This is a genomic window from Streptomyces thermospinosisporus (genome assembly GCF_039526425.1).
GTDB classification, from domain to species: domain Bacteria; phylum Actinomycetota; class Actinomycetes; order Streptomycetales; family Streptomycetaceae; genus Streptomyces; species Streptomyces thermocarboxydovorans.
Genome location: NZ_BAAAIZ010000062.1, coordinates 29855 through 86204, shown reverse-complemented (window position 1 = coordinate 86204; position 56350 = coordinate 29855). Strand labels below are relative to the sequence as shown.

Annotated in this window: 54 protein-coding genes and 3 pseudogenes (1 of these 57 only partly in view); 35 read left to right on the top strand and 22 right to left on the bottom strand. The window is 71.7% G+C overall.

The window, feature by feature from the left end; translation table 11 throughout:
- On the bottom strand, positions 1-698 hold the 5' portion of the coding sequence (locus ABD207_RS20610; RefSeq protein WP_344014569.1) for a Clp protease N-terminal domain-containing protein. The gene continues 94 nt to the left of window position 1, outside the view; only the first 698 of its 792 coding nucleotides appear in the window; it begins with the start codon at positions 696-698; its stop codon lies off the left edge, out of view.
- A gap of 86 nt (positions 699-784) precedes the next feature.
- Between ABD207_RS20610 and ABD207_RS20605 the strand changes: the two genes are divergently transcribed.
- Positions 785-1912, top strand: coding sequence for a DUF2786 domain-containing protein (locus ABD207_RS20605; protein WP_344014568.1), 1128 nt, complete (start codon positions 785-787; stop codon positions 1910-1912).
- Positions 1913-1998: 86 nt separating this feature from the next.
- On the opposite strand, the gene ABD207_RS20600 is transcribed toward ABD207_RS20605, so the two are convergent.
- Both ABD207_RS20600 and ABD207_RS20595 read right to left on the bottom strand, forming a co-directional pair.
- The gene (locus tag ABD207_RS20600; protein ID WP_344014567.1) at positions 1999-2529 is read right to left on the bottom strand and encodes a DUF4232 domain-containing protein; all 531 of its coding nucleotides are present in this window, start codon (positions 2527-2529) and stop codon (positions 1999-2001) included.
- A 121-nt stretch (positions 2530-2650) separates the two neighbouring features.
- A complete protein-coding gene (locus tag ABD207_RS20595; protein ID WP_344014566.1) occupies positions 2651-3148 on the bottom strand; it encodes a hypothetical protein in 498 nt (165 codons plus the stop codon).
- A gap of 207 nt (positions 3149-3355) precedes the next feature.
- Between ABD207_RS20595 and ABD207_RS20590 the strand changes: the two are divergent.
- Positions 3356-3589, top strand: a pseudogene (locus ABD207_RS20590) (CobW C-terminal domain-containing protein); the annotation flags it as partial.
- Between the two features lie 290 nt (positions 3590-3879).
- Positions 3880-4179 carry a DUF397 domain-containing protein gene (locus ABD207_RS20585; RefSeq protein WP_425580765.1) on the top strand — a complete coding sequence of 100 codons (300 nt, stop codon included), beginning with the start codon at positions 3880-3882 and terminating at the stop codon, positions 4177-4179.
- A 163-nt stretch (positions 4180-4342) separates the two neighbouring features.
- Here the strand turns inward: ABD207_RS20585 and ABD207_RS20580 are convergent, their stop codons facing one another.
- A complete protein-coding gene (locus tag ABD207_RS20580) occupies positions 4343-4840 on the bottom strand; it encodes an ATP-binding protein (protein WP_344014565.1) in 498 nt (165 codons plus the stop codon).
- Between the two features lie 364 nt (positions 4841-5204).
- On the opposite strand from ABD207_RS20580, the gene ABD207_RS20575 reads away from it, so the two are divergent.
- From ABD207_RS20575 to ABD207_RS20555, 5 genes and pseudogenes are all read left to right on the top strand, one after another.
- A complete protein-coding gene (locus tag ABD207_RS20575; protein ID WP_344014584.1) occupies positions 5205-6029 on the top strand; it encodes a helix-turn-helix domain-containing protein in 825 nt (274 codons plus the stop codon).
- Between the two features lie 101 nt (positions 6030-6130).
- Complete coding sequence (locus tag ABD207_RS20570) at positions 6131-7591, top strand: aldehyde dehydrogenase family protein (protein WP_344014564.1); 1461 nt, start codon at positions 6131-6133, stop codon at positions 7589-7591.
- Between the two features lie 167 nt (positions 7592-7758).
- Positions 7759-8307 (top strand): DinB family protein, encoded by a 549-nt coding sequence (locus tag ABD207_RS20565; protein ID WP_344014563.1) that lies wholly within the window; start codon positions 7759-7761, stop codon positions 8305-8307.
- A gap of 26 nt (positions 8308-8333) precedes the next feature.
- Positions 8334-8975 (top strand): PadR family transcriptional regulator, encoded by a 642-nt coding sequence (locus ABD207_RS20560; protein WP_344014562.1) that lies wholly within the window; start codon positions 8334-8336, stop codon positions 8973-8975.
- A gap of 120 nt (positions 8976-9095) precedes the next feature.
- A pseudogene (locus tag ABD207_RS20555) lies at positions 9096-9348 on the top strand (ATP-binding cassette domain-containing protein); the annotation flags it as partial.
- Between the two features lie 22 nt (positions 9349-9370).
- On the opposite strand, the gene ABD207_RS20550 reads toward ABD207_RS20555, so the two are convergent.
- Positions 9371-9694 (bottom strand): hypothetical protein, encoded by a 324-nt coding sequence (locus ABD207_RS20550; RefSeq protein ID WP_344014561.1) that lies wholly within the window; start codon positions 9692-9694, stop codon positions 9371-9373.
- A 154-nt stretch (positions 9695-9848) separates the two neighbouring features.
- On the opposite strand from ABD207_RS20550, the gene ABD207_RS20545 reads away from it, so the two are divergent.
- Both ABD207_RS20545 and ABD207_RS20540 read left to right on the top strand, forming a co-directional pair.
- Entirely contained in the window at positions 9849-10685 is an 837-nt protein-coding gene (locus tag ABD207_RS20545; protein ID WP_344014560.1) for a helix-turn-helix domain-containing protein, read from the top strand.
- Positions 10636-10857 (top strand): DUF397 domain-containing protein, encoded by a 222-nt coding sequence (locus ABD207_RS20540; RefSeq protein WP_344014559.1) that lies wholly within the window; start codon positions 10636-10638, stop codon positions 10855-10857. Before ABD207_RS20545 ends, ABD207_RS20540 begins: the two co-directional genes overlap by 50 nt.
- 24 nt (positions 10858-10881) lie before the next feature.
- On the opposite strand, the gene gad is transcribed toward ABD207_RS20540, so the two are convergent.
- Positions 10882-12291 carry a glutamate decarboxylase gene (gene gad, locus ABD207_RS20535; RefSeq protein WP_344014558.1) on the bottom strand — a complete coding sequence of 470 codons (1410 nt, stop codon included), beginning with the start codon at positions 12289-12291 and terminating at the stop codon, positions 10882-10884.
- A gap of 78 nt (positions 12292-12369) precedes the next feature.
- Entirely contained in the window at positions 12370-13686 is a 1317-nt protein-coding gene (locus tag ABD207_RS20530) for an ion channel protein (RefSeq protein ID WP_425580764.1), read from the bottom strand.
- Between the two features lie 125 nt (positions 13687-13811).
- On the opposite strand from ABD207_RS20530, the gene ABD207_RS20525 reads away from it, so the two are divergent.
- The gene (locus ABD207_RS20525) at positions 13812-14573 is read left to right on the top strand and encodes a MerR family transcriptional regulator (protein ID WP_344014556.1); all 762 of its coding nucleotides are present in this window, start codon (positions 13812-13814) and stop codon (positions 14571-14573) included.
- A 15-nt stretch (positions 14574-14588) separates the two neighbouring features.
- Here ABD207_RS20525 and ABD207_RS20520 read toward each other — a convergent pair whose 3' ends face one another.
- On the bottom strand, positions 14589-14954 hold the full coding sequence (locus ABD207_RS20520; protein ID WP_344002807.1) for a YbjQ family protein: 366 nt from the start codon (positions 14952-14954) through the stop codon (positions 14589-14591).
- A 135-nt stretch (positions 14955-15089) separates the two neighbouring features.
- Between ABD207_RS20520 and ABD207_RS20515 the strand changes: the two genes are divergently transcribed.
- Complete coding sequence (locus ABD207_RS20515) at positions 15090-15944, top strand: DedA family protein (RefSeq protein ID WP_344014555.1); 855 nt, start codon at positions 15090-15092, stop codon at positions 15942-15944.
- Positions 15945-16067: 123 nt separating this feature from the next.
- Here ABD207_RS20515 and ABD207_RS20510 read toward each other — a convergent pair whose 3' ends face one another.
- Positions 16068-17771 (bottom strand): threonine/serine exporter family protein, encoded by a 1704-nt coding sequence (locus tag ABD207_RS20510; protein ID WP_344014554.1) that lies wholly within the window; start codon positions 17769-17771, stop codon positions 16068-16070.
- Positions 17772-17942: 171 nt separating this feature from the next.
- Positions 17943-18437 carry an inorganic diphosphatase gene (locus ABD207_RS20505; RefSeq protein ID WP_344014583.1) on the bottom strand — a complete coding sequence of 165 codons (495 nt, stop codon included), beginning with the start codon at positions 18435-18437 and terminating at the stop codon, positions 17943-17945.
- A 79-nt stretch (positions 18438-18516) separates the two neighbouring features.
- Here ABD207_RS20505 and dacB point away from each other — a divergent pair, with 79 nt between their 5' ends.
- From dacB to folE, 6 genes are all read left to right on the top strand, one after another.
- Positions 18517-20094: a D-alanyl-D-alanine carboxypeptidase/D-alanyl-D-alanine endopeptidase gene (gene dacB, locus ABD207_RS20500; RefSeq protein ID WP_344014553.1), complete on the top strand. Its 1578-nt coding sequence runs from the start codon at positions 18517-18519 to the stop codon at positions 20092-20094.
- Positions 20095-20186: 92 nt separating this feature from the next.
- Positions 20187-21320: a zinc-dependent metalloprotease gene (locus tag ABD207_RS20495; protein WP_344014552.1), complete on the top strand. Its 1134-nt coding sequence runs from the start codon at positions 20187-20189 to the stop codon at positions 21318-21320.
- A gap of 230 nt (positions 21321-21550) precedes the next feature.
- Complete coding sequence (gene tilS, locus ABD207_RS20485) at positions 21551-22666, top strand: tRNA lysidine(34) synthetase TilS (RefSeq protein ID WP_425580767.1); 1116 nt, start codon at positions 21551-21553, stop codon at positions 22664-22666.
- 62 nt (positions 22667-22728) lie between these two features.
- Positions 22729-23289: a hypoxanthine phosphoribosyltransferase gene (gene hpt / locus ABD207_RS20480; protein ID WP_167993500.1), complete on the top strand. Its 561-nt coding sequence runs from the start codon at positions 22729-22731 to the stop codon at positions 23287-23289.
- A gap of 189 nt (positions 23290-23478) precedes the next feature.
- A complete protein-coding gene (gene ftsH / locus ABD207_RS20475) occupies positions 23479-25518 on the top strand; it encodes an ATP-dependent zinc metalloprotease FtsH (protein WP_344014581.1) in 2040 nt (679 codons plus the stop codon).
- A gap of 140 nt (positions 25519-25658) precedes the next feature.
- Positions 25659-26264, top strand: coding sequence for a GTP cyclohydrolase I FolE (folE, locus tag ABD207_RS20470; RefSeq protein WP_344014551.1), 606 nt, complete (start codon positions 25659-25661; stop codon positions 26262-26264).
- 514 nt (positions 26265-26778) lie between these two features.
- Here the strand turns inward: folE and ABD207_RS20465 are convergent.
- The 6 genes from ABD207_RS20465 to ABD207_RS20440 all read right to left on the bottom strand — a co-directional run bounded on the left by ABD207_RS20465 (position 26779) and on the right by ABD207_RS20440 (position 31955).
- Positions 26779-27267: a DUF3180 domain-containing protein gene (locus tag ABD207_RS20465; protein ID WP_344014550.1), complete on the bottom strand. Its 489-nt coding sequence runs from the start codon at positions 27265-27267 to the stop codon at positions 26779-26781.
- Between the two features lie 41 nt (positions 27268-27308).
- A complete protein-coding gene (gene folK, locus ABD207_RS20460) occupies positions 27309-27920 on the bottom strand; it encodes a 2-amino-4-hydroxy-6-hydroxymethyldihydropteridine diphosphokinase (RefSeq protein WP_344014549.1) in 612 nt (203 codons plus the stop codon).
- Positions 27917-28276: a dihydroneopterin aldolase gene (gene folB, locus ABD207_RS20455; protein WP_344014548.1), complete on the bottom strand. Its 360-nt coding sequence runs from the start codon at positions 28274-28276 to the stop codon at positions 27917-27919. Before folB ends, folK begins: the two co-directional genes overlap by 4 nt.
- Before the next feature lie 255 nt (positions 28277-28531).
- Positions 28532-29059, bottom strand: a complete 528-nt coding sequence (locus tag ABD207_RS20450; RefSeq protein ID WP_344014547.1) for a nuclear transport factor 2 family protein — start codon at positions 29057-29059, stop codon at positions 28532-28534.
- Positions 29056-29988 carry a dihydropteroate synthase gene (gene folP, locus ABD207_RS20445; RefSeq protein WP_344014546.1) on the bottom strand — a complete coding sequence of 311 codons (933 nt, stop codon included), beginning with the start codon at positions 29986-29988 and terminating at the stop codon, positions 29056-29058. Before folP ends, ABD207_RS20450 begins: the two co-directional genes overlap by 4 nt.
- A gap of 104 nt (positions 29989-30092) precedes the next feature.
- Positions 30093-31955 (bottom strand): phosphatidylglycerol lysyltransferase domain-containing protein, encoded by a 1863-nt coding sequence (locus ABD207_RS20440; RefSeq protein ID WP_344014545.1) that lies wholly within the window; start codon positions 31953-31955, stop codon positions 30093-30095.
- Between the two features lie 230 nt (positions 31956-32185).
- On the opposite strand from ABD207_RS20440, the gene ABD207_RS20435 reads away from it, so the two are divergent.
- Together ABD207_RS20435 and ABD207_RS20430 are read left to right on the top strand one after the other, a co-directional pair.
- Positions 32186-33313 (top strand): alpha/beta hydrolase, encoded by a 1128-nt coding sequence (locus ABD207_RS20435; RefSeq protein WP_344014544.1) that lies wholly within the window; start codon positions 32186-32188, stop codon positions 33311-33313.
- A 125-nt stretch (positions 33314-33438) separates the two neighbouring features.
- Positions 33439-34620: a hypothetical protein gene (locus ABD207_RS20430; protein WP_344014543.1), complete on the top strand. Its 1182-nt coding sequence runs from the start codon at positions 33439-33441 to the stop codon at positions 34618-34620.
- 212 nt (positions 34621-34832) lie between these two features.
- On the opposite strand, the gene ABD207_RS20425 is transcribed toward ABD207_RS20430, so the two are convergent.
- A complete protein-coding gene (locus ABD207_RS20425) occupies positions 34833-36164 on the bottom strand; it encodes a PH domain-containing protein (RefSeq protein ID WP_344014580.1) in 1332 nt (443 codons plus the stop codon).
- A 71-nt stretch (positions 36165-36235) separates the two neighbouring features.
- On the bottom strand, positions 36236-36733 hold the full coding sequence (locus ABD207_RS20420) for a PH domain-containing protein (RefSeq protein ID WP_344014542.1): 498 nt from the start codon (positions 36731-36733) through the stop codon (positions 36236-36238).
- 31 nt (positions 36734-36764) lie between these two features.
- On the opposite strand from ABD207_RS20420, the gene ABD207_RS20415 reads away from it, so the two are divergent.
- The gene (locus ABD207_RS20415) at positions 36765-37916 is read left to right on the top strand and encodes an NADH-quinone oxidoreductase subunit D (protein WP_167993460.1); all 1152 of its coding nucleotides are present in this window, start codon (positions 36765-36767) and stop codon (positions 37914-37916) included.
- A gap of 42 nt (positions 37917-37958) precedes the next feature.
- Here the strand turns inward: ABD207_RS20415 and ABD207_RS20410 are convergent, their stop codons facing one another.
- Positions 37959-39110 (bottom strand): SAM-dependent methyltransferase, encoded by a 1152-nt coding sequence (locus tag ABD207_RS20410; protein WP_344014541.1) that lies wholly within the window; start codon positions 39108-39110, stop codon positions 37959-37961.
- 130 nt (positions 39111-39240) lie between these two features.
- Here ABD207_RS20410 and ABD207_RS20405 point away from each other — a divergent pair, with 130 nt between their 5' ends.
- The 3 genes from ABD207_RS20405 to ABD207_RS20395 all read left to right on the top strand — a co-directional run bounded on the left by ABD207_RS20405 (position 39241) and on the right by ABD207_RS20395 (position 41853).
- Positions 39241-40443, top strand: a complete 1203-nt coding sequence (locus tag ABD207_RS20405; protein ID WP_344014540.1) for a sensor histidine kinase — start codon at positions 39241-39243, stop codon at positions 40441-40443.
- Between the two features lie 64 nt (positions 40444-40507).
- On the top strand, positions 40508-41179 hold the full coding sequence (locus ABD207_RS20400; protein ID WP_344014539.1) for a response regulator transcription factor: 672 nt from the start codon (positions 40508-40510) through the stop codon (positions 41177-41179).
- Between the two features lie 41 nt (positions 41180-41220).
- Positions 41221-41853 (top strand): AAA family ATPase, encoded by a 633-nt coding sequence (locus ABD207_RS20395; protein ID WP_344014538.1) that lies wholly within the window; start codon positions 41221-41223, stop codon positions 41851-41853.
- 77 nt (positions 41854-41930) lie between these two features.
- Here ABD207_RS20395 and ABD207_RS20390 read toward each other — a convergent pair.
- Positions 41931-42140: pseudogene (locus ABD207_RS20390) on the bottom strand (ArsR/SmtB family transcription factor); the annotation flags it as partial.
- 73 nt (positions 42141-42213) lie between these two features.
- The gene (locus ABD207_RS20385; RefSeq protein ID WP_344014537.1) at positions 42214-43548 is read right to left on the bottom strand and encodes a threonine aldolase family protein; all 1335 of its coding nucleotides are present in this window, start codon (positions 43546-43548) and stop codon (positions 42214-42216) included.
- A gap of 146 nt (positions 43549-43694) precedes the next feature.
- Here ABD207_RS20385 and ABD207_RS20380 point away from each other — a divergent pair, with 146 nt between their 5' ends.
- From ABD207_RS20380 to ABD207_RS20335, 10 genes are all read left to right on the top strand, one after another.
- Positions 43695-44627, top strand: a complete 933-nt coding sequence (locus tag ABD207_RS20380) for a Rossmann-like and DUF2520 domain-containing protein (RefSeq protein ID WP_344014536.1) — start codon at positions 43695-43697, stop codon at positions 44625-44627.
- On the top strand, positions 44624-45640 hold the full coding sequence (gene panC, locus ABD207_RS20375) for a pantoate--beta-alanine ligase (protein WP_344014535.1): 1017 nt from the start codon (positions 44624-44626) through the stop codon (positions 45638-45640). Before ABD207_RS20380 ends, panC begins: the two co-directional genes overlap by 4 nt.
- Positions 45637-47340 carry an L-aspartate oxidase gene (locus tag ABD207_RS20370; protein ID WP_344014534.1) on the top strand — a complete coding sequence of 568 codons (1704 nt, stop codon included), beginning with the start codon at positions 45637-45639 and terminating at the stop codon, positions 47338-47340. The genes panC and ABD207_RS20370 overlap by 4 nt, the downstream gene beginning before the upstream one ends.
- Positions 47341-47345: 5 nt before the next feature.
- A complete protein-coding gene (gene nadC / locus ABD207_RS20365) occupies positions 47346-48320 on the top strand; it encodes a carboxylating nicotinate-nucleotide diphosphorylase (RefSeq protein ID WP_344014533.1) in 975 nt (324 codons plus the stop codon).
- A 4-nt stretch (positions 48321-48324) separates the two neighbouring features.
- Entirely contained in the window at positions 48325-49122 is a 798-nt protein-coding gene (locus tag ABD207_RS20360; protein WP_344002740.1) for a type III pantothenate kinase, read from the top strand.
- A gap of 548 nt (positions 49123-49670) precedes the next feature.
- Entirely contained in the window at positions 49671-50483 is an 813-nt protein-coding gene (locus ABD207_RS20355; RefSeq protein WP_344014579.1) for a hypothetical protein, read from the top strand.
- Positions 50484-50550: 67 nt separating this feature from the next.
- The gene (locus tag ABD207_RS20350) at positions 50551-50745 is read left to right on the top strand and encodes a hypothetical protein (RefSeq protein WP_344002737.1); all 195 of its coding nucleotides are present in this window, start codon (positions 50551-50553) and stop codon (positions 50743-50745) included.
- A gap of 251 nt (positions 50746-50996) precedes the next feature.
- The gene (locus ABD207_RS20345; protein WP_425580766.1) at positions 50997-51623 is read left to right on the top strand and encodes a BlaI/MecI/CopY family transcriptional regulator; all 627 of its coding nucleotides are present in this window, start codon (positions 50997-50999) and stop codon (positions 51621-51623) included.
- Positions 51624-51632: 9 nt separating this feature from the next.
- Positions 51633-52178 (top strand): amino-acid N-acetyltransferase, encoded by a 546-nt coding sequence (locus ABD207_RS20340; protein WP_344014531.1) that lies wholly within the window; start codon positions 51633-51635, stop codon positions 52176-52178.
- A 225-nt stretch (positions 52179-52403) separates the two neighbouring features.
- A complete protein-coding gene (locus ABD207_RS20335) occupies positions 52404-52736 on the top strand; it encodes a histone-like nucleoid-structuring protein Lsr2 (RefSeq protein WP_167998578.1) in 333 nt (110 codons plus the stop codon).
- Between the two features lie 31 nt (positions 52737-52767).
- Here the strand turns inward: ABD207_RS20335 and ABD207_RS20330 are convergent, their stop codons facing one another.
- Positions 52768-53379 (bottom strand): SCO3374 family protein, encoded by a 612-nt coding sequence (locus tag ABD207_RS20330; protein WP_344014530.1) that lies wholly within the window; start codon positions 53377-53379, stop codon positions 52768-52770.
- A gap of 430 nt (positions 53380-53809) precedes the next feature.
- Between ABD207_RS20330 and ABD207_RS20325 the strand changes: the two genes are divergently transcribed.
- Positions 53810-56335: an ATP-dependent Clp protease ATP-binding subunit gene (locus ABD207_RS20325; RefSeq protein ID WP_344014529.1), complete on the top strand. Its 2526-nt coding sequence runs from the start codon at positions 53810-53812 to the stop codon at positions 56333-56335.
- Positions 56336-56350: the final 15 nt, after the last annotated feature.

Sequence of the window (56350 nt, the reverse complement as noted above, 5' to 3'; positions counted from 1 at the left end):
AGCACCTCGAGGAGCCACTCCTCGGTGCGCTCCTTGGTGATGCCGAGGCCGCTGAGGACGCCCTCGCCGTTCTCGTGCTCCAGCAGCGCGAGCAGGATGTGCTCGGTGCCGATGTAGTTGTGGCCGAGGCGGAGCGCCTCGCGGAAGGTGAGTTCGAGGACCTTCTTGGCCGCCGGGCCGTACGGCACCAGCTCGGGCGCGTCCTCCACGGCCGGCGGCAGCGCCGCGGTCGCCGCCTCGCGGACCGCCTCCAGGGTGACGCCCTGCTTGGTGATGGCCACGCCGGCGAGGCCCTCCGGCTCGCTGAGCAGGCCGAGGACCAGGTGCTCGGGCAGCCCCTCGGCGTTGCGTGCGGCCTTGGCCTCGTTGTGCGCGGCCATCACCACGTTGCGGGCCCGCGGGGTGTAGCGGTTGAAGCCCTCGTTGGGGTCGAGCGCCGCGGTCTCCTTCGGCACGAAGCGCTTCTGCGCCGCCTGCCGGGTGACGCCCATGCTCTTGCCGATGTCCGTCCAGGAGGCGCCGGAGCGCCGGGCCTGGTCCACGAAGTGGCCGATCAGATGGTCGGCGACATCGCCGAGGTGCTCCCCGGCGATCACCGCGTCCCGGAGCTGTTCGAGAGGCTCGTCGTGGACCTTCTTGATGGCCGCGATGAGGTCGTCGAGACGTACGGATGACGTGATGATGGGGTTCGTCGTCATGTGTCAACCGTAAGTTGACACCCCTGCACTGTCAACCGTCCGTTGACACCTACGGGTGAATCGCGCCGCATGACACGATCGGGCCCGTGAGTACGTCCAGCACCGTCGACCGCGCCTTCCGCGCCGCCCTCTACGACACCGGCGACGAGGGACTCGACACCGGCGCTTCCCTGCTCGCCGCCGACCCGGCGGCCGATGCCGAACTCGACCGGCGCGGGCGTGAGTTCGTCGCCACGGCCTGGCGGCGCGGCTGGCAGCCCGCCGATCTCGTCCGGTTGGTGCGGCGCGAGCTGGAGGAGGTGCACGTAGGCCTCGTCGTGGCGCTGATCCGCGCACAGGCGCGGCACGACGACCGCCCCCGGAGTGCGCGCTGGGCCGCCCAGCTGGCCCAACTCCCGGACGGGAAGGCGGGACGGGCGGAGCGCGGCGACCGCTTCTCGCACGCCATCGCAGTGCTGGAGCTGTACCGCCTGCTGCTGCGCCTGCCCCCGCTGGAGCCGCTCGAGGAGACGGCCGCCGCCCAGGGCCGAGGCGACCGGCACCCGGAGTCGCGCATGCTCGGCCGCATCCGGGCGCTGCTGGCCAAGGCGGAGGCGACCGGCTTCCCCGAGGAGGCGGAGGCGCTCAGCGCCAAGGCGCAGGAACTGATGGCCCGGCACAGCGTCGACGAGGCGCTGCTCGCCGCGCGGGCGCCCGCGGCGCAGACGCCCACCGCCTGCCGGATCGGCGTGGAGCCGCCGTACGAGCAGGCCAAGGCGGTGCTGCTGGACGCGGTCGCCGGCGCCAACCACTGCCGGGCGGTGTGGAACGAGGCCCTCGGCTTCTCCACCGTGGTCGGCTTCGCCTCCGACCTGGAGGCGGTCGAGCTGCTCTACACCTCACTGCTGGTGCAGGCCACGACCGCGATGACCAGGGCGGAGGCCGTCCAGCGGGCCGGCGGCCGGAAGCGGACCAAGACCTTCCGGCAGTCCTTCCTCGCGGCGTACGCCCACCGGGTGGGGACGCGCCTGGCCAGGGCCGCCGAGACCCAGGTGACCGACGATCTGCTGCCCGTCCTCGCCTCCCGCGAGGTGGCGGTCACCGAGCGGCTGGAGCGGCTGTTCCCGGAGACCACGACCACTCGGCTGCGCGGGGTGAGCGACGCGGCGGGATGGCAGGAGGGCGCGCGGGCCGCGGACGCGGCGCAGGTCGAACCCCGTCCGCAGCTGCCCTGACGGACCTGCCCCGACGGACCTGCCCCCGGCGGGCCCTCCCCGACGGACCTCCCCTGACGGCGTGCGGCCCCGTCCGCTCAGTCCCCTCAGTCCCCGACCTTCTGATACGCGCTGACCGAGACCTCCAGCTCCTCCCCGTCACCGGCCGCGACCGGCCCGTACGACCACCGGAAGACGCGGGTGCTGGGGTCGCCGGCCTCGCTGGGGAAGACGACCCGCAGGTCCTTGGCGTCGAACGACCCGGCACCGCTCGCTCCCCGCACATAGGTGACGGTGAACGCCGCCGACTCCCCCTTGGCCAGGGTGACCTTCTGGGCCTTGGCGCCCTCGGCCGGGGGCACCTCGCGGGTGCCGGAGCCGCCGGCGCCGGTCAGACGCACCTCGGGGAAGCCCTCCAGGGTGCATTCGCTGCTCTGGTTGGTGAAGCTGACCGGCACCTCGCCGGTGTCCCCGGCGGCCGGGGCGACGCTGGCCGGGCCGGCCTCCATGCTCACCTTGTCGATCGCGCAGGCCTTCCCCTTGGACTGCCCGGACTTGCCGCCCCCGCTCTCGTCGTCGCAGGCGGTCAGCAGCAGAAGGGCGGACAGAGCGGTGACGGCGATCGGTACGGCGCGCATGAGGGTCCCCTGGGTGTGTGGAGGTGCACTCCGATCATCGCCCACGGGACCCCGCGTCCGTGCCAGGACCTCGCCGGCCGGACTGCATGCCTTCCCCAGCCCGGCGTGCCGGGGCCCGGCCTCACGGGGCGGCGGAGCCCAGCCCCTCCGTCGGCAGACCCGGGGGCAGCTTGCCGCCCTCCGCCTTCTGGTAGGTCTCCGTCCCCAGGCCGCTGTCCCAGGTGACCTTCAGGGACTTCTTGCTCACCGAGTCGACCGTGCCGGTCGTCCGGTCCTTGTTGCCGTTGGTGCACTTCAGGCGGATCGTCGTGGTCCCGGCGTCCTCCCGGGCGGAGCCGCTGCACACGGTGCCGCCGGTGGCGAAGAGCCCGGCCTGCTCACCGTTGACCACCAGAGCCACCGCCTTGCCGCCGGTCGTGGCGAGCCAGCTGCCCTCCAGGTCGCTCGCCGGGCCCTCGGGTGAGGCCGTGGCTCCGTTGCCGCTGGGCGCGGTCGCGGACGGGGTCGGGCTCGCCTTGGAGTCACCGGAGCCGCCGCCGTCGTCGCTGCACCCGGTGAGAGCGAGCGCCCCGGCCAGGCCCAGGGTCAGGGCCACCACGCGGACGCGCGAGAAGGTCACCGAAGTCACTGCAAGCCCCCTAGTCGTTTCCGGCCGCACCGGCCGCCGGAGCGGCCGGAGCCAGCTAACCGTACTCACCAGTCGCCTCACCACCCCCAGTGACACACCTCGCACAACACCGTCACGGGTCGCGCCGGGCGCCCCGGCCCAAGGGCGCGCGACCGCTACCGCGGTTCTCTACCGTGACCGCTACCAGGAGGCCCCGGCAGGTACCCCGCGTGCGGTTGCGCACCCGCGTGGCGCTCCCGTCACGGGGCTGCCTGCGCCGCGGTGCGCAGCCGGGGCCGGTTCTGGCTCGCCGACAAGCCCGACACGCTGTTCCACTGGGACGCGGCGGGCGGCGCGCTGTGCGTGGAGAGCGCGGGGCCCTGGCTGGACTCGCTGCCGGACGCCGCCTGGGACATGGTGCCGCCGGTGCGCCGGGCCGCCGCCGCACTGGACTGTCCGGACGGCCCGGACGCAGGGCGCCCGCCGGCACCGTGCGGACCGCACCAAATGAACGGCCTGGAAAGGCCGTTCAGCCGTAAGGGACTTAGTTCAAGGGAACACAAAAGCCCCCTGCTGCGTCTCATCTACAGCGGGGCGTCCGGTGCAGGGGCGCTGTAACCGCAGGATGACCCCGCGTGCACGTGCATCTGCTCATGCATTTGCACAGGAACGCAGCTATGATCCGGGTCAGTTGACCATGGCATCACCAGCCACACCAGCCAGTGCACACCGGGGAGCGACCTGTGGACCACGACGTGTACGACGGTGACGTGTTCGACGGTGACGTGTACGACGGCGGCGAGGCGCCCGGCGTGTACAACGGCATGGCGGCCACCAGGCTGGTCGGTGTGGCCTGGCAGAAGAGCCGGCACAGCAACTCGCAGGGCTCCTGCGTGGAGTTCGCGCGGCTGCCCGGAGGGGAGGTCGCCGTGCGCAACTCGCGCTTCCCCGACGGTCCCGCACTCGTCTATACGCGTGCGGAGATCGAGGCGATGCTGCTGGGTGCGAAGGACGGCGAGTTCGACCACCTGATCGCCGGCTGACCGGCGGCCGGGGTGCGGTCCGGGCTTCGGAGGACCGTGAGGCTTCCCAGGATCGTGAGGCTTCCCAGGATCGTGAGGCTTCCCAGGACCGTGACCGTGTGCCGCGCCCCGGCCCGGGACTCGACGCGCGTAGAACCGCGGCGTGACAAGAGACCGCGGTGCGTCAGTCGGCGGAGTGCGGGCATTCGCCCGCACGCTGAAGACGGAACAGCGCCCACACCACCTTCCCGCCGAGCCCGCCGGCCATCGGGTGCCAGCCCCAGCCGTCGCTGAAGGAGTCGACGAGGAACAGGCCGCGGCCCGACTCGGCGGAGAAGTCGTCGGTCTCCCGGGTGACCGGGCTCTCCTCGCTCGGATCCCGCACCGCGCACACCAGCCGCTCGGTCCACCGCATCAGGTGCAGCCGCACCGGCGGCTCCTGTCCGGGCAGCCGCGGGGTGTTCGCCGGAAGGGCGTGCCGCAACGCGTTGGTGACCAGCTCGGAGACGACCAGGCACACATCGTCGAACCGATCGCTCAGATCCCACTGGTCCAGGGTTCCGCGGGTGAACCGCCGGGCGTCGCCCACCGCTTCGTACCGGGCGGGAAGGGCGCAGGAGGCGGCGTCGGACACGGCCGCGGGGTCCAGCGGCGGAAGGCCCTGCCGTAACGGCTCGAGCATGGTCGATCCATTCGTCCCCATGCGAGGCACTCCCGGAAATTCGCGTGCTGGCGAGGCGGCGGTGGTGCGGGGACCATGGTTTCGGATGCGTACACCAGATGCAAGGGCAGATGCACGTGCAGCTGACCGAAATGTGCCTACGCGTACCGGTTGTTGGCCAATTTTTCCGTCATCTTCACCCCCTCTTATGGCTGAGGTCCGACCCCTTCGGTGTTCGTTCCCGACCGATTTGCTTGGCTGGATTCCGTTTCTGTAACCGGACGAGTACTGCTCGGAGTGTTTTAGTGGCAGACTGCGGGCCCTGCGGATGTTGGGGAGGCTGGCGAACGTGAGCGCGGGAGAGCCGGGATCGGTGGTGCGGCGCATGCTGCTCGGATCACAACTCAGGCGACTGCGTGAGGCGCGGGGGATCACGCGCGAGGCGGCGGGTTACTCGATCCGCGCCTCCGAATCGAAGATCAGCCGGATGGAGCTGGGCCGGGTGAGCTTCAAGACCAGGGACGTGGAAGACCTGCTGACGCTGTACGGCATCACGGACGAGCAGGAGCGCGCCTCGCTGCTGTCCCTCGCCCGGGAGGCCAATGTCGCGGGCTGGTGGCACAGTTACTCGGACGTGCTGCCGAGCTGGTTCCCCACCTATGTCGGCCTGGAGGGCGCGGCCTCCCTGATCCGGGCGTACGAGGTGCAGTTCGTGCACGGTCTGCTGCAGACGGAGGAGTACGCCCGCGCGGTGGTGCGGCGCGGCATGAAGGGCGCCGGCGAGGCGGACGTGGAGCGCAGGGTGGCGCTGCGGCTGGAGCGGCAGAAGTACCTGGTGGCGGAGAACGCACCCGAGTTCCACATCGTGCTCGACGAGGCGGCCCTGCGCCGCCCGTACGGCGACCGCCAGGTGATGCGCGGCCAGCTCCAGCATCTGATCGAGATCTCCGAACGGCCCAATGTCCGCCTGCAGGTGATGCCGTTCAGTTTCGGCGGGCACTCCGGGGAGTCCGGGGCGTTCACCATCCTCAGCTTCCCCGAGTCGGATCTGTCGGACGTCGTCTACGTGGAGCAGCTCACCAGCGCCCTGTACCTGGACAAGGCCGAGGACGTCGCCCAGTACGAGAAGGCGCTCAAGGAGCTCCAGCAGGACAGCCCGGGCCCCTCGGAGAGCCGGGACCTTCTCCGAGGTCTCCTCCAACTCTCCTGAAACGCCAGTACGATGACGCTCGATCAGGCTTTGAGCAGAGGTTGATCGGACCGTGACTGATCTGGGTCCTGCTTTTCGGCAGCAGGGGATTGAGGGATCACATGTCGTCGTACTTCACCGACCTGGCGCAGCAGTACATCGACGGTGAGTGGCGTCCGGGCAGCGGCTCCTGGGACATCATCGACTTCAATCCGTACGACGACGAGAAGCTGGCGTCGATCACCATCGCCACGGCCGACGAGATCGACCAGGCGTACCGGGCGGCCGCCCGGGCGCAGAAGCCGTGGGCCGGCACCAACCCGTACACGCGCCGGGCGGTGTTCGAGAAGGCCCTGAGACTGATCGAGGAGCGGGAAGAGGAGATATCCGAGGCGATCATCGCCGAGCTGGGCGGCACGCGCCTGAAGGCGGGCTTCGAGATCCACCTGGCCAAGGAGTTCCTGCGCGAGGCGGTCAATCTGGCGCTGGCGCCCGAGGGCCGGATCATCCCCTCGCCCACCGACGGCAAGGAGAACCGTCTCTACCGGGTGCCGGTCGGCGTGGTGGGCGTGATCAGCCCCTTCAACTTCCCCTTCTTCCTCTCCATCAAGTCGGTCGCCCCGGCGCTCGCCCTCGGCAACGCCGTGGTGCTCAAGCCGCATCAGAACACCCCGGTCGTCGGCGGCACCCTGATCGCGAGGATCTTCGAGGACGCCGGGCTGCCGGCCGGTCTGCTGAACGTCGTCGTCACCGACATCGCCGAGATCGGCGACGCCTTCATCGAGCACCCGGTCCCCAAGGTCATCTCCTTCACCGGCTCCGACCGGGTCGGCCGTCATGTGGCCACGGTCTGCGCCGCGAACTTCAAGCGCTCGGTGCTGGAGCTGGGCGGCAACAGCGCCCTGGTGGTCCTCGACGACGCCGACATCGACTACGCGGTGGACGCGGCGGTCTTCAGCCGCTACGTGCACCAGGGCCAGGTCTGCATGGCCGCCAACCGCGTGCTTCTCGACCGGTCGGTCGCCGGGGAGTTCACCGAGAAGTTCGTCGCCAAGGTCCGGTCCCTCAAGGCGGGCGACCCGCGCGACCCGGAGACGGTCATCGGCCCGGTGATCAACTCCTCGCAGGCGGACGCCGTCTCCGCCGCCGTCGAGCAGGCCCTCGCCGAGGGCGCCACGGCGCTGGTGCGCGGCGGCCGGCGGGACAACCTGGTAGAGCCGGTCGTCCTCGGCGACGTCCCCGCCGACTCCGCCGTGCTGCGGCAGGAGGTGTTCGGGCCGGTCGCCTTCCTGGTGACGTTCGACGGCGAGGAGGAGGCCGTCCGCATCGTCAACGACACCCCGTACGGCCTGAGCGGCGCGGTGCACACCGGCGACATCGAGCGGGGCGTGGCCTTCGCCAAGCGGATCGAGACCGGGATGTTCCATGTGAACGACGGCACCGTCCACGACGAGCCGATCGTCCCCTTCGGCGGCGAGAAGCACTCCGGTCTCGGCCGCCTCAACGGCGACGGCACGCTCGAGGCCTTCACCACCCTGAAGTGGATCTCGGTCCAGCACGGCAGGAGCCGGTTCCCCTTCTGACTGTTCTGACTGTTCTGACTGCTTCCACCTGCTTGCTCCTCGCGAGCGCACCTCGTTCGGACCACCGCGGCCCTTGCGGACAGAAGCTGACCGCAAGGGCCCGTAACGTCGTCGGTGTCAGGCAAGCCCAGGGGCGACGACCCCTTTCGAACGAAAGGCGGCCGGCCATGGTCACTCACGTTCCCGCCGAGGCACCGGGCGACGAGCGGGGGGCGCTGCTGGCGTTCCTGGCGGAGCAGCGCGGCGCCCTGCGCCGGACGGTGCTCGGACTCACCCACGAGCAGGCCACGTCCCGCCCCTCCGCGAGCGAGCTGTCCCTCGCCGGGCTGATCAAGCATGTCGCCGAGGTCGAGCAGGGGTGGGTCGCCCGCGCCCAGGGCGAGCAGCCGGCCGTGGCCCGCGACGAGTCGAACTGGGACGAGTGCTTCCGGCTGGTCGGAGACGAGACCGTCGAGGGGCAGCTCGCTTACTACGAGAAGGTGGCGGCGGAGACGGAGGCGTTCATCCGCTCGGTGCCCAGCCTCGACGACACCTTCGCCCTGCCGGACCAGCCCTGGTTCCCGCCGGAAAGACGCGTGTCGATGCGCTGGCTGTGTCTGCACCTGATCCGCGAGACCGCCCGGCACGCCGGCCACGCCGACGTCATCCGCGAGTCGCTGGACGGAAAGACCGCCTTCGAGCTGGTGGCCATGGAGCAGGGCGCCGGCCGGGACTGATCCGCCCGGGCTCTACGCTGGGCCCCATGTCAGCGATCCGTCTTCTCGTGCTGGGCGCGGTGCGCCAGCACGGGCGGGCCCACGGCTACCAGGTGCGCAACGACCTGGAGTACTGGGGCGCGCACGAGTGGTCCAACGCCAAGCCGGGCTCGATCTACCACGCCCTGAAGCAGATGGCGAAGCAGGGCCTGCTGCACGCGCACGAGGTCGCCCCGTCCACGGCCGGCGGGCCTCCGCGCACCGAGTACGAGATCACCGAGCAGGGCACCGAGGAGTACTTCCGGCTGCTGCGCGCGTCTTTGACGTCCTACGACCAGAAGCCGGACGTGCTCTCCGCCGCCCTCGGCTTCATGGTCGACCTCGAGCGGGCGGAGGCCCTGGCCCTGCTGGAGGAGCGGGTGCGGGCGATCGAGGAGTGGCGCAGGTCGGTCACCGAGTACTACGTCCCGGAGGACGGGCCCGGCCGGCTCGGGCACATCGGCGAGATCATGGACTTCTGGATCCACTCGGCCGACACCGGCGCCGCCTGGACCCGCGGCCTGATCGAGCGGATCCGCGGCGGCGCCTACACCTTCGCCGGCGAGGGCGAGCCCTTCGTCGGCATCCTGCCCGAGGGCCAGGAGAACCCCTACGCGACGGGCGAGTGCCATCCGGACGACAAGCACTGAGAGGGCGCACAGCGAAGTTCAGCGAGTGCGGAGAAAATCCGGCTAATCAAGTTTGACTAATCCATCCGCGGGGCATACGGTTCCGGGCAAGTAGTCAAGCTTGACTAGTTGGGGGTGTCGGTGGCCGACGCGGCGATCATCGTCGAGGGCGCACACAAGACCTACGGAAAGAACCAAGCGCGGCAAGGCTGTGCCGAAAGGGCTGAACGGGCTGGACCTCACCGTCGCCCGCGGCATGGTGCACGGAGTGCTGGGGCCCAACGGGGCCGGGAAGACCACGCTGGTGCGGATCCTGTCCACCCTGCTGCGGCCCGACGCGGGCCGCATCGAGGTGGCGGGGCACGACGTGGTGCGCGAGGCGTATGCGGTGCGCTGAGCCGCTGAGCGAGGTGACGTCAGCCGTCCGGCCCGGGCCGTGCCCTGGCATCCGCGTACACGCGAAGCCGGGCGCCCCTGCTCTCGGCGATGCGGCACACGTTCGTCAGGGCTTCGCTCATGCGGGCCAGGAGATAGCGGAGCTGGACGGCGGTCACCTGCTCGTCGCCGAGCATGTCGTCGAGATGGGCGAGGAGGTCGCCGGCCATGCCGAGCTGGACGCTCTCGGCGATATCGGCGGCCCTTGAGAGACGGCCACTGCCGTCCGTCAGCAGATAGCAGGGCTTGCCTTCGGGGCTCGCCCAGGGCAGGAGACGGGCGGGGGTGAGGGCGTTGTGTGTCATGCGGTCAGTCCCAGGCGGTGCGTCGGGAGGAATCGAGAACTCCGTCATCGGATGTCGCGTTGTGTAGCGATCCGCATACAGAGTGAGACCCTCCGTACTAGGGTCGCCAGGGGGTTCGGGGTGACAGAGCACTTGTCACAAGGGAGTTGATCTCGTGGGCACCAACTACGGCGACTGGCTCAGGGAACGGCGTGAGGCAGCGGGGCTGACGCAACAGCAGCTGGCCGAGGCGGCGATCATGACCCGAACACACATCGCGCACATCGAGGCCGGGCGCCGGGTGCCGTCACGAGAGGACGCGCGGAGGCTGGACAACGCGCTGGGCACCGGGGATGTGCTGAGCCGGTTTCTGCCGCTGGAGGAAGCGGCGGTACCCGACTACTTCGAATCGGCCCGGCGACTCGAACAACAGGCGGTGATGATCAGGGAGTTCGCCCTGTCTTTCGTCCCGGGCATCCTGCAGACGGAAAGGTACGCGCGTGCGGTTCTGAGCACGTCGTTCCCTCCGGCGAGTGAAGAGGAACGTGACAGGCTCGTGGTCACGCGCCTCGAGCGGGCGAAGATCCTCGACGACCCGGTCACGCCCGTGGTCTGGGCGCTGCTGGACGAGGCGGTTCTGCGGCGCCGGATCGGCGGACCAGGTGTCATGGAGGAGCAGCTCAACCACCTCGTGCGTCTTGCCGAGATCGGTCGGATCCGGGTGCATGTCTTGCCGTTTGCCCTGGGGGTTCACCCGCTCTTGAGCAACATGCTCACGCTGATGTGGTTCGAGGACCAACCGCCGGTGGCCTACGGTGAGGGTCTGTGGATGGGAAGGCTCCACGACTCTCCGTCCATCGTCCGGGAAATTCAGCATCGCTACGATTTCGCGCTGGGCGACGCCCTGCCTCTGAAGGAATCCCTGGCTCTGCTCAGGGCGACAGCAAGGGACTACGAACGCCATGACCGATCGAGTCATACCGAGCACGGCGGGGCTGGAGGGGTGGCGTAAGTCCTCCTACAGCAACGACCAGGGCGGCAGTTGCCTCGAAGTTCTCGACGGCTACCGCCGGGGCGTTCCTGTACGGGACTCGAAGAATCCGCAGGGTCCCGCAGTGGTCGTACCTGCCTCCGCCTGGTCGGCGTTCGTCACGGCGGTCAGGAACGGGGACCTGCCTTCCTGACCGCCGTAGGAGACGTCAGCCGCCTCAGTGATGGAACGCCGTCGCCGCGGCCCTGTCCTCGGTGAGGGGACGGGGCTGGCGGCGGAGTTCCGGCAGGAGGCGGGTCAGGTCGTTCTCGAAGAGGTCGGCCAGGTCCTCGGAGAAGCCGTTGCGGCACACCAGGCGCAGCACCGACAGGTCCTGACGGTTCGCCGGGAAGGTGTAGGCGGGCACCAGCCAGCCGTTCTCGCGCAGCCGCCGGGCCACGTCGAAGACGTCGTAGGAGGTGACGCCGTCGGCGGTGGTGAAGGCGAGCACCGGGAGCTGATCGCCCCGGGTCAGCAGGCGGAAGTCGCCCATCGCCTCGATCCGTTCGGCGAGCGAGCGGGCGACGTCCCGGGAGGCCTGCTGCACGGCCTTGAAACCCTGCCGGCCCAGTCGCAGGAACGTGTAGTACTGGGCCGCCACCTGGGCGCCCGGCCGGGAGAAGTTCAGTGCGAAGGTCGGCATGTCGCCGCCCAGGTAGTTCACCCGGAACACCAGCTCCTCGGGCAGCGCCTGAGCGGTCCGCCACAGCGCCCAGCCGACACCGGGGTAGACCAGCCCGTACTTGTGCCCCGAGGTGTTGATGGATGCCACCCGCGGCAGCCGGAAGTCCCACACCAGGTCCTCGTCGAGGAACGGCGCGATCATCGCGCCGGACGCCCCGTCGACATGCACCGGGATGTCGAGGCCGGTGCGCTCCTGCAGCGCGTCCAGCGCCGCGCACAGCTCGGCGATCGGCTCGTAGGAGCCGTCGAAGGTGGAGCCCAGGATGCCGACGACCCCGATGGTGTTCTCGTCGCACAGCTCGGCGGCGGCCTGCGGGTCCAGATGGAACCGCTCGCCCTCCATGGGCACCTGACGGGCCTCCACCTCCCAGAAGGTACAGAACTTCTCCCAGCAGACCTGCACATTGATGCCCATGACGAGATTCGGCCGGGCGTCCTTGGACGGATACCGGTCGGCGTTGCGCAGCGCCCAGCGCCGCTTGAGCGCCATCCCGGCGAGCATGCACGCCTCGCTGGATCCGGTCGTCGAACAGCCCACGGCCGACGACGGGTCGGGTACGTGCCACAGGTCGGCGAGCATCGCCACACAGCGCCGCTCCAGCTCGGCGGTGCGCGGGTACTCGTCCTTGTCGATCATGTTCTTGTCCCGGCACTCCATCATCAGCACCCCGGCCTCCGGCTCCATCCAGGTGGTGACGAAGGTGGCCAGGTTCAGCCGGGCGTTGCCGTCCAGCATCAGCTCGTCGTGCACCAGCTGATACGCCGTCGAGGGCGCCATGGGCCCCTCGGGCAGCCGGTGCTTGGGCGGCGCCCCGGTCATGTCGCCCACCGGGTTGGCGGCTCCCAGGAAGGGATTGACGGACAGGGGACGCTCGTGGTCTTTCGGGCCCTGGGTGAGCGGCATGGGTCCTCCGTAAGTCCTGGGTCTGCCGGTGAGCGGGGGTGGGGTCGGGGAGGGGAGTAGAGGTGGACGTCGCCACGGTCAGCGCACCGCCCGTCCGTCCGGGCCGAGCTGCATCTGCGGGCGCCCGGTCACCAGCAGCCAGGCCGGCAGCGAGGCGAGCACCAGCAGCGTGATGACGCCGGGCGAGGTGACCAGTACGGCGGCGACGAAGAGGCTCAGCCAGCCCTGCCGGGTGATCGCCAGCAGCATCCCGAGCACCGCCGCCGCCACCCCCACCGCCGGATGCACCTCGGGTACCAGGGCGTGGGCGCACAGCCCGAGCGCGGTGCCGGTGAACACGGCAGGGAAGATCCGCCCGCCCCGGAAGCCGCAGCAGGCGGCGACCACCATCGCGGCCACCTTGACCACCGCCATCACCGCGAACTCGCCGGCCGACCAGCCCCCGGGGTCGTGCCCGAGCTCCGTCATCTCGTCGAGCCCCTTGAAGAGGGTCAGATGCCCGCCCAGCGCCGCCAGGGCGCCCAGCACCACGCCGCCCGCCGGGAGCATCAGCATCGGGTGCCGCAGCCGCCGGAAGGCGCCGTGGACGTGGGGGAAGGCGTAGACGGCGCCCATGCCGAGCAGCGCGCCCGCCAGGGCGACGGTCACGGCGGCGAGCAGATCGGTCCAGCCCGGGTGGCCGAACGCGGGCAGGCCCAGGTCGAAGACCGGCTCGGCCACCAGGGTGACGGTGATCGCCCCGGCCGCCGCGGCGAGCAGCGGCGCGAAGAGGCTGTCCCACAGCTGCCCCTTGATCCGCTGCCCGGCCAGCGCCTCGGAGATGATCAGCGCGGCGGCCACCGGCGTGCCGAACAGGGCCCCGATGGTCGCCGCCTCCGCCAGCGCCACCCAGCCCTTCTCCGGGGCCTTGGGAAAGGCCCTCATGCCGAGCCAGACCGCCAGCGAGACGTTCACCGCGATGATCGGGTTCTCCGGGCCGAGGCTCGGGCCGCCCGCCAGCATCACACCGGTGGCCAGCACCAGCCCCGGCAGCACCACCGGGGGCAGCACGGGTGCGTCAAGGCCCGTCGTCGCCGGGTCGGGACCGGCGTGCCCGGGCACCTTCCACACCACCAGGCCCACCGCAACAGCCGTGGCGAGCAGCACCACGAACATCCACAGCACGGAGTACCTGCCGACCCCGAGCGCGTCCGGCAGGTCCCGCCACAGCAGGTGCTCCAGCTGCTCGGCCGCCGCCTCGACGCCCAGCAGCACCAGGCTCGCCACGATGCCGACGAGCAGGGCGGGGACGATGGTGGGCAGCAGGGCACGCGCGGGGGCCGCCGGGGCGGGGGAGGGCTCCTGCTGCGCGCGGTGCTGGATCACTCGCTCACGATAAGCGGACCAAGAGGGCATTCCGGGCGCGGCGCAGCCGGTGTGACACCCGTGGGCACCGGTGTGACACCCGTGGGCGGAAACGGGCTTGCACCTCACGTCGCGTGAGGACTCATCGTGAAGTGCGTACCGAGAAGGGAGCGGAAGTGAGCTACTCCGTCGGACAGGTGGCCGGCTTCGCCGGAGTCACGGTGCGCACCCTGCACCACTACGACGACATCGGCCTGCTCGTCCCCAGCGAGCGCAGCCATGCGGGGCACCGGCGCTACAGCGACGCCGACCTCGACCGGCTGCAGCAGATCCTGTTCTACCGGGAGCTCGGCTTCCCGCTCGAGGAGGTCGCCGCCCTGCTCGACGACCCGGACGCGGACCCGCGCGCGCATCTGCGCCGCCAGCACGAACTGCTGACCGCCCGGATCGAGAAGCTGCAGAAGATGGCGGCGGCCGTGGAGCAGGCCATGGAGGCACGCAAGATGGGCATCAACCTCACGCCCGAGGAGAAGTTCGAGGTCTTCGGGGACTTCGACCCCGATCAGTACGAGGACGAGGTACGCGAACGCTGGGGCGACACCGAGGCCTACCGCCAGTCACAGCAGAAGGCCGCCTCCTACACCAAGGAGGACTGGAAGCGGATCCAGCGCGAGGCCGACGAGCTCACCCGGCGCTTCGTCGCCCTGATGGAGGCCGGCGAGCCGGCCGACTCCGAGGCGGCGATGGACGCCGCCGAGGACCACCGCCAGGGCATCTGCCGCAACCACTACGAGTGCAGCCACGAGATGCACACCTGCCTGGGTGAGATGTACGTCGACGACGAGCGCTTCACGCAGAACATCGACCAGGCCAAGCCGGGCCTGGCCGCCTACATGCGGGACGCGATCCTCGCCAACGCCGCCCGGCACACCGCGTGATCCCTGGCCCGGGTGTCACTCCCGGGCCAGGACCACCGCCGTCCCGTAGGCGCACACCTCGGTGCCGACGTCGGCGGCCTCCGTCACATCGAAACGGAAGGCCAGCACGCCGTTGGCGCCGCGTGCGCGTGCCTGCTCCACCAGGCGCTCCATGGCCTGGTTGCGGGTCTCCACCAGCGTCTTGGTGAGCCCCTTGAGCTCGCCGCCGACCAGGGACTTCAGTCCCGCGCCGATCTGGCTGCCGACGTGCCGGGAGCGCACGGTCAGCCCGAACACCTCACCCACGACCTGCTGCACCCGGTAGCCGGGAACGTCGTTGGTCGTCACCACCAGGACGTCGGCCCCGGGGCCCTGTCCACCGCCGTAATCTTCAATGCCCATGGACCCCAGGTTTGCCCATGGCGTGTCCCGGTGCATCCTGGGTACGCCCATGGAACCCGGGCCGAGGCGGCTGCGTTGATAGTTTGAGCAGCCAGCCTTGCCCACGTCCCCCCAAGCAGCAGGAGCCACAGCCCCGTGACCACCCTTGCGCTCGGCCCCGAGTGGCTGAGCCCGGACTACCTGATCGAGACCTTCAGCCTTCCCGGCATCCTGCTGATCGTCTTCGCGGAGTCCGGACTCTTCGCCTTCCTGCCCGGTGACTCCCTGCTGTTCACGGCCGGCCTCTTCGTGGCCGAGGGCAACTACATCAGCCAGCCGCTGTGGCTGGTCTGCACGCTCATCGTGATGGCCGCCGTCCTCGGCGACCAGGTGGGCTACATGATCGGCAAGTTCTTCGGCCCCAGAATCTTCAACCGGCCCAACTCCAGGCTCTTCAAACAGGAGAACCTGGAGAAGGCCCACGAGTTCATGGAGAAGTACGGCCCGAAGGCGATCGTCCTGGCCCGCTTCGTCCCCATCGTGCGCACCTTCGCCCCCATCGTGGCCGGCGCCGGCCGGATGAAGTACCGCACGTTCCTCACCTACAACGTGATCGGCGGCATCGCCTGGGGCACGGGCGTCACCTGTGGCGGCTACTGGCTGGGCCAGATCGCGTTCATCAAGACCAACGTCGAGGCGATCCTGGTCCTGATCGTCCTCCTCTCGGTGGTTCCGATCATCGTCGAGTACCTCCGGGAGCGCGGGAAGAAGAAGCGCGCCGCCGAGGCCGGGCCCGCGCAGCGGCCGCGGCCCCAGCAGCAGCACCCGCAGCCGCCGTACCCGGTGCGGGACGAGCCCACCACCCAGCTCCGCCGCATCGACCCGCACCAGCCGTACGACGCCCAGCAGCCGTACGACCCGCGGCACCAGCCCTACCACCCCCAGCAGCAGCCGTATGACCCCCAGCAGCCGCCGTACGACCCCCAGCGCACGTACGACCCGCGCCTTTAGACGGCCCCGGGAGCCCGCCGGGGCCCGAACGCCCCGCCGCAAGCCCGGGAACCTGAAGCGCTGGAACCAGATGCCCTGGAACCGGAGGCCCTGGAACCGGAGGAGGCCCTGGAAGCGGAAGTCCTAGAAGCCGCGCGTCCGTTTGGCCGCGCGGCGCTTCTCCGCCGACCCGATCCGCAGGTGCATCCGGGAGATCTCCGACCCCAGGTTCACCCCGATCGCGATGGCCATGGCCAGGGCCACCGCCTGCGAGAGATACGCCAGCCCGGTGTTCACCTCGTTCTGCGCGATGGCCAGCAGCCCGAAGTACGTCGCGGAGCCCGGCAGCAGCGGCCCGATCGCCGCTGTGGTGTACGGCAGCGCGGAGGCGAACCGGTACCGCGACAGCAGCTGCCCGAACATTCCGACCACCCCGGCCGCCGCGGCCGTGGAGGCCACCGGCGAGAGGTCGCCGGCGTAGCGCATCGCCCCGTACACCACCCAGGCGACCCCGCCGTTGAGGGCCACCATCAGCACGGTGTGCCGCTCCTGCTGCAGCAGCACGGCGAACGTCAGCGACAGCAGCATCGACGCGAGGATCTGCAGCACCGGCCGCTCGGAGAGCACCAGCGCCTCGTCCGGGTTGAGCTGGGCGCCCAGCTGCACGCCGAAGTACAGCACCACCAGCACCCCGGCGACGATGCCCACGAAGAAGTACAGGACCTCCAGCAGACGCGCCGAGGCGGTGATGTAGTAGCCGGTCAGCCCGTCCTGCACGCCCGCCACCAGCGCCCGCCCGGGCAGCAGCGCGAACAGCCCACCGGTGATCACCGCGGACGCCTTCACGTCCGCGTGTGCCAGCGTCAGTGTCACGCCTATCGCCGCGGGAGGCATCGCGGCCACCGTGAACTGGTAGAACTCCGGCAGCCCCCGGCCCGCGCACAGCCAGGCCAGCCGGTCGCCGAGCATCGCGCCGGCCGCGGCGGCGACGAACACCAGCAGACCGCCGCCCACCAGCAGCGAGGCCGCGCCCGCCAGCCCTCCGCTCGCCACCGTCAGCACCCAGCCGGGGTAGGGGTGCCGGTTGCGCCGGATCTCCGCGAGCCGCCGGTAGGCCTCCTCCAGCGAGATGTGCGTCTCGTCGTCGCTGAGGTCGTCCACCAGCTGGTACACGGCCGCCAGCCGGGTGTAGTCGGTGCCCCGGCGGCGCACCGTGCGGGAGGCGGTCACCGGGTCGTCCACCAGGGACGGCTGGTAGGAGATGGACAGCAGGGTGAAGGTGACGTTCGGTTCGCAGCGGTCCAGGCCGTAGGAGCGGCACACGGCGAACATCGCCGCCTCCACGTCCTCGGCGCCCTCACCGCCCGCGAGCAGCAGTTCGCCGATACGCAGCGTCAGGTCGAGCACGCGCGGGACGGCCGGGCCGCCCTCCTCCGGCTTCGGGGCCGCCTTCTCCGGGGCCGGACGCTCGGCCACCGGCATGCGCAGCATGGTGCGCATCCGGTCCTGCCAGGGCACGTCCGGGGTGATGCTGATGACCGGTGTGCCGCCGGGGGGTGTGAAGGCGGGCGGGGCGTGCCGGGCGCTGTAGGTCTTCGGCGGGCTGAACGCCGAGCCCTCCGCCTCGGCGGGCTGCGGCGGGGACACCTCCAGGCCGTCCGGGACGGCGAACTCGGAGGTCGTCTCGGACTCGCCGGAGTCGTTCCTGGGCACGGTCAGGCCTTCGGGAACGGCGAATTCCGAGGTGATCTCCGATTCGCTCTCCACCGGCGACGGCAGTCCCGGGGGAGGGGTGAAGGCACTCCTCGCCTCGTCCGACTGCGGTTTGCGGTCCTCCGCGTCCGTCACCTGCGTTGCGCTCCCTGTGCGACTCGGGTCGGTCTGCCTGTTTCCGTAGAGGCCCCTGCCCCGTCAAGCCTCAGTATGCGCACGCACAGCGGAACGGGCCGCACGCGCGAGGCGTACGGCCCGTTCGCGGTTCGTGTGCCGCGGTTCGCGGTTCGTGTGCCGCGGGGGACCTCAGTGGTGGCCGCCCTGCTCCTTGAAACGCTTGAAGGACCGCTCGATCTCGGCCTCGGCGTCGACTCGGCCGACCCAGTTGGCGCCCTCCACCGACTTGCCGGGCTCCAGGTCCTTGTAGACCTCGAAGAAGTGCTGGATCTCCAGACGGTCGAACTCCGACACGTGGTGGATGTCCCGCAGGTGCTCCACGCGCGGGTCCGTCGACGGGACGCACAGCAGCTTGTCGTCGCCACCGGCCTCGTCCGTCATGCGGAACATGCCGATCGCACGGCACCTGATCAGGCAGCCCGGGAACGTCGGATCGTCCAGGATGACCAGCGCGTCCAGCGGGTCACCGTCCTCGCCGAGGGTGTTCTCGACGAAGCCGTAGTCGGTCGGGTAGGCGGTCGAGGTGAAGAGTCGACGGTCCAGGCGGATCCGACCCGTCTCGTGGTCCACCTCGTACTTGTTCCGCGAACCCTTCGGGATCTCGATCGTGACGTCGAACTCCACCGGTGGCTCCTCCATGATCAGCACATAGTTCTGGTGATTAAGTGTCCCTCACGCAGGTGTGTGATCGCGAAAGGGGCTGGTGGTCGTGCCAGAGCTGAGGCCTTGGCGAGGCGCGAGACCGCATGTCGAGCGGATCGCGGACGCCGTACGACCGTCTCTCGCGCGCGTGGGCGATGCGCTGCGACGGTCTGCCGGCACCGGATCACCGCAGGTCAGGCGGGGCTCCCGGCCGAGGCCCGGGCTGTACACCGCGACCGCCGCCACCGCCGGACTGGCCCTGGCCGTCGGCGTGGTGACCGTCTCCGGCCCCTGGGACTCCTCGGGTCAGCGTACGGCCGAGCGGGACCGGGCCGTCGCCCTGGAGGCCGCGCGTGGCGCAGATCACGGCAGCACTCGGGGCAGAGCGGGTACGCCGCGCGAGACGCGCACGCCCCCCAGCGCCCCCTCCGTGCTCACCGGCCTCGGCGGCACCGCCACCACCGTCAGGTCGGCACCCCGCGGCAAGACCCTCGCGGCCGTCCTCGACCCGCTGCTGAAGACCCCGGCGCTGGGCCGCCACTCCGCCTCGGTCGTCGACGTGGCCACCGGCAGACGCCTCTACGGCACCGCCCCCGGCACCCCGCTCACCCCCGCCTCCACCATCAAGATCGTCACCGCGGCCGCGGCGCTCTCCGCGCTCGGCCCCGACCACCGGCTCACCACCCGCGCCACCTACGAGCCCGACACCAAGGAGGTCGTGCTGGTCGGCGGCGGCGACCCCACGCTCACCGCCCGGAAGAAGCCCGCACCCGGCACGGCCCGCCTGAGCGACCTCGCGGAGCGGACCGCCGCCGCCCTCGCCAAGCGGGGCGTGCGCAAGGTGACGCTCTCCTACGACGAGACCCTCTACCCCGGCGACCGGCGGCACCCGATCGGCGAGAACACCAACATCGCCGAGATCACCCCCCTGATGACCGACGAGGCCCGCACCGACGACTCCGGCAGCGGCGCCGCCCCCCGCGTCCCCGACCCGGCCGCCGACGCCGCTCGCACCTTCGGCGAGCTGCTGCGCAAGTACGGCGTGCAGACCTCGCCGCCCGGCCCGTCGAAGTCCAGCAGCCGGGCCGTCACCCTCGCCTCGGTCTCCTCGCCCCCGCTCTCCGCCCTCGTCGAGCGGATGCTGACCAACAGCGACAACGACATCGCCGAGGCCCTCGCCCGGCACACCGCGATCGCCACGGGCAAGCGCGCCGACTTCGCCGGCGCCTCGGCGGCCGTGCGCGCCCAGCTGCAGAGGCTGAAGGTCCCGCTGAAGGGCGCCGTGCTGCGCGACGGCAGCGGCCTGGACCGCCGCGACCGGCTCACCGCCGACCTGCTCACCTCACTGCTGGTCAAGGCAGCCGACCCCGCCCACCCCGAGCTGCGCCCCGTCCTCACCGGCCTGCCCGTCGCCGGCTTCACCGGCACCCTCAGCGGCCGTTACGCCGACGGGGCGGGCGGTGTGGTCCGCGCCAAGACCGGCACCCTCACCGGCGTCAACACCCTCGCGGGCACCGTCGTCGACCGCGACGGGCGCCTGCTGGCGTTCGCCTTCCTGGGCACCGGAGCGGACCGGGGCGCCGCCCAGAACGCCCTGGACAAGGCGGCCACGGCTCTCGCGGGGTGCGGCTGCCGGTGACGCGGGCGGGCACCCCCCCGCCCGCCCGCCCCGCCGGCCTGCGGGATCTCGCTGCCCTGCCCGCTTCCCCGGCACTCACGTACCGTTGACCCATGACGAGCATCGGTGGTGCTGCCTCTTCCGGGATGGTCGACTGGAACCTCGCGGTCGCGACCGCGACCCGGCTCATGCGACCCGGCCCCGACGTGAGCCGCGACGAGGCCAGGGCCGTCGTCGCGGAGCTGCGCCGGCACGCGCAAGCCTCGGAGGGTCACGTCCGGGGCTTCACTCGTCTCGGGACGGAGGAGACCCACGACACCCCGGTGCTGGTGGTCGACCGGCCCGGCTGGGTGCGGGCCAACGTCGCCGGATTCCGTGAACTGCTCAAGCCGCTGCTCGACAAGATGCAGCAGCGGCGCGGCAGCGGCCCCGGCAACGCGGTCCTCGGCGCCGTGGGCGGCAAGGTCACCGGCGTCGAGCTGGGCATGCTGCTGTCCTTCCTCGCCTCCCGCGTCCTCGGCCAGTACGAGACCTTCGCCCCCGCCACCCGCGACCTGCCCGCCGGGGAGAACGGCGGCGGCCGGCTGCTGCTCGTCGCGCCCAACGTGGTCCACGTCGAACGCGAACTCGACGTCGACCCGCACGACTTCCGGCTGTGGGTGTGCCTGCACGAGGAGACCCACCGCACCCAGTTCAGTGCCGTGCCCTGGCTGCGCGACCACCTGGAGGGCGAGATCCAGTCGTTCCTGGCGGAGACCGACGTCGACCCCATGACCGTCCTGGAGCGCATCCGCGACGCCGCCCAGACGCTGGCCGGCGGCCGGCCCGAGGGCGAGGAGGAGGACGGCGGGCGCTCCCTGGTGGAGATCGTCCAGACCCCCGCCCAGCGTGAGATCCTCGGCCGTCTCACCGCCGTGATGTCCCTGCTGGAGGGCCACGCCGACTATGTGATGGACGGCGTCGGCCCCGAGGTCGTGCCGACCGTCGCCGAGATCCGCGAGAAGTTCCAGCAGCGCCGGGCCAAGGGCGCCTCCCGCCTGGACCTGGCGCTGCGCAAGCTGCTGGGCCTGGACGCCAAGCTGCGCCAGTACCGCGACGGGGAACGTTTCGTCCGCGCGGTCGTCGAGGAGGTCGGCATGGACGGCTTCAACCGCGTGTGGACCTCGCCCAACACGCTCCCCACCAAGGCGGAGATCTCCAAACCGGCGGACTGGATCACACGGGTGCACCGCAAACCGGAGGCATAAGCTCCGCACGACGGCATGCGGAGTCCCCTCCAATCACCCGTCCGAGGGACCGTGAGCCATGGGTAGGCGTGCAATGCTCGGGGAACGGCCCGGTTCTGTCACCATCTACACACTCTGCGTGACCGGACCTCGGGCTCACCCCCCGACAACTTCATGAAGGGAACCGGACAATGGGTCCCCATCCTGCGGTCGCGGCGATACGCCTGGCGGTCCGCCGCGTACTCCACGACATCCTCGCTGAACACGCTGAACACGCTGAACACGCTGAACACGCTGAACACGCTCCCGGCGAGCACCACGAGCGCCACGGGCATCACGAGCACCACCAGCAGCACGGCCTGCACGAACAGCACGGACATCACGGGCAGCGCGCCGGCGGGCGCGGCCGAACCCCGTCCCGGGCCTCGGTGGCCACCCCGCACGGACGCTCCTGCGCCCCGCTCGTGCTGGTGGCCTGCTCCGGCGGCGCCGACTCCATGGCCCTCGCCTCCGCCCTCGCCTTCGAGGCCCCCCGGCTCGGCGTCCGGGCCGGCGGCATCACCGTCGACCACGGACTCCAGCCCGGCTCCGACCAGCGCGCGGCGGAGGTCGTGCAGCGCATGAGGGAACTCGGCCTCCATCCGGCCGAGTCCGTCGCCGTGACCGTCGGCCGCGAGGGCGGGCCCGAGGCCGCGGCCCGCGACGCCCGCTACGCCGCCCTGGACGCCGCCGCCGAACGGCTCGGCGCCCGCGCCGTCCTGCTCGGTCACACCAGGGACGACCAGGCCGAGACCGTCCTGCTCGGCCTCGCCCGCGGCTCCGGCATCCGCTCCCTGTCCGGCATGGCCGCGGTCTCGGGGGCCGGCGGCCGTTACCGGCGCCCCTTCCTGCAGCTCGACCGGCAGACCGCCCGCAAGGCCTGCATGGTCCAGTCCCTGCCCGTCTGGGACGACCCGCACAACACCGACCCGTCCTACACCCGCTCCCGGCTGCGCCACGAGGGTCTGCCCGCCCTGGAGAAGGCGCTCGGCAAGGGCGTCGTCGAGGCCCTCGCCCGCACCGCCCAGCTCTCCCGCGACGACGCCGACGCCCTCGACGCCTGGGCCTCCCGCGCCGAGGCCGGCGTCCGCGACGCCGACGGCGGCCTCGAGTGCGCCGGCCTCCACGCCCTGCCGCCCGCGGTGCGCCGCCGGGTGCTGCGCCGCGCCGCCATCGAGGCGGGCGCACCGGCCGGTTCCCTGTTCGCCCGGCACATCGAGGAGGTCGACCGGCTGATCACCGGCTGGCGCGGTCAGGGGGCCATCAATCTCCCCGGCAAAGTCGTCGTCCGGCGGCAGGGTGGCAGACTGGTGATTCGGCAAGGCTGAAACGGTGCCCCCTCGGCGACGGAGGCGGCGGGGTCCGGCAGCCGGTGGGACGACCGAAAGTGATGCGGGTGGACGCGAAAGACATGGGTGCCGACCTCGAGAAGGTGCTCATCACCAAGGAAGAGATCGACGCGAAGCTGGCCGAGCTGGCTGCCAAGATCGACGCGGATTACGCGGGCAAGGATCTGCTGATCGTCGGCGTGCTCAAGGGCGCGGTGATGGTCATGGCCGACCTCGCGCGGGCGCTGTCCACCCCCGTCACGATGGACTGGATGGCCGTATCCTCGTACGGGGCGGGCACCCAGTCCTCCGGTGTGGTGCGGATCCTCAAGGACCTCGACACCGACATCAAGGGCAAGCACGTCCTGATCGTCGAGGACATCATCGACTCCGGTCTGACCCTGTCCTGGCTGATCTCCAACCTCGGCTCGCGCGAGCCCGCCTCCCTGAAGGTGTGCACGCTGCTGCGCAAGCCCGAGGCGGCGAAGGTCGCCATCGATGTGGAATGGGTCGGTTTCGACATCCCCAACGAATTCGTCGTCGGCTACGGCCTGGACTACGCCGAGAAGTACCGCAATCTCCCGTTCGTCGGTACGCTCGCGCCTCACGTCTACGGCGGCTGAGCCCGAAGGGCCCATTCGCCCGGACGGTGATCGGGAACCCCGGCGGTCTCCGCGCCGTTGGAGCATGCGTAGACGCGATTGCCAGCCGTCCCGCGCAGCTTCGGGGGACAATGCTGGGGTACCGTCCGAAGAACAGCCTTTATCAAACTCACTATGGCAGGAGGGACGGGGCGGCACCGCTCCGTATGGATGGACGTGAAGCGATACTTCCGTGGGCCGGTCATGTGGATCGTGCTGGCCGTCCTTGCCGTGGTCGTGTTGATGCAGGTCGTCGGTTCGTCCGGCGGCTACAAGACGGTGGACACGGGCCAGGTCGTCCAGGCGATCAATGAGAACAAGGTCGAGTCGGCCAAGCTGACCACCGGCGACGAGCAGATCATCAAGGTCTCGCTCAAGGACGGTCAAAAGGTCGAGGGCAGCTCGAAGATCCAGGCGAGCTACATCGGTGACCAGGGCGTCACCATCGCCAGCACGCTGCAGAACAAGTACGAGAACAAGCAGATCCCCGACGGCTACACGGTCTCGCCGTCCAAGCAGAACCCCTTCGTGAGCATTCTGCTGTCGCTGCTTCCGTTCGTTCTGATCGTGATCGTCTTCCTGTTCCTGATGAATCAGATGCAGGGCGGCGGCTCCCGCGTCATGAACTTCGGCAAGTCCAAGGCGAAGCTCATCACCAAGGACACGCCGAAGACGACGTTCGCCGACGTGGCCGGCTCGGACGAGGCCGTCGAGGAGCTCCAGGAGATCAAGGAGTTCCTGCAGGAACCGGCCAAGTTCCAGGCCGTCGGCGCCAAGATCCCCAAGGGCGTGCTGCTCTACGGCCCGCCCGGCACCGGCAAGACCCTGCTCGCGCGGGCCGTCGCGGGCGAGGCCGGTGTGCCCTTCTACTCGATCTCCGGTTCCGACTTCGTCGAGATGTTCGTCGGTGTCGGTGCCTCCCGGGTCCGTGACCTGTTCGAGCAGGCCAAGGCCAACGCCCCCGCCATCGTCTTCGTCGACGAGATCGACGCGGTCGGCCGCCACCGCGGCGCCGGCCTCGGCGGCGGTCACGACGAGCGCGAGCAGACCCTGAACCAGCTGCTCGTCGAGATGGACGGCTTCGACGTCAAGGGCGGCGTCATCCTGATCGCCGCCACCAACCGGCCCGACATCCTCGATCCCGCCCTCCTGCGCCCCGGCCGCTTCGACCGGCAGATCGCCGTGGACCGCCCCGACATGCAGGGCCGTCTGGAGATCCTCAAGGTCCACCAGAAGGGCAAGCCGGTCGCCCCCGACGTCGACCTGGCGGCCGTCGCCCGCCGCACCCCCGGCATGACCGGTGCGGACCTGGCCAACGTGCTGAACGAGGCCGCGCTGCTCACCGCGCGCAGCGACAAGAAGCTCATCGACAACAAGGTGCTGGACGAGGCGATCGACCGCGTGGTCGCAGGCCCGCAGAAGCGGAGCCGGATCATGTCGGACAAGGAGAAGAAGATCACCGCGTACCACGAGGGCGGACACGCCCTGGTCGCGGCGGCCTCACCGAACTCCGACCCGGTCCACAAGATCACCATCCTGTCCAGAGGCCGCGCCCTCGGCTACACGATGGTCCTGCCGGACGAGGACAAGTACTCGACCACGCGCAACGAGATGCTCGACCAGCTCGCCTACATGCTGGGCGGCCGGGCGGCCGAGGAGCTGGTCTTCCACGACCCGACCACGGGTGCCGCCAACGACATCGAGAAGGCCACCAACCTGGCCCGCGCGATGGTCACCCAGTACGGCATGACCGAGCGGCTCGGCGCGATCAAGTTCGGCGGCGACAACTCCGAGCCGTTCCTCGGACGTGAGATGGCGCACCAGCGCGACTACTCGGAAGAGGTCGCCGCGCTGGTCGACGAAGAGGTCAAGAAGCTCATCGAGAACGCGCACAACGAGGCGTGGGAGATCCTCGTCGAGAACCGTGACGTCCTCGACAACCTCGTGCTCGCCCTCCTGGAGAAGGAGACGCTGGGCAAGGAGGAGATCGCCGAGATCTTCGCGCCCGTCGTCAAGCGGCCGCCCAGGCCCGCCTGGACCGGCTCCTCCCGCCGCACGCCGTCCACCCGCCCGCCGGTCCTCTCCCCGAAGGAGCTGGCCCTGACCAACGGGGCGAACGGCGCACCGCAGGCGATCAGCACCGCCAAGAGCACCGCGGCGGACACCACCGGGACGCCCGAGCGGGCACCGGAAGAGCGCCCGGAGAGCTGACCCCGGCCCCTGGCGGCCGTCGCCGGGCCCGGAATGTATACCGCGCCCCCCAGGTTCTAGCCTGGGGGGCGCGGTATGTGCGTCACCGCAGTCGATATGCGTGCCCCGGGCACGCGCGCAGGCAAGGAACGAGGCTCCACATGACCGACCCCGTGACGCTGGACGGCCAGGTCCCGATCGGCGAGTTCGACGAGAAGCGGGCGGAGAACGCCGTACGCGAACTTCTGATCGCGGTCGGCGAGGACCCGGACCGGGAGGGCCTGCAGGAGACGCCGGCACGGGTGGCCCGGGCGTACAAGGAGATATTCGCGGGCCTGTGGCAGAAGCCCGAGGATGTGCTGACCACCACCTTCGACCTCGGGCACGACGAGATGGTGCTGGTGAAGGACATCGAGGTCTACTCGACCTGCGAGCACCACCTGGTGCCCTTCCGGGGCGTGGCGCACGTCGGCTACATCCCCTCGACCAGCGGCAAGATCACCGGCCTGTCCAAGCTGGCCCGGCTGGTCGACGTCTTCGCCCGCCGCCCCCAGGTGCAGGAACGCCTCACCACGCAGATCGCCGACTCCCTGATGGAGATCCTGGAGCCGCGCGGCGTGATCGTGGTCGTCGAGTGCGAGCACATGTGCATGTCCATGCGCGGTATCCGCAAGCCCGGCGCCAAGACCCTCACCTCGGCGGTGCGCGGCCAGCTCCGGGACGCGGCCACCCGCAACGAGGCGATGAGCCTGATCATGGCCCGCTGAACCGCAGGGGCGCTGGCCGCTGAGGCTCCGGGGCACTGCAATCACGGGGCCGCCGACAGCCGGGTTGCTGCGCGGTCCTGGGCGCGGGCCGCCCGTCTCCCGCGCCGGATCGGCTTTTCCGGGCCCGCCCGTCGCGGGCCGGCCGGATCGTCTCTCCCGGCTGCCGGGGCTGCTTGCCGGGTGGCCGGATGGCTGGTCCTGGGCGGCCGGATGGCTGGTCCTGGGCGGCCGGGTTGGGGGTGTCGGCTGCCCGTTCGGCTGTCCCGGGCTGCCGGGGTTGCTTGCCGGGCTGCCGGGGCGGCCCGTCGAACCGCTAGATCGCTTGTCCGGGCGGGCAGGGCGGCCCGCCTGACCATGGAAGCGCGTCGCAGGCCCTCAGGCTGGCGGGAGCGCCCTTCAAACCGCCCTTCGGACTGCCGGGGGGCTGCCTTCGGACTGCCGGGGGCTGCCTTCGGACCGCCGGGGGCTGCCTTCGGACCGCCGGGGGCGGCCCTCAGACCATCGGGGGCGGCCCTCAGGCCGCCGGGGCGGCGCCCTTGGTGTCGTCGTCCTCGTCGTCGGGGAGTTTGCAGACGCGCTCGAGGAAGATGCCCGCCGCTATGATCCCGATGCCCGCGACGACGGAGAAGCCGGCGTAGATGGCCTGGTCGCGGCGGGCCGGGACCTCCAGGGACTCGAGCAGGTAGACGCAGACGCCGCCGTACATCCCGGCCACGAGGGCGGCGACCAGGGCGCTGGCCTGGCCGAAGACCACCGCTCGGGCCGCCATCAGGGGATCGACGCCCTTGGCGTCGGGGCGCCGCTCGCGCTGGGCCTTGAGCCGGGCGCGCAGGGAAAGGGCCGTGGCCGTGAGGACCGTGGCGATCAGGCCGAGCACGATCGGTGCGGCCACGGGGACGCTCGGCAGGGTCCCGAAGGAGTTCCACAGGCGGGCGCCCGCCCAGGACAGGATCCCGGCGACGACGAAAACGCCGGCCAGCACCCGGATGCGCAGCTGTCTCACGGTGTCCCTTCCCCGGCTGTCGGTCGTCTCGACCTTAACGGCTACTCGGGCAGCCGGAGTTCCAGGTCCGGGCGCTGTGTGACGCCCTGGCGGGTGACCTCGTCCAGCAGCGCGGCGACCGGGCCGCGGCCGGGCAGCTCGGCCTCGGGGTCGACGTCGTGCCAGGGGGCGAGGACGAAGGCACGCTCGTGCGCGCGGGGGTGGGGGAGCGTGAGCCGCGGGTCGTCGGAGCGCATCTCCGCGTAGGAGACGATGTCCACGTCCAGGGTGCGCGGGCCCCACCGCTCGTCGCGGACGCGGTGGAAGGCCTCCTCGACCGCCTGCGCCCGCTCCAGCAGGGAGGAGGGCGGCAGGGTGGTCTTCAGCACCGCGACCGCGTTGAAGTACGAGGGCTGGCTGCCGGGCTCGACGCCCCACGGCTCCGTCTCGTAGACGGGCGAGACGGCCTTGACGCGGATGCCGGGGGTGTCCTCCAGGGCGTCCACGGCCCCCTGGAGGGTCTCCAGGCGGTTGCCGAGGTTGGCGCCGAGGGAGACCACCGCACGTTTGGGGTTCTGCAGCGTGGAGTCGGCGGCGTCGACCCGCTCGACCACGGAGGCGGGCACGGGCTGAACGGTCGGGTCGGTGGACCCCTGAGTGAACGGCCTGGTCATACGCGGCTCCGGGTGATGGTGACGGTCACGTCGTCGAACGGAACGGTGATCGGGGCGTCCGGCTTGTGGACGCAGACCTCGACCTCCCGAACCGCGTCGTGCTTCAGACAGACCTCGGCGATGCGCTCGGCGAGCGTCTCGATGAGGTTGACGGGCTCGCCCTGCACGACGGCCACGACCTCCTCGGCCACGACGCCGTAGTGCACGGTCTTCGTCAGGTCGTCGTCGGCCGCGGCCGGGCGGGTGTCGAGGCCGAGGACCAGGTCCACGATGAAGGTCTGGCCCTCCTCGCGTTCCTTGGGCAGCACACCGTGGTGCCCACGGGCCCTCAGGCCGCGCAGCGCGACACGATCCACGCGAATCACTCCTGCAGTCGTCGGTCCGGCCGGTGTGCCGCGTGCGGGCGGCACACAACGGCCTTCTGTCGAATCTACCTGCGGGCACCGACGTCACCGGGCCACCGGGGACGCGGGCCGGGAGCTGTGCCGCGAGGATTCATCCCGCGTTTGCCCTGGAGAGGCCGGGTGCTCACGGCGCGGAAGCCGCGCCTGCCCGCCGCTGCGTGATTCCAACCACGTGCGCGACCGCACAAACGGGGAGGCCGGGCGGGCTCAGGCGGGGCTGTCGTCGACGGGAGTGTCGTCGGGCGGCGTCTCGTCGTCCTCGTCGGACTCGGCGAGCACCGGGGAGGCGTGGTGGGACCACAGCTTCCAGCCGGCCGGTGTGCGCCGGAACACATTGGTGGCCACCACCAGCTGGCCGACCAGCGGACCGAGCTCCTCGCCCTCCTCGGGGGCGGGGCCGCCGCTGAGGATGTTCTCCGTGCAGGTCACCACGGCGGTGTCGCCGGTGACCGAGACATGGACGTCGGTGAGGAAGAACTGGATGTAGTCGGTGCTCGCCATGATCACCGCGTAGGAGCGCAGGACCTCGCCGCGGCCGGTGAGCACCGGCCAGCCGGGGTGCACACAGGAGACCACGCCGGCCTCCGCGGGGTCGTGGTAGCTCTCGTCGACACCTAGGTCGGCCGGGGTCAGCCAGAGCGAGGCGACCTCCTCGAAGTCGCCCCGTTCGAGTGCCTCGTAGTAGGCCCTGTTGGCGGCCTCGACCTGCTCGACGTCGGTGCGGGGGGCGCTCACCGGGCTCCTTCCGCGCCGTGCGCGCCGGGCGCGGGGTCCTCGGAGGCCGCGGTGGCCGCGGTGGCCGTGGTGCGCGCCTGTTCGATGGCGTGGGCGACGCGTACGGCGTCGGCCGTGGCGCGGACCTCGTGCACCCGGACGGCCCAGGCGCCGGCCTGCGCGGCCAGGGCGGAGACGGCGGCGGTGGCCGCGTCGCGCTCCCGCGCGGGGGGCGGTGTGCCGTCCGGGCCGGCCAGGACCCGGCCGAGGAACCGCTTGCGGGAGGCGGCGACCAGCAGCGGGTGGCCGAGCGCCAGCAGACGGTCGATGCGGGCGAGCAGCGCCAGGTCGTGCTCGGCCTCCTTGGAGAAGCCCAGACCGGGGTCGACGATCAGGCGGTCCTCGGCGATCCCGCCCTCCAGCACGGCGTCCACCCGCGCCCGCAGTTCGTCGACGACCTCGGTGACGACGTCGTCGTAGACCCCCCGGATGTTGCCGCCCTCCAGGAAGCCGCGCCAGTGCATGACGACGAAGGGGGCGCCCGCGTCGGCGACGACGCGGATCATGCCGGGGTCGGCGAGGCCGCCGCTGACGTCGTTGACCAGGACGGCACCGGCCGCGAGGGCCTGCTCGGCGACGGAGGCCCGCATGGTGTCGACGGAGATCGTGACGCCCTCGGAGGCGAGGCCCCGGACGACCGGGATGACCCGCTTGAGCTCCTCGGCCTCGTCGACGCGGGTCGCGCCGGGGCGGGTGGACTCGCCGCCGACGTCCACCAGATCCGCGCCCTGGGCGATCAGATCCAGGCCGTGCTTGACGGCGTTCGTCGTGTCGAACCAGCGGCCGCCGTCGGAGAAGGAGTCGGGGGTGACGTTCACGACTCCCATGACCGCGCACCGGCCCCAGTGAGGAAGGCCCGCGACGTGAGGGCGTCCGCTGTGATTGCTCATATGTTCAGCGTAGGCCCAGGCGGCGGCTGCGCAGCGCCGCGCCCCGGCCGGTGGTTCCCCGTGCAGGGCACCCCTCTCGACCCCGCCCCGGCCTCCCGCCGGGATCAGGCGGCGCGGACCGTGCCTTCCGACGGGCCGCGGTCCAGCATGTGGGCGCAGGGGCGGCGGGCCGGGGTGCGGCGGCGCAGGAAGCGCGGCAGCGGCACGGCCGGGTTGAGGAAGCCTTCCGCCTGCATCGCGGCGAAGCCGATGCGGGGCAGGTCCGCCGAGGCCCGGTAGACCACGAAGCGGGGCTCCCAGCGGGGCCGGAACTTGGCGTTGAACTTGTACAGCGACTCGATCTGGAACCAGCGCGACAGGAACAGCAGCAGCCCCCGCCAGGCCCGCAGCACCGGGCCCGCGCCGATCTTCTCGCCGCGCGCCAGCGCCGAGCGGAACATCGCGAAGTTGAGCGAGACCCGTTCGATGCCGAAGGCCGGCGCGGCCCGCAGGGCGGCCACGATGAGCAGTTCGTTCATGCCCGGGTCGGCCGAGCGGTCCCGGCGCATCAGGTCCAGGGAGACGCCGTCCTCGCCCCACGGCACGAAGTGCAGGATCGCCTTCAGATCGCCGTACTCGCCCGGCTCGGCCTCGGCCTTGTGCGCGGTGGCGATCAGGCAGTCGCCGTCGGCCGGGTCGCCGACGCGGCCCAGCGCCATGGAGAAGCCGCGCTCGGTCTCGGTGCCGCGCCAGTCGTCGGCGGCGCGGCGGATGCGGTCCAGCTCGGCCTCGCCGAGGTCACGGACACGCCGTACCCGGGTCTCGTAACCGGCGCGCTCGATGCGCTTGACCATCTGGCGGACGTTGCGCATCGCGCGGCCGGCGAGTGAGAAATCCTTGACGTCGACCACCGCCTCGTCGCCGATCTCCAGGGCGTCGAGGCCGGTCTCGCGGGTCCACACATGGCCGCCGGTCTCGGAGCAGCCCATGACGGCCGGGGTCCAGGAGTGCGCCCTGGCCTCGTCCATGAAGCGCTCGATGGCACCGGGCCAGGCCTCGACGTCGCCGATGGGGTCACCGCTGGCGAGCATCACCCCGGACACCACGCGGTAGGTGACCGCCGCCTTGCCGCTGGGGGAGAACACCACGGCCTTGTCGCGCCGCAGCGCGAAGTGCCCGAGGGAGTCGCGCCCGCCGTGCTCGGCGAGCAGGGCGCGCAGCCGGGCCTCGTCCTCCTCGGTGAGCCGGGCGGCCGGGTGCTCGGGGCGGAACGCCAGGTAGATGGTGGTGACGGCGGTGATCCAGCCGAGGGCGCCGAGGCAGAAGGCGACGGTCCAGGAGGTGTGGCCCCGGTAGTCGACCGGCCCCTCCACCCCGAACAGCCCGTACACCACGTGGGTCAGCCGGTCGGCCAGGCTCGGGTCGCCGATCAGCTGCCCCGGCTGGGCGTTGACGATGACCAGCCCCAGCAGCAGCGAACCGGCGCCCATGAGCACGAAGTTGGCCAGCGCTCGCCATCTGCTGCGCGGGTCGGGCAGTGCGGCGAACTGGTCGCGGTGGCGCAGCAGCAGGGCGAGCAGCACCAGCGGGATCAGCACGCCCAGCACCGAGTGCCGGTAGCTGAACTGGGCCACCGCGCCCGCCGGGAGCAGGGCGACCGCGGCCCGCCAGGCACGCCGCTTGCCCCGCTTCAGCCCGTGCGCGAGGAGCAGCAGCAGGACGCCGGCGCTCAGCGAGAGCGCCGCCGCGAAGGACCCGAACGCCCCCGGCAGAACCTCGGCGAGGTCGTGCATACGGCTGTGCCGGAAACGCGGGAAGATGCCCGCGGCGATGTCCAGCAGGCCCACCAGGGCGCAGGCCCGGCCGACCAGAAGAGGCACGGACTCGGGGCGTGGCCCGCGCAGCAGCCGGCGCGCGCGAAGCAGCACGCCGCCGTCCCGTACGCGCCGGGGCGCACGGGCCGTGGGCTTGGGAACCCGGCCCGACATTTCCTCATCTGTCCTGACAGACATCGCAATCCTGTAGTTCCGCGAGAGACCATGGTTCCGGTGCCGATCGGGCATCCGGCGACATTGCGCCCTCTAGGACGGTGTCTCGGGAGGAGAGGTTCACTCCGCCCGCCAAAGCCGCCGAACAGGCCAACGACAGCCCGGCGCCGCCCTTGTGACGGAGCAGGGGCGGCGGGCGCCGGACGGAAAGCGCAGGCAGGTACCACCTCATGGGTCTGACGAGCGACACGCTGCTGTGGGCGACCGCCCTCGCCGCAGCCTTGCTGTTCACCGGCACGGTGTGGCTGTGGCCACGGCTGGCCCGGCGCACCTGGCGGGCGGTCTGCGGGCGGGTGGGCCTGCTGCTCGCCACCCAGCTGGCGATCTTCGCGGCGGTGGGCCTCGCCGCCAATCAGGCGTTCGGCTTCTACGCCGGCTGGGCCGACCTGTTCGGCCGGCAGAAGGACCAGGGCGTCGTCGTCGACCACGCGGCGGGCGGCGCCGGCCTGAAGGTCGTGAACTCCGGGCCGGTGCCCGGAGTTGCGGGCACCCGCCCCGAGGAGACCGGCCGCATCGACGAGGTCCGCATCTCGGGCCGCACCAGCCGCATCGCCTCTCCCGCCTACGTGTATCTGCCGCCGGAGTACTTCCGCGCCGAACACCGCGGCCGTGACTTCCCCGCGGCCGTCGTCCTCACCGGATATCCGGGCACCGCGCGGGCGCTCGTCGACAAGCTGCGCTATCCGCGCACCGTCCACCAGGCGGCCCGGGAAGGGAGAATGCCGCCGATGATCCTGGTGATGCTGCGCCCGACCGTCGCGCCGCCCCGGGACACCGAATGCGTGGACGTCCCGAAGGGACCGCAGACCGAGACCTTCTTCGCGAAGGACCTGCCCGAGACGATCGGCGGCCACTACCGGGTGAAGGACGGGCGCGGCGCCTGGGGAGTGGTCGGCAACTCCACCGGCGGCTACTGCGCCCTCAAACTGGCGATCCACCACCCCGGGGTCTTCGGCGCGGGCGCCGGACTCTCCGCGTACTACAAGGCGCCGATCGACCCCACCACCGGCGATCTCTTCCAGGGCGACGAGGAACTCCGCAACGAGGCCGACCTGCGCTGGTACATCGGGCGCCGGCCCGCGCCCGACACGGCACTCCTCGTCAGCAGCAGCAAGAAGGGCGAGTCCAACTACCGGGACACGGTGAAGTTCATCGAGCAGGTGAAGGCCACCGGCCGCACCCGCATCTCGTCGATCATCCTGGAAAGCGGCGGTCACAACTTCAACACCTGGCGACGGGAGATTCCGGCCGCCATGGAGTGGCTCGGGAACCGCCTCGCCGAAGCGAAACGATCTTGAAGAACGGGCCCGGTGTCAATTCACGATTCAACCGGGTTCCCTGATGCGCTGTGAAAGCGTCGGTATGGCTTTGTTTTTACGGGGCGGGGGTCCATCATTCGCCTACTCGCGGTAAGTTTCTGGCCATGCCACGTGGACGTCACCGCCATTCCCCGCCTCTGCACAGGATGCTGCCCCCGTCGGCGATCGCAGGCGTGTCCCTCGTCTGTGCCCTGGGGCCCTGGGTGTTCACGCACACGACGGTGCTACGGATCCTGTCCGCGGCCGCGGCGGCCACGGCGGTGACCGGCGCGGTCGTGATGCGGCGCTGGGACATCCAGGCGGGCAAACGCGTCGCCGACCTCACGCGGGCGCGGGCGAGCGACGAGTGGCGTTTCGAGGAGCGGGTCGCCGAACTGGAGGCCGACCTCGACGAGTCGCGCGAGCTGCGCCAGAAGCTGGAGCAGCGGCTGCGGGCCAAGCGGGCGGAGCTGGCCGGGCTGCGCAACGAGCACGCGGCCCTGCTGCGCCGCTACGCCACGGCGGAGGCGGACCGGGCGAGCGTCCTGGAGCAGCGCCGGGTGCTGGAGATAGAGGCCGCGGCCCCCGCACGTGCGCTGCCGGTGGGCACGGGGGACGCCCCCGCCGCGGAGCAGGACGAGCCCGCCGCCGCAGAGGAGCCGGTCAGGGACGACATCCCCGCGGTCTTCTCCCCCGAGGGCTCCCAGCTCTTCCTCCGCGCCAACGCCGCCCTGACGCGCCTCGAGAAGGACGACGACGACAAGCCCGCCAAGGCGGACGAGAACTCCGCGAAGACGAAGGCGAAGGCGGACATGGCGGCGCCTGCCGAGGGCGGAGGCAGCCCCGAGGACGACGGTCCCGAGCCCACCAGGAACGACGCGCCGCCGGAGGACGAGGCGGCGGGGAAGCCCGAGGCGGTCGCCGGCCATGAGGGGGCGGCCGCCACCCAGCCTCCGGCGGTACCGGCTCAGCAGGGCGGGCGGCCCGCCGGTCACTTCACGGTGCCCACGGCTGTCGCGGTCGTGCCGCAGACGGCGCCGGTGCGCCGGTCGGCGCCGGAGGGGGGCTTCGACTTCTTCGGTACGAAGAAGAAGGGTGTGGAACGGGCCGCGCTGGAGGCTGTGCAGAACGAGGATCTTGCCGATGTGGTCGGTCAGGAGGCGCTTGCGCTGCACAAGGCCGAGGCGGAGGCGGAGTTCAAGCCGGCGGGCAAGGAGTCGCGGGCGGTCAGCCAGGTCATCGACCTCACGGCCCACGATGAAACAGAACACATCAACGTCCAGGGCCTCCGCAGCGCGGTCTCCTGAACAGCGGGTCACTTCTCGTTTCCGGGTGAGCTGAACTGTGCAGCCCACCGGCGCCTACTTGGGCACCCGGCGTGGGTGCTGGCCGGGGGTGGGTTTGCGCTCACCCGCGCTGGCGGGGTGCCGCTGCGCCCACCCTCCCCCACTCTCGGCGCTTCGCTCGAGCGGGGGGACCCCATCGTCCCAGCGGCACGAATGCCCCCACCCAGCCGCAGTCACGTCATCCAGCGGTCCGGGCGGGCGTCTCGGCGGCCCGTGCGGGAGCGTTCCGCCTGGGAACGGAGAAGCGCCGCGGCCTCCTCCGCGCCCCGCAGCCGCGCCGTGACCGATCGATTTGCGCCATTGTCGACGTGCACATCGGCAACCCCCCGAGCCCGCTCCCAGGGCCCCTGCGTCAACCGCACGCTCTGCACCTTGGCATGCGGTACCAAGGCAAGGCTCCGCCGAAGCAGCCCGTGTCGCGCAGCGAACACCGCCTCCGTCACCACCAGCCCGTACCCCCGCCACCACACCGGCACGCACCACCGCGCCCGCCGCGGCGCCCCCGCCAGCTCCGACGCCGCCGGCACCCGCGCCCCGGGCAGCACCCGCGCGATCACCGCCTCCGCCAGCTCCCGCGGAGCGACCGGCACCAGCAGCGAGTTCGACGACCCGGCCACGTCCAGCTCGACCCGCACCCACCCCCGCCGCCGCCACAGCCAGGGCTCCACGATCCGCACCGTCTGCACCCGCCCCGGCGGCACCGTCTCGTGCGCCCGGTCCAGCAGCCCGTGATCGATCCGCAGCCCGTCGGGCGACTCCCCGACCGTCCAGTCGTACTCGGCCACGAACCGCCCCGCACTGCTCGCCCCGGCCGCACCCAGCATCGGCACCCCGGCCGCCAGCACCGTCCACAGGCTGTGGGTGGCGATCCACAGCAGCGGTATCGCCACCGAGGCGACGACCAGCCACCCCCACGTCGCCCCGGTCAGCACCAGCGACACCGCCAGCACCCCCGGAGGGACCCGCAGCAGCTCCCGGGCCGGTGCCTCGCCCACCTCGTGCGCGGTCTCCGGCGCGAACCCGGCCGCCCGCGCCAGCAGCTCCGCCCGCAGTGCCCGCGCCTCCTCCGCCCCGAGAAAGGCCAGCTCGTCCTTCTTGTCGGTCCCGATCACATCCAGCTTCAGCTTCGCCACCCCGGCGACCCGCGCCAGCAGCGGCTGGGTGACGTCGATCGCCTGGATCCGCTCCAGCCGGATGTGCGCGGTGCGCCGGAACAGCAGCCCCGTCCGCACCCGCAACTCGGTGTCCGTCACCGCGAAATGCGTGAACCACCAGCTCAGAAACCCGTACAGCGCCGCGGCCGGAAGGAGCACCGCGAGCGCGATCAGCAGCGTCGTCGTGGTCAGCCGGCTCAGCTGCCGCTGCGCCTGGTCCGGATCGTGCACCGCCCACCCGATCAGCACGGCCACCGGCGCCCACGCCCGCCGCAGCGGCGTGACCGGATGCAGCCGCCGCTCGATCACAGGACGCCCCTCGCGCACGCCCTGACCCGCGCCCTCGCGCACGCCCTGCCCCGCGCCCTCGCGCACGCCCTGGCCCACGCCTTCGCCCACGTCCTTGCGGGCGTCCGGGCCCGTCACAGCCCCGCCGATCGGGCCTCGCCCAGCTCGGTGAGCCGGTCGCGCAACCGCTCCGCGTCGGCCGGATCGAGCCCCGGAATCGTCGCATCGGTCGCCGCGGCCGCCGTGTGCAGCTGCACGCTCGCCAGCCCGAAGTGCCGCTCCACCGGCCCGGAGGTCACCTCCACCAGCTGCATCCGCCCGTACGGCACCACCGTCTGCTCACGCCACAGCACACCCCGGCTGATCAGCAGGTCGTCGGCCCGCTCGGCGTACCGCCAGGAGCGCCAGTTGCGCTCCAGCATGCCCCAGCCCCAGATCATCAGCGCCAGCGGCAGCACCGCGAAGGCGGCCCAGCCGGGCCCCGCCAGCAGCCCCGGCACCAGGCCGGCGGCCAGTGTCAGCAGCCCCAGCCACACCACCAGCAGCAACCGCCGCATCTTCAGCAGCCCGGGCGGCAGCGCGATCCACTCGGGCTCTTCCTCGGTCGTGACGTGCGGGCTCCCCGTCTCCATGCCGCCAGCGTACGTAGGAGAGACTGTGTCCATGACTCCTACGACGGAGACCATGGTCGGTATCGGCGGCGCGGCGGAGAGCACCGACATGGTGCTCAACATCGGCCCGCAGCACCCGTCCACGCACGGCGTGCTGCGGCTGAGGCTGGTCCTGGACGGCGAGCGCATCTCCCGCGCGGAGCCGGTGATCGGCTATATGCACCGCGGCGCGGAGAAACTGTTCGAGGCCCGCGACTACCGCCAGATCATCATGCTGGCCAACCGGCACGACTGGCTGTCGGCGTTCTCCAACGAGCTGGGCGTGGTGCTCGGCGTGGAGCGGATGCTCGGCATGGAGGTGCCCGAGCGCGCGGTGTGGCTGCGCACGCTGCTCGCCGAGCTGAACCGGGTCCTCAACCACCTGATGTTCCTCGGCTCCTATCCGCTGGAGCTCGGCGGCATCACCCCGATCTTCTACGCGTTCCGGGAGCGCGAGGAGCTGCAGCACGTCATGGAGGAGGTCTCCGGCGGGCGCATGCACTACATGTTCAACCGCGTCGGCGGGCTCAAGGAGGACCTCCCGGCGGGCTGGACGCGGCGCGCCCGGGCCGCCGTCGCCGATGTGCGCTCCCGCATGGACCGCTTCGACGACCTGGTGCTGGGCAACGAGATCTTCCGCGGCCGCACCCGCGGCGTCGGGGTTCTCTCCCCGGAGACCGTGCACGCCTACGGGGTGAGCGGTCCGATCGCCCGCGCCTCCGGCGTCGACTTCGACCTGCGCCGCGACGAGCCGTATCTCGCCTACGGCGAGCTGGGCGACGTGCTGAAGGTGGTGACCCGCGAGGAGGGCGACTGCCTGGCCCGCTTCGAGTGCCTGCTGGAGCAGACCCACAACTCCCTGGACCTCGCCGACGCCTGCCTGGACCGGCTCGCCGAGCTGCCGCCCGGCCCGGTCAACCAGCGGCTCCCCAAGGTCCTCAAGGCCCCCGAGGGCCACACCTACGCCTGGACCGAGAACCCGCTCGGCATCAACGGCTACTACCTGGTCAGCAAGGGCGACAAGACGCCGTACCGGCTCAAGCTGCGCTCGGCGTCGTACAACAACATCCAGGCCCTGACCGAGCTGCTGCCGGGCACGCTGGTGGCGGACATGGTGGCGATCCTGGGCTCGATGTTCTTCGTGGTGGGCGACATCGACAAGTAGGTCCACGGGCACCCGGCACGCTTCGGGCACCCGGCACGCGGCCTACCGCTCACCACTCCCGGACCCCTCCGGGAGATCCCCGGACCCCTCCGGGAGACCCCCGAACCCCTCCGGGAGACCCCCGAACCCCTCCGGGAGATCCCCCAACCCATCCGGGACACTCCCGAAGACATCGAACTCCTCCGCCATCCCCACCACCTGCACCACCCACCAGAAGTCCCCGAGCCCGCCCTCCGCGGTGAGTTCGGCCGCCTCCCCGGCGCCCGCGAGGGCCCGTACGTAGGCGGCCGGGTCCGTCGAGGCCAGCGCGAGCGGCGGGCGGGCGCCGGTCACGCCCAGGGCGCGCAGCGCCTCCCGCTGGGTGAGCAGCCGCGCGCCGGGCAGCCCGGGGGCCGCCGCACACGCGTCCACGGCGACATGTGCGGTGATGTCGCAGGAGCCGTCCGGGACGGGCAGCGTCTCCCGCCCGTCCCGGAAGCCGGTGAGCGTCCCGAACGGCGGCCGTGCCTCCGCCAGGTGCCCGTAGTCCACCACGACCGCCACCCCGCGCTCCACCGCCGCGACGGCCGACGCCCAGGCGCGGTCCCGGTCGAGACCGATCTCCGCGCGCAGCCCCTCCTCGCCACCCAGCGGCCACCACCGCGCCAGCCACGCGGCCTCGTCCCCGCCGACCGGCTCCCCGAGCCGCTCCGTCCCGTCCGCGCGCACCAGCACCCGCCGCGCCGTGCCCGTGGAGTCGGTCTCGGCGACCTCCACGGGCACGTTGTCCAGCCACTCGTTGGCGAACAGCAGCCCGGTGACCCGCTCCGGCGGCTCGGCGCGCCACTCCACGCGGGGATCGAGTCCGCCGGGCCGGTCCGCCAGCTCCACGGCGTACGCGCGCGTGCGGGCGGCCGTCTCCTCGGGCAGCGCGGCGAGCACCCCGGTGACCAGCTCGCCCCGTCCGGCCGCCATGTCCACGAAGTCGAGCACCGGGGGCCGGCCGAGCGCCTCGTCCACCCGGCACAGCAGCCGGGCCACGGCCCCGGCGAAGAGCGCGGAGGCGTGCACCGAGGTGCGGAAGTGCCCGGCGGGCCCCTCGGGCCTGCGGTAGAACCCCTCGGGCCCGTACAGCGCCTCCTGGGCGGCTGCCCGCCAGCCCCGCTCGGTGCCGTCCGGTTCGCGCCGGTCGCCGTCCGCCGTCCCTGCTGTCACCGGCCCAGGTTAAGCGCGGTCCTGGCTGCACGGACGTTCCGGGCCTCCACCTTGCGGAGTACGCGCGCCGACCGGGGATCGGCCCATCGGTTGACCCCTGCACGCATTTCGCTTCCCTACGCTGGGTTACGTGCAGCGCCTCTATGACTTCCTCCGCAGGCACCCGGCTTGGGTCGACGGCTTCTGGGCCGTCGTCCTGTTCGGGATCTCGGTGCTCGGCGCGGCATCCCCGGAGGGCGCCCGGGGCACCGATCAGCTCGCGCTGATCCTGCCGGTGGTGCTGCTGCTGTCCCTGGTCGTGGCGCTGCGCCGCCGGATGCCGGAGCGCATGCTGATCCTCGCCGCGGCGACCGGCGTGCTGCAGCTGGTCGCCGATGTGGCGACGCTGCCCGCGAACTTCGCCATGCTGGTGATCGTCTACACGGTCGCGGCGACCGGCGCCCGCTGGGCCTCCCGCTTCGCGCTCACGGCGGGGCTGTGCGCCGCGCCCCTGGCGCAGCTGCGCTGGCCCGACGAGAACGCGAGCACGGCGGGCAACATCGCCATGGCGATATTCCAGACCGTGCCCTTCGCCCTCGCCTGGGTGCTCGGCGACTCCATCCGCACCCGGCGCGCCTACTTCGCGCAGCTGGAGGAGCGTGCGGCACGGCTGGAGAAGGAGCGCGAGGCACAGGCGAAGGTCGCGGTCGCCGCCGAACGCGCCCGTATCGCACGCGAGCTGCACGACGTCGTGGCGCACAACGTCTCGGTGATGGTGGTGCAGGCCGACGGCGCCGCCTATGTGCTCGACACTGCCCCCGACCAGGCGAAGAAGGCGCTGGAGACCATCTCCTCCACCGGCCGCCAGGCCCTCGCCGAGATGCGCCGCCTGCTGGGCGTGCTGCGCACCGGCGAGCACCAGGAGACGGGGGAGTACGTCCCGCAGCCCGATGTGCAGCAGATCGAGGAGCTGGTGGAGCAGTGCCGGGAGGCCGGGCTGCCCGTGGACTTCAAGATCGAGGGCACCCCGCGTCCGCTGCCCAGCGGCGTCGAGCTCACCGCGTACCGCATCGTGCAGGAGGCGCTGACCAACACCCGCAAGCACGGCGGGCCCAACGCGGGCGCCAGTGTGCGGCTGGTCTACTTCGACGACGGGCTCGGCCTGCTGGTGGAGGACGACGGCAAGGGCGCCCCGCACGAGCTGTACGAGGAAGGCGGCCTGGACGGCCAGGGCCACGGTCTGATCGGCATGCGGGAACGGGTCGGCATGGTCGGCGGCACCCTGGACGCCGGTCCCCGCCCCGGCGGAGGATTCCGCATCAGCGCGCTGCTGCCGCTCAAACCCGCGTCCTGAAGCCCGCCATGCCCCGTGTTGACACCTGTAAGAGCTGCCCCGCGCAACGACGGAAGAGGCCCCGATGACGATTCGCGTGATGCTCGTCGACGACCAGGTGCTGCTGCGCACCGGGTTCCGGATGGTGCTGGCCGCCCAGCCGGACATGGAGGTCGTGGCGGAGGCGGGCGACGGCGTCGAGGCCCTGCAGCTGCTGCGCTCCACCCCCGTCGACGTCGTCCTGATGGACGTCCGCATGCCCAAGCTGGACGGCGTGGAGGCCACCCGGCGGATCTGCCAGGACACCGACCCGCCGAAGGTGCTGATCCTGACCACCTTCGACCTCGACGAGTACGCCTTCTCCGGGCTGAAGGCGGGCGCCTCCGGCTTCATGCTCAAGGACGTGCCGCCCGGCGAGCTGCTCAGCGCGATCCGGGCGGTGCACAGCGGCGACGCCGTGGTGGCCCCGTCCACCACCCGCCGGCTCCTGGACCGCTTCGCGCCGATGCTGCCGGGCGGCACCAAGCAGCCCGAGCACAAGGAGCTGTCCCGGCTCACCGAGCGGGAGCGCGAGGTGATGATCCTGGTCGCGCAGGGCCTGTCCAACGGCGAGATCGCGGCCCGGCTGGTGCTCTCCGAGGCGACCGTGAAGACCCATGTGGGCCGCATCCTCACCAAGCTGGGGCTGCGCGACCGCGTGCAGGTCGTCGTCCTCGCCTACGAGACGGGTCTGGTGCGGGCGGGCGGACTCGGCTGACCCGCCGCACCGGGGTCCCGCACGCCGGTAGGGTGCCGCGCATGCTGCTGTGGATCAATGGCCCCTTCGGGGGCGGCAAGACACAGACCGCACACGAGATACAGCGCCGCCTGCCGGGCAGCGTGATCTGCGACCCGGAGCACGCCGGCTTCGGCCTGCAACGCATGCTCCCGCCCGAACTGCGGGGTGACTTCCAGGAGTTGGCTTCCTGGCGGCAGGGCGTCGTCGAGGTGCTCGACCTGGTCCTCACCAAGCACGAGGGCGTGGTGATCGCCCCCATGACGGTCACCGACAGCGACTGCTTCGCCGAGACCGTGGGACGGCTGCGCGAACTCGGTCACGACGTACGCCACTTCACCCTGCTCGCCGAGCGCGAGACCGTGCTGCGGCGGCTGCGGGAGCGTCACATCGTGGCTGTGCTGCGCCGCCTCACCGGACAGCGCGCGGCACGGCGCGGGGAGAGCTGGGCGGTCCGGCAGCTCGACCACTGCCTGGAGCGGCTGGCCCAGCCGGAGTTCGCCGAGCACCTGTGGACGGACCGCACCAGCATCCCGAAGACCGCGGACCGCATCGCCGTCCTGGCCGGGCTGAAGCTGCGCCCCCATCACGAGGGCCCGCTGCGCACCAGGCTGCAGCAGGCGCGCGTAGGCCTCCGGCACATCCGCTTCGACTGAGCCGCTGAGCCGCTGAGCCGCTGAGCCGCTGAGCCGCTGAGCCGCTGAGACGCGTTCCGTGTGCCCTCAGCGCAGGATCCCTCGAGGAAGTCGCTGCCGAGGCGGGCCACGACGGCCACGTCCAGCTGGTGCAGTACGTACCGCCCGCGCCGGCGCGTGGTCACCAGGCCCGCCTTCTTCAGCACGGCCAGACGGCGGGATGTCTCCGGGGCCGTCATGCCGTGCACCTGCGCCGGCTCGCCCGTGGTGCACGCGCTGCGGGCGAGGTTGCGGCACAGTCGCATCCGGGCCGACCCGGCCCGGTGGCTGCACTCGCTCTCCGCCCCTACTACCGGACTGCTCTCCGCCCCTACTACTGGACTACCGGCCGCCCGCGGCCCCGCCGAGCCGGGCGCAGAACGCGCCGACCGCCTCGGTCACTTCCTCCGCCGTCCACTCCAGCCCGGCCGCGTCCACGCCGACCTCGGTGACGGCGAGCCCGGGTCCGGCCGGCTGCCAGGGCCGGAAGAACAGCTCCACGCCCGTCTCCTCGGTCTGCCGGACGGCGGCCTCGGTGGCGGCGTCGGCGTCGTGGGCCAGCCAGACCTGGAACTCGTGGGTGTGCGGCACCTCCGGATGCACGCGTGCCCAGGGCGCCCCGGCCGCCGCGAACCCCTCCCGCAGGCCTGCGGCCACCAGACGCGCACGGGCCACGTACTCGGGCAGCCGGGGCAGCTCGTGCTCCAGACCCACCAGCGCCGACAGCACGGTCGGAAACTGCTGGAACACCGAGCCGCCGTACCGGTGCCGCCAGGCCTTCGCCTCCTCCACGAGCGTGCGCGGACCGGCCAGCGCGGCGCCGCCGTACCCCCTGAGGGACTTGTAGAACGACACATAGACGCTGTCCGCGAGGCCCGCGATCTCCTCCAGCGGGCGGCCGAGGCGGACCGTGGACTCCCAGATGCGGGCCCCGTCGAAGTGGACCACCGCGTCCCGTTCCCGTGCCGCCTCGACGACCGCGGTCAGCTCCTCCCAGTCCGGCAGCACGAACCCCGCCTCGCGCAGCGGCAGTTCCAGCATCAACGTGCCGAACGGCTCGTCCAGGTCCCGTACCTCCTCGGCGGTGGGCTGCCGGGGTGCGTCGCTCAGATGCACCGGGCGCAGCCCGCTGACCTGGCTGAAGGCGTGCCGCTCGTGTATCTCGGGATGGCCGAGCGCGTGCAGTGCGACCACGGGGCTGCCGGTGCGGCCCGCCCAGCAGCGCAGCGCGACCTGCTGGGCCATCGTGCCGGTGGGGAAGAACGCGGCGGCTTCCAGGCCGAGCAGGGCCGCGGTCCGCTCCTCCAGCGCCTCCACCACGCCGTCGCCGTACAGGTCACCCGGTTCGTCGAGGTCGTACAGGCCGCCCGCTCCGTCGAGCAGCGCGAGCCGCTCCCGCAGGGATGCTGCCGACGCCGGGCGGGAGAGCACCCGCCGCGCCGACCGGTGCGCCGCCAGCCGCCGCTCCCGCAGCCGCGCCCTCCGCTCCCGCGGCGACGCCCCCTCCCGGACCGTTCCCTCCCGGACCGTTCCCTCCCGGACCGTTCCCTCCCGGACCGTTCCCTCCCGGACCGTTCCCTCCCGGACCGTTCCCTCCCGGTCCGCATCCGCCCGCCGGCTCTCTTCCGTCGCTTCCGTCTCTTCCGTCTCTTCTGCCCGTCCCGCCGTATCGCTCATGCCCGCGATCATCCCGGGCGCCGCTGTACGGGGGCAGCGGAAACCCACAGCCTGTGGACAGCCGACCGTCCGAGAGACCCCTCGCGTTAGCATGACGAGAAATCGTCCGGTACCCGAGCGGACTGGAACGGGAAGGCCGCCGTCGCGTGAACACAACCCCACAGCCGGATCCCCGGGACCGCCCCGCGCGGCTCACCGTAGGTGTCGTAGGCGCCGGACGCGTGGGCCCCGCCCTGGCCGCGTCCCTGCAGCTGGCCGGGCACCGCCCGGTGGCCGTCTCCGCCGTGTCCGACGCCTCCCGCCGACGCGCCGAGCAGATGCTCCCCGAGGTACCGGTGGTGCCGCCCGCCGAGGTGCTGCAGCGGGCCGAGCTGGTGCTGCTGACCGTCCCCGACGACGCCCTGCCCGAGCTGGTCTCCGGGCTCGCCGGCACCGGCGCGGTGCGGCCGGGCCAGCTGCTGGTGCACACCTCCGGGCGGTACGGCACCAAGGTGCTCGACCCCGCCCTGCGCGCCGGTGCGCTGCCGCTCGCCCTGCACCCGGCGATGACCTTCACCGGCACCCCCGTCGACGTGCAGCGGCTCGCCGGCTGCTCCTTCGGCGTCACCGCGCCCGAGGAGCTGCGGCTGGCCGCCGAGGCCCTGGTGATCGAGATGGGCGGCGAACCGGAGTGGATCGCCGAGGAGAACCGCCCCCTCTACCACGCGGCTCTCGCCCTGGGCGCCAACCACCTGGTCACCCTCGTCGCCCAGTCCATGGAGCTGCTGCGCACGGCGGGCGTCGGCGCCCCCGACCGGATGCTCGGCCCGCTGCTCGGCGCCGCCCTGGACAATGCCCTGCGCTCCGGCGACGCCGCGCTGACCGGGCCCGTCGCGCGCGGCGACGCGGGCACCGTGGCCGCGCACATCACCGAGCTGCGCCGCCACGCGCCCGCCACCGTCGCCGGGTATCTGGCGATGGCCCGCGCCACCGCCGACCGGGCCCTCGCCCACGGCCTGCTCAAGCCAGAACTCGCCGAGGACCTGCTGGGTGTGCTCGCCGACGGCGCGGCCGCACCCGAGAACGGGGAAGACCGATGACCCGCACCTTCGCACTCGCCCCCACCGCGGCGGACCTCCACGACGCCCTCGACCGGCACGCGGTCCCCGGCCGCACCGCCGTGGTGATGACCATGGGCGCGCTGCACGAGGGCCACGCCACGCTGATCCGCGCCGCCCGCGAGCACGTCGGCCGCGAGGGCTTCGTGACGGTCACCGTCTTCGTCAACCCGCTGCAGTTCGGCGAGGGCGAGGACCTGGACCGCTACCCGCGCACCCTGGACGCCGACCTGAAGACCGCCGAGCAGGCGGGCGCCGACATCGTCTTCGCACCCTCCGTCGAGGAGATGTACCCGGGCGGCAGGCCGGAGGTCACCCTGCGCGCCGGGGCCATGGGGGAGCGGCTGGAGGGCGCCGCACGCCCCGGCCACTTCGACGGGATGCTCACCGTCGTCGCCAAGCTGCTCCACCTGACCCGCCCCGACGTGGCGTTCTTCGGCCAGAAGGACGCCCAGCAGCTGGCCCTGATCCGGCGCATGGTGCGCGATCTGAACTTCGGTGTGGACATCGTCGCCGTCCCCACCGTCCGCGAGGAGGACGGCCTGGCCCTGTCCAGCCGTAACCGCTACCTCTCGCCCCAGGAGCGGCGCACCGCCCTCGCCCTGTCCCGGGCCCTGTTCGCCGGCCGCGACCGGCACATCGCGCTGGAGGCGCTGCGCGCCCGGGCCCGCGAGGTGCCCTCCAGCCGGGCGCGGGCCGAGGCGCTCAGCGCCATAGGGGAGTCCCGCGCGGCCGCCGACGCGCACGCCGTGGCGACGGCATCCGGCGGGCCCGCCGCGATCCGCGCCGCCGCCCGCCAGGTCCTCGACGAGGCGGCCCGGCTCGACCCGCCGCTGGAGCTGGACTACCTGGCCCTGGTCGACCCCGCCGACTTCACGGAGATCGGCGACGACTTCACCGGTGAGGCCGTGCTTGCCGTCGCCGGACGGGTGGGCTCGACCCGCCTGATCGACAACATCCCGCTGACCTTCGGAACGTTCGGAGACGCCTCGTGACCAGCACAGGCATACGACTGCACGCGCCCGCTCCAGGGTGGTCGATCCCGGCGGACGTGGTGGTCGTCGGCTCCGGCGTGGCCGGTCTCACCGCGGCCCTGCGCTGCGAGGCGGCGGGTCTGACCACGGTCGTCGTCACCAAGGCCCGCCTGGACGACGGCTCCACCCGCTGGGCCCAGGGCGGCATCGCCGCGGCGCTCGGCGAGGGCGACACTCCCGCACAGCACCTGGACGACACCCTGGTCGCGGGCGCCGGCCTGTGCGACGAGGAGGCGGTGCGCATCCTGGTCACCGAGGGCCCCGACGCGGTACGGCGGCTGATCGCCACCGGCGCCCAGTTCGACCAGTCCTCCGACGGCGGCCTGGCGCTCACCCGCGAGGGTGGCCACCACCGGCGCCGCATCGCCCACGCCGGCGGCGACGCCACCGGTGCGGAGATCTCCCGCGCCCTGGTCGAGGCGGTGCGCGCCCGCGGCGTGCGGACCATCGAGAACGCCCTCGTCCTGGACCTCCTCACCGACGCCGAGGGCCGCACGGCCGGCGTGACCCTGCATGTCATGGGGGAGGGCCAGCACGACGGGGTGGGCGCGGTGCACGCCCCCGCCGTGGTCCTGGCGACCGGCGGCATGGGCCAGGTGTTCAGCGCCACCACCAACCCCTCCGTCTCCACCGGCGACGGCGTGGCCCTCGCGCTGCGCGCCGGCGCGGAGGTCAGCGACCTGGAGTTCGTCCAGTTCCACCCCACCGTCCTCTTCCTCGGCCCCGACGCCGAGGGGCAGCAGCCGCTGGTCTCCGAGGCGGTGCGCGGCGAGGGCGCCCACCTGGTGGACGCCGACGGCGTCCGCTTCATGACCGGCCGCCACGAACTGGGCGAGCTCGCGCCCCGCGACATCGTCGCCAAGGGCATCATGCGCCGCATGCAGGAGCTGGACGCCGAGCACATGTATCTCGACGCCCGCCACTTCGGCGCCGAGATGTGGGAGCACCGCTTCCCGACGATCCTCGCCGCCTGCCGCGCCCACGGCATCGACCCGGTCACCGAGCCCATCCCGGTCGCCCCGGCCGCCCACTACGCCTCCGGCGGCGTGCGCACCGACTCCCACGGCCGCACCACCGTGCCGGGCCTGTACGCGTGCGGCGAGGTCGCCTGCACCGGCGTGCACGGCGCCAACCGGCTCGCCTCCAACTCCCTCCTGGAGGGCCTGGTCTACGCCGAGCGCATCGCCGCCGACATCGCCCGGGGCCCCCTCCAGGCGCGCGACCCGCACCCCCTGCCCCAGTCCGAGCGCCCCGCGCACCCCCTGCTCCCGCCGGAGGCCCGCTTCGCCATCCAGCGGATCATGACCCGGGGAGCCGGCGTGCTGCGCTCCGAGGCCTCCCTCGCCGCCGCCGCCGACCAGCTGGAACGCCTGCACGCCGAGGCCCGCGACGCCCTCGCCGAGCACGGCAAGACCGCCGAACCGGGCGTCGACACCTGGGAGGCCACCAACCTGCTGTGCGTGGCCCGCGTCCTGGTCGCCGCCGCCCGGCTGCGCAAGGAGACCCGCGGCTGCCACTGGCGCGAGGACCACCCCGAGCGCGACGACACCGCCTGGCGCCGCCACATCGTCGTACGGCTCGATCCGGACCGGACGCTGGCGGCACACACCACCGACGGCACAGACTTCCCCCCGACCCGCCACGCCACCCAGGAGCAGTGAACACCGTGACCACCCCCGACCTCCCCCTCGTCCCCTCCGGTGGCTGCGGCGACGGCTGCGGCTGCGGGGCCGGCGAGGAGACCTACCTCGAGTGCGGCCTCGACCCCGCACTCGCCCAGCTGCTGGCCGACGCGGGCCTGGACCCCGTGGAGGTCGAGGACATCGCCAACGTGGCCATCCAGGAGGACCTGGCCGACGGCGAGGACGTCACCACCGTCGCCACCATCCCCGAGGACGCCGTCGCCACCGCCGACTTCACCGCCCGCGAGGCCGGCGTGGTCGCCGGCCTGCGCATCGCCGAGGCGGTCCTCTCCGTCGTCTGCACCGAGGAGTTCGAGGTCGAGCGGCACGCCGAGGACGGCGACCGCGTGGAACCCGGCCAGGTGCTCCTCTCCGTCACCACCCGCACCCGCGACCTGCTCACCGCCGAACGCAGCGCCCTCAACATCCTGTGCCGCCTCTCCGGCATCGCCACCGCCACCCGCGCCTGGGCGGACGCCCTCGAGGGCACCCGCGCCAAGGTCCGCGACACCCGCAAGACCACCCCCGGACTGCGCAGCCTGGAGAAGTACGCGGTGCGCTGCGGCGGCGGCGTCAACCACCGCATGTCCCTCTCCGACGCGGCCCTGGTCAAGGACAACCACGTCATCGCCGCGGGCGGCGTCGCCCAGGCCTTCCAGGCGGTCCGCGAACGCTTCCCGGACGTCCCCATCGAGGTGGAGGTCGACACCCTGCACCAGCTCCGCGAGGTGCTGGACGCGGGCGCCGACCTGATCCTGCTGGACAACTTCACCCCCGGCGAGTGCGAGGAGGCCGTCGCCCTGGTCAAGGGCCGCGCGGCCCTCGAGGCGTCCGGCCGCCTCACCCTCGACAACGCCAAGGCGTACGCCGACACCGGCGTCGACTACCTCGCCGTGGGTGCCCTCACCCACAGCTCTCCCATCCTGGACATCGGCCTCGACCTGCGAGCGGCGGAATAACCCCATGCTGCTGACGATCGACGTAGGCAACACGCACACGGTCCTGGGCCTCTTCGACGGCGACGACATCGTCGAGCACTGGCGCATCTCCACGGACGCGCGCCGCACGGCCGACGAAATGGCCGTCCTCCTCCAGGGTCTGATGGGCATGCACCCGCTGCTCGGCGAGGAGCTGGGCGACGGCATCGACGGCATCGCCATCTGCGCGACGGTCCCCTCCGTGCTGCACGAACTGCGCGAGGTCACCCGCCGCTACTACGGCGACGTCCCTGCCGTCCTCGTCGAGCCCGGCGTCAAGACCGGCGTGCCGATCCTCACCGACAACCCCAAGGAGGTCGGTGCGGACCGGATCATCAACGCGGTCGCCGCGGTCGACCTCTACGGCGGCCCCGCCATCGTCGTCGACTTCGGCACGGCCACCACCTTCGACGCGGTGAGCGCGCGTGGCGAGTACGTCGGCGGTGTCATCGCGCCCGGCATCGAGATCTCCGTCGAGGCCCTGGGCGTCCGCGGGGCCCAGCTGCGCAAGATCGAAGTCGCCCGTCCCCGGTCCGTCATCGGCAAGAACACGGTCGAGGCCATGCAGTCGGGCATCATCTACGGCTTCGCCGGCCAGGTCGACGGTGTGGTCAACCGCATGGCCCGTGAGCTGGCGGACGACCCCGACGACGTCACCGTCATCGCCACGGGCGGCCTGGCCCCCATGGTCCTCGGCGAATCCTCCGTCATCGACGAGCACGAGCCCTGGCTCACCCTCATCGGCCTCCGCCTCGTCTACGAACGCAACGCCTCCCGCCTCTGACCAACACCGCCGACATCTCTCCGGGCGTTCACTGAAGCGCACCCGGGGTGGGTGCTGGCCGGGGGTGGGTTTGCGCCGGCCCCGCTGGAGGGGTGCCCCCACTCTCGGCTGCGCTCGAGCGGGGGCACTCCCATCGCCCCAGGCGGCACGACTGCCCGCAGTGACGCGGCGCGGGTAGCCGCGCACGGCGATCAGCAGGGCACCGGGCTTGGGCGTGCCGCGGACGCGCGCGGCGGGGAGGGCCCGGGGTGGTGGTGTCCGCCCGCAGCGGCCGGCGCGTCCGCGCCCGTACCTGAAAGGCGACCGATTCCGCGCCAGACCGAGGACGGATACCACCGGCCCGGCCCCGACCCACCCTCCCACCGTGGGCGCTACGCGTACCCCCACCGGAGGCGCGGTTGCGCCGCAGGCATGGCCACGCGCACCCCCACCCAGCCGCACCGGCCAGGCGAGTGGCAGCGGGCGCCACGTGTGGCGCCTATCACCGTGTTTGTCTGATTAGCGCGTATCGTCGCCGCATGCCCACGCCATACGGATCCCGCGGCGGCATGGCGTTCGGTGTGGAGGAGCTGCGTGTGCTCCGCCGCGCCCTCGCCCTCGCCCTTCACCCCACATCCGCCTCGGCCGAGGACGTCCAGGACTGCCTCCGCCTCGCCGACTCGCTCGACGAGGCCACGCGGGAGAGTGCCCGGCTGCGTGCCTTCCTCGTGGCCGATCTCGGCCGCTACCGCGCCGCCCTCCCCGGCACCGCGGCCGGCTATCTCACGCTCCTGGAGGAGGCGCTGGGCGCCGGATACCGCCCCGTCCCCGACGACCTCGCCGCCCTCCGCGCCCTGCGCGGCAATCCCGCCGCGGCCACCCTCCTGCACCGCTGCCAGCACCTCGCCGAGCAGGACGTCCGCTCCCGCCTCGCCTCCCGGTCGGTCCCCGCCCCCGCCGCCCCCGCGGAGGAGACCACTCCGGCGACGATGACCGAGACGGCCCCGGCCACCCCGGCCACCCCGGCAGCTCCAGCAACCCCGGCGATCCCCGCGTCCCGCAAGCGCACGCGCACCCGCACCCGTCCCCGCGCCACCGCCACCCACCTCCTCGCCCTCCCCGGCGGTCAGTCCGCCTCCGCCGGAACCCGGCAGGGCGACGAGCAGCCCGAGCAGCCCACCCGCAAGCCCACCCCGTCCCAGCCCCAGCAGCCCAAGACCCAGCCCAAGACCCAGCCGAAGCCGGCCACCCCCGCCTCCCCCGGAGGCCCCGGCGCCACCCCCGGGCGCAACCGCCCGATCCCCACACCCGGCGAGGTCTTCCCCCGGCGCAAGCCCACCCCGCCGCCCCCGCCCCCGGACCAGCAGCTCGCCGCCGGCTGACTTAGACCACTCGCTGCCGCTCCCAGCCCCCGGAAGATCGCAGCCTCCCGCTGGCTACTCTGGACCCATGGACTACGTCTCCGCCCTGCTGCCCCCGGCCGTGATGGCCGCACTCTTCATCGGCGTGATCCGAGTGATCATCAAGACCCAGGGTGGCGCCAACAAGGCCAAGGAGGACGCCGCCGTCGACGCGGCCCTCGCCCGCGCGGAGGCCGCCAAGCAGTCCGGCCCCACCGCCGAGGGCACCCAGAGCACCACCTGACACCGGCCCCCCCCCGGCACGCACCCACCGGCTCACACCGGCAACGCACCCATGCCGCTGGGCGTACGGCCCGCACGGACCCGCAGACCTGCAGTCACACCAGACCTGCGGTCACACCTCCAGACCCGCAGTCACACCACCCCGCGCCCACCCGTACGCCCCTTTTGTCCACGTTGCGCACGCCACCGCAGGGATCTCCCACTATTGTTCGAGGTGTGCCTCGCCCATTGGGAGAACTCGAAGACGCGGTCATGACGCGGGTGTGGAAGTGGAACCGCCCGGTGACCGTTCGAGAAGTCCTGGAAGATCTCCAGAAGGAACGCTCCATCGCCTACACCACGGTGATGACCGTTTTGGACAATCTTCATCAGAAGGGCTGGGTGCGCCGCGAGGCGGAAGGCCGGGCCTATCGATATGAGGCGGTCTCCACTCGCGCCGCCTACGCGGCCGCACTGATGAACGACGCCTGGTCGCAGAGCGACAACCCCGCCGCGGCCCTCGTCGCCTTCTTCGGCATGATGAGCGATGAACAGCGCAAGGCCCTGACAGATGCCATACGCATCGTCCAGCTTCCGGAAACAACGGAACCCGCCGAGAACCCCCGCCCGGAGAACCCCGAGGCCGGGAAGGCGGACACCGAGAACGCCGGGACCGAGAACGCCGGCACCGAGAACGCGGCGTCCGAGATGCCGGACGCCGAGAACGCGGCGTCCGAGATGCCGGACACCGGGAACCCCGCCGTCGAGAACGCCGCCCCCGACATGCCCGGCACACAGAACGCCCCGTCCGAGAACCTTCCGTCCGAGAACCTTCCGTCCGGGAACGGGAACCCTCGCAGCGAGAACCCCGGCTCCGCAGAGGACCGCCCCGGACGATAGCGTCCGCTCATGTCAGCAGACAGCTCAGCAGACACCCTCGAAGTCACCGCAAATGCCCTCACCGTCCGACGAGCCCGCACCAGCGATGTCCCGGCGGTACGCCGGCTCCTCGACATCTACGTCCGCGACGGCATCCTCCTCGACAAAGCGACGGTCACCCTTTACGAGGACATCCAGGAGTTCTGGGTCGCGGAACGGGACGACAACGCCGAGGTCGTCGGGTGCGGCGCCCTGCACGTGATGTGGGAAGACCTCGCGGAAGTCCGCACCCTGGCGGTGCAGCCCGGCCTGAAGGGCGCCGGTGTCGGACACCGCCTGCTGGAGAAGTTGCTGCAGACCGCCCGCTGGCTCGGCGTTCGCCGCGTATTCTGTCTCACCTTCGAAGTGGAGTTCTTCGGCAAGCACGGCTTCGTGGAGATCGGCGAGACACCCGTCGACACCGAGGTCTACGCCGAGCTGCTGCGTTCCTATGACGAGGGTGTCGCGGAGTTCCTCGGTCTCGAACGAGTGAAACCGAACACCCTGGGCAACAGCCGGATGCTTCTGCATCTGTGATCGTCGCGGAATCCGCCCCCGGCCCCCCTTGACGCGGTGCCCTATGTCCGAAACGCGCATGTTTCCGGGCCGGGCCCGGCGGGCCGGACTGTGCCGGGGGTTTGTGTTTTTACGGCAAAAGCGGTTTGCTTTCCGACGTACTGCAGTACTGCATATAACAGGGGCCGGCGATACGGCGGACGCCGGCACTCCCTGGTCCCGTAGATATCGATGAAAGGAAATCCGGTGGCACAGAAGGTTCAGGTCCTTCTTGTCGACGACCTCGACGGTGGCGAGGCGGACGAGACCGTGACGTTCGCGCTGGACGGCAAGACGTACGAGATCGATCTCACCACCGCTAATGCGGACAAGCTCCGCAGCCTTCTCGAGCCTTACGTGAAGAACGGTCGTCGTACCGGAGGCCGCGCCTCGGGCGGACGGAAGTCGCGTTCCTCGTCGTCCGGCAGCCAGGACACCGCGGCCATCCGCGCCTGGGCGAAGGAGAACGGCTACGAGGTGAACGACCGCGGTCGCGTCCCCGCGTCCATTCGCGAGGCCTACGAGAAGGCCAACGGCTGAGGGCCGGTCCGGCCGGCCCCGAAGCGGCCCGTCACAGGGCCGGTACGACCGCCGGCTGGGCGCACCCGCGCCGCAGCCGGACCCGGTGGCACTGCGTGGCCACCGCGCTCACCACCCGCGTGAGATCGAGGGCGCCCGCGCGGCCCCCCATCGCCGGCAGCGTCGGCAGCGAGGCCGTGCCCTCGCACCCCGGCTCGGGGGGCCGCAGCCATACGGCGGCCCCTCGCGATCGGGCACGTCCCCGAGCCGGCGCGGGCATGGGCGCCGGCGCCTCCATCAGGCACCCCGCGCCCATCCCCACCAGATCGAGGCGGACGTCTCCCCACTCCAGCCACTCCAGGAGCCCGGGCAGCTCCTCCGCGCCGCCCGCGGCCACCAGCAGACGCATCCGGTCGCCCTGCACGGCCACCGGGAAGGCGCACCCCGCCGGGGTCAGGCGGCACAGCGCCGCGTACCCCGCCTCGGCCGGCACGTCGAGGACGTCGAAGCGCACCCCCACCACCAGACGCACCGGATCCCCGGGCACCGTGGGCCACCCCAGCGCGTTCTCGTACCAGTGCAGGACCCCTTCCAGGGGCGTGCTCTCCGCGCCCGCCGAGGCCGATTCGAACGGCCGGCGTGGCGGCGGGACGGTGGGGGCCATGCCAAGTGCAACTGCCACAAGCGGGCCTGGGTTACGCTGGGTTCACACACGTATGCGGAGAGTGTCGAACGAGGGGGCGCGCGGGGGCGGTAAACGGCGCAAGGTTGTTCGCCCGTAGCGGAGGGAACCCGTGCACTCGGCATGGACTCTCTGTAGCTGCGGGTAAGACATCCCTAGTGGGAGGGGGCGACAAGCAGGGCAGGACGTCTCACGTTCGCCATGGGCGTACTGGCGATGGGGGTAACTGCCTGGCCTGCGGGAACATCGTCTCGCACCATCGGGTTGGAGCAGATGTCGGCGTTCGGGGTCAGGAGGCCATCGACGGTGTCGGCAGTTGGAATGAGCGGTCCCCGCTTGCGGGACTAAGCTGCGGAAGGACAGGGAGGGGAAGTTCCCCCCACTGCCTGACCGCTCTGAGGAGCGATTAACGATGTTCGAGAGGTTCACCGACCGCGCGCGGCGGGTTGTCGTCCTGGCTCAGGAAGAAGCCCGGATGCTCAACCACAACTACATCGGCACCGAGCACATCCTCCTGGGCCTGATCCACGAGGGTGAGGGTGTCGCCGCCAAGGCCCTTGAGAGCCTCGGGATTTCGCTCGAGGCGGTCCGCCAGCAGGTGGAGGAGATCATCGGCCAGGGCCAGCAGGCCCCGTCCGGCCACATCCCCTTCACCCCCCGTGCCAAGAAGGTCCTGGAGCTGTCGCTCCGCGAGGCCCTTCAGCTGGGCCACAACTACATCGGCACGGAGCACATCCTGCTCGGCCTGATCCGCGAGGGCGAGGGCGTCGCCGCCCAGGTCCTGGTCAAGCTGGGCGCTGATCTGAACCGTGTGCGGCAGCAGGTGATCCAGCTGCTCTCCGGTTACCAGGGCAAGGAGACCGCCACCGCCGGCGGTCCTGCGGAGGGCACGCCTTCCACGTCCCTGGTCCTCGACCAGTTCGGCCGGAACCTCACCCAGGCCGCTCGTGAGTCCAAGCTCGACCCGGTGATCGGGCGCGAGAAGGAGATCGAGCGGGTCATGCAGGTGCTGTCCCGCCGTACCAAGAACAACCCGGTGCTGATCGGTGAGCCCGGCGTCGGCAAGACCGCCGTCGTCGAGGGCCTCGCCCAGGCCATCGTCAAGGGCGAGGTGCCCGAGACCCTGAAGGACAAGCACCTCTACACCCTCGACCTGGGTGCCCTGGTCGCCGGTTCCCGCTACCGCGGTGACTTCGAGGAGCGCCTGAAGAAGGTGCTCAAGGAGATCCGCACCCGCGGCGACATCATCCTGTTCATCGACGAGCTGCACACGCTGGTCGGTGCGGGTGCCGCCGAGGGCGCCATCGACGCGGCGAGCATCCTCAAGCCGATGCTGGCCCGTGGTGAGCTGCAGACCATCGGCGCCACGACGCTGGACGAGTACCGCAAGCACCTGGAGAAGGACGCGGCCCTGGAGCGCCGCTTCCAGCCGATCCAGGTCGCCGAGCCGTCCCTGCCGCACACCATCGAGATCCTCAAGGGCCTGCGCGACCGGTACGAGGCGCATCACCGCGTCTCCATCACCGACGAGGCGCTGGTCCAGGCCGCCACCCTGGCCGACCGGTACATCTCGGACCGCTTCCTGCCGGACAAGGCGATCGACCTGATCGACGAGGCCGGCTCGAGGATGCGCATCCGCAGGATGACCGCGCCGCCGGACCTGCGCGAGTTCGACGAGAAGATCGCCGCGGTCCGCCGGGACAAGGAGTCCGCGATCGACTCGCAGGACTTCGAGAAGGCCGCCTCCCTGCGCGACAAGGAGAAGCAGCTCCTGGCCGCCAAGGCGAAGCGGGAGAAGGAGTGGAAGGCCGGCGACATGGACGTCGTCGCCGAGGTCGACGGCGAGCTGATCGCCGAGGTCCTGGCGACCGCCACCGGCATCCCGGTCTTCAAGCTCACCGAGGAGGAGTCCAGCCGTCTGCTCCGCATGGAGGACGAGCTGCACAAGCGGGTCATCGGCCAGGACGACGCCGTCAAGGCGCTGTCCAAGGCGATCCGCCGCACCCGTGCGGGTCTGAAGGACCCCAAGCGTCCCGGTGGCTCGTTCATCTTCGCCGGCCCGTCCGGTGTCGGTAAGACGGAGCTGTCCAAGGCGCTCGCGGAGTTCCTCTTCGGCGACGAGGACGCGCTGATCTCCCTCGACATGTCGGAGTTCAGCGAGAAGCACACGGTCTCGCGGCTCTTCGGCTCGCCTCCCGGCTACGTGGGCTACGAAGAGGGCGGTCAGCTGACCGAGAAGGTCCGCCGCAAGCCGTTCTCCGTGGTCCTGTTCGACGAGGTGGAGAAGGCCCACCCGGACATCTTCAACTCGCTGCTGCAGATCCTGGAGGACGGTCGCCTGACCGACTCCCAGGGCCGGGTCGTGGACTTCAAGAACACGGTCATCATCATGACGACCAACCTCGGCACCCGGGACATCTCCAAGGGCTTCAACCTGGGCTTCGCCGCCGCGGGCGACACGAAGACCAACTACGAGCGGATGAAGAACAAGGTCTCGGACGAGCTCAAGCAGCACTTCCGTCCCGAGTTCCTCAACCGCGTCGACGACGTGGTGGTCTTCCCGCAGCTGACCCAGGACGACATCCTGCGGATCGTCGACCTGATGATCACCAAGGTGGACGAGCGCCTGAAGGACCGGGACATGGGCATCGAGCTCTCCCAGTCCGCCAAGGAGCTGCTGGCCAAGAAGGGCTACGACCCGGTGCTGGGCGCCCGGCCGCTGCGCCGCACGATCCAGCGCGAGATCGAGGACTCGCTGTCGGAGAAAATCCTCTTCGGCGAGCTGCGTCCCGGTCACATCGTGGTCGTGGACACCGAGGGCGAGGGTGAGAACCAGAAGTTCACCTTCCGCGGCGAGGAGAAGTCGGCCCTGCCCGACGTCCCGCCGATCGAGCAGGCCGCCGGCGGCACGGGTCCGAACCTGAGCAAGGACGTGTGACGCTCCAGCCGGCCT

What these genes read in the sequence shown, in the direction of transcription:
- ABD207_RS20600 (WP_344014567.1), bottom strand. Translation starts at nt 2,529, where the DNA reads ATGCGCGCCGTACCGATCGCCGTCACCGCTCTGTCCGCCCTTCTGCTG.
- ABD207_RS20580 (WP_344014565.1), bottom strand. Translation starts at nt 4,840, where the DNA reads ATGCTCGAGCCGTTACGGCAGGGCCTTCCGCCGCTGGACCCCGCGGCC.
- ABD207_RS20575 (WP_344014584.1), top strand. Translation starts at nt 5,205, where the DNA reads ATGCTGCTCGGATCACAACTCAGGCGACTGCGTGAGGCGCGGGGGATC.
- ABD207_RS20570 (WP_344014564.1), top strand. Translation starts at nt 6,131, where the DNA reads ATGTCGTCGTACTTCACCGACCTGGCGCAGCAGTACATCGACGGTGAG.
- ABD207_RS20565 (WP_344014563.1), top strand. Translation starts at nt 7,759, where the DNA reads ATGGTCACTCACGTTCCCGCCGAGGCACCGGGCGACGAGCGGGGGGCG.
- ABD207_RS20560 (WP_344014562.1), top strand. Translation starts at nt 8,334, where the DNA reads ATGTCAGCGATCCGTCTTCTCGTGCTGGGCGCGGTGCGCCAGCACGGG.
- ABD207_RS20550 (WP_344014561.1), bottom strand. Translation starts at nt 9,694, where the DNA reads ATGACACACAACGCCCTCACCCCCGCCCGTCTCCTGCCCTGGGCGAGC.
- ABD207_RS20540 (WP_344014559.1), top strand. Translation starts at nt 10,636, where the DNA reads ATGACCGATCGAGTCATACCGAGCACGGCGGGGCTGGAGGGGTGGCGT.
- gad (WP_344014558.1), bottom strand. Translation starts at nt 12,291, where the DNA reads ATGCCGCTCACCCAGGGCCCGAAAGACCACGAGCGTCCCCTGTCCGTC.
- ABD207_RS20530 (WP_425580764.1), bottom strand. Translation starts at nt 13,686, where the DNA reads ATGCCCTCTTGGTCCGCTTATCGTGAGCGAGTGATCCAGCACCGCGCG.
- ABD207_RS20520 (WP_344002807.1), bottom strand. Translation starts at nt 14,954, where the DNA reads ATGGGCATTGAAGATTACGGCGGTGGACAGGGCCCCGGGGCCGACGTC.
- ABD207_RS20495 (WP_344014552.1), top strand. Translation starts at nt 20,187, where the DNA reads ATGACGAGCATCGGTGGTGCTGCCTCTTCCGGGATGGTCGACTGGAAC.
- hpt (WP_167993500.1), top strand. Translation starts at nt 22,729, where the DNA reads ATGCGGGTGGACGCGAAAGACATGGGTGCCGACCTCGAGAAGGTGCTC.
- ftsH (WP_344014581.1), top strand. Translation starts at nt 23,479, where the DNA reads ATGGACGTGAAGCGATACTTCCGTGGGCCGGTCATGTGGATCGTGCTG.
- folE (WP_344014551.1), top strand. Translation starts at nt 25,659, where the DNA reads ATGACCGACCCCGTGACGCTGGACGGCCAGGTCCCGATCGGCGAGTTC.
- folK (WP_344014549.1), bottom strand. Translation starts at nt 27,920, where the DNA reads ATGACCAGGCCGTTCACTCAGGGGTCCACCGACCCGACCGTTCAGCCC.
- folP (WP_344014546.1), bottom strand. Translation starts at nt 29,988, where the DNA reads ATGAGCAATCACAGCGGACGCCCTCACGTCGCGGGCCTTCCTCACTGG.
- ABD207_RS20440 (WP_344014545.1), bottom strand. Translation starts at nt 31,955, where the DNA reads ATGTCGGGCCGGGTTCCCAAGCCCACGGCCCGTGCGCCCCGGCGCGTA.
- ABD207_RS20435 (WP_344014544.1), top strand. Translation starts at nt 32,186, where the DNA reads ATGGGTCTGACGAGCGACACGCTGCTGTGGGCGACCGCCCTCGCCGCA.
- ABD207_RS20430 (WP_344014543.1), top strand. Translation starts at nt 33,439, where the DNA reads ATGCCACGTGGACGTCACCGCCATTCCCCGCCTCTGCACAGGATGCTG.
- ABD207_RS20420 (WP_344014542.1), bottom strand. Translation starts at nt 36,733, where the DNA reads ATGGAGACGGGGAGCCCGCACGTCACGACCGAGGAAGAGCCCGAGTGG.
- ABD207_RS20415 (WP_167993460.1), top strand. Translation starts at nt 36,765, where the DNA reads ATGACTCCTACGACGGAGACCATGGTCGGTATCGGCGGCGCGGCGGAG.
- ABD207_RS20400 (WP_344014539.1), top strand. Translation starts at nt 40,508, where the DNA reads ATGACGATTCGCGTGATGCTCGTCGACGACCAGGTGCTGCTGCGCACC.
- ABD207_RS20395 (WP_344014538.1), top strand. Translation starts at nt 41,221, where the DNA reads ATGCTGCTGTGGATCAATGGCCCCTTCGGGGGCGGCAAGACACAGACC.
- ABD207_RS20385 (WP_344014537.1), bottom strand. Translation starts at nt 43,548, where the DNA reads ATGAGCGATACGGCGGGACGGGCAGAAGAGACGGAAGAGACGGAAGCG.
- panC (WP_344014535.1), top strand. Translation starts at nt 44,624, where the DNA reads ATGACCCGCACCTTCGCACTCGCCCCCACCGCGGCGGACCTCCACGAC.
- ABD207_RS20360 (WP_344002740.1), top strand. Translation starts at nt 48,325, where the DNA reads ATGCTGCTGACGATCGACGTAGGCAACACGCACACGGTCCTGGGCCTC.
- ABD207_RS20355 (WP_344014579.1), top strand. Translation starts at nt 49,671, where the DNA reads ATGGCGTTCGGTGTGGAGGAGCTGCGTGTGCTCCGCCGCGCCCTCGCC.
- ABD207_RS20350 (WP_344002737.1), top strand. Translation starts at nt 50,551, where the DNA reads ATGGACTACGTCTCCGCCCTGCTGCCCCCGGCCGTGATGGCCGCACTC.
- ABD207_RS20345 (WP_425580766.1), top strand. Translation starts at nt 50,997, where the DNA reads ATGACGCGGGTGTGGAAGTGGAACCGCCCGGTGACCGTTCGAGAAGTC.
- ABD207_RS20340 (WP_344014531.1), top strand. Translation starts at nt 51,633, where the DNA reads ATGTCAGCAGACAGCTCAGCAGACACCCTCGAAGTCACCGCAAATGCC.
- ABD207_RS20330 (WP_344014530.1), bottom strand. Translation starts at nt 53,379, where the DNA reads ATGGCCCCCACCGTCCCGCCGCCACGCCGGCCGTTCGAATCGGCCTCG.
- ABD207_RS20325 (WP_344014529.1), top strand. Translation starts at nt 53,810, where the DNA reads ATGTTCGAGAGGTTCACCGACCGCGCGCGGCGGGTTGTCGTCCTGGCT.